General features: G+C 57.6%; 42 protein-coding genes and 2 tRNA genes (1 of these 44 running past the window's edge). 18 read left to right on the forward strand and 26 right to left on the reverse strand.

Going from position 1 to position 57,671, the window contains the following annotated elements; translation table 11 throughout:
• Nucleotides 1-82: 82 nt before the first annotated feature.
• Genes NHH03_RS03650 through NHH03_RS03660 form a run of 3 tightly spaced genes read right to left on the reverse strand, consistent with a single transcriptional unit; the run spans nucleotide 83 to nucleotide 3,005 of the window.
• Nucleotides 83-1,156, reverse strand: coding sequence for a FliG C-terminal domain-containing protein (locus NHH03_RS03650; protein WP_253154387.1), 1,074 nt, complete (start codon nucleotides 1,154-1,156; stop codon nucleotides 83-85).
• A 14-nt stretch (nucleotides 1,157-1,170) separates the two neighbouring features.
• Nucleotides 1,171-2,577, reverse strand: a complete 1,407-nt coding sequence (locus NHH03_RS03655; protein ID WP_253154388.1) for a hypothetical protein — start codon at nucleotides 2,575-2,577, stop codon at nucleotides 1,171-1,173.
• 47 nt (nucleotides 2,578-2,624) lie between these two features.
• Nucleotides 2,625-3,005 carry an ATPase gene (locus NHH03_RS03660; protein WP_253154389.1) on the reverse strand — a complete coding sequence of 127 codons (381 nt, stop codon included), beginning with the start codon at nucleotides 3,003-3,005 and terminating at the stop codon, nucleotides 2,625-2,627.
• A gap of 272 nt (nucleotides 3,006-3,277) precedes the next feature.
• Here NHH03_RS03660 and NHH03_RS03665 point away from each other — a divergent pair, with 272 nt between their 5' ends.
• Nucleotides 3,278-4,723, forward strand: coding sequence for a PDZ domain-containing protein (locus tag NHH03_RS03665; protein ID WP_253154390.1), 1,446 nt, complete (start codon nucleotides 3,278-3,280; stop codon nucleotides 4,721-4,723).
• A 57-nt stretch (nucleotides 4,724-4,780) separates the two neighbouring features.
• Here NHH03_RS03665 and NHH03_RS03670 read toward each other — a convergent pair whose 3' ends face one another.
• Nucleotides 4,781-5,056: a hypothetical protein gene (locus tag NHH03_RS03670; protein ID WP_253154391.1), complete on the reverse strand. Its 276-nt coding sequence runs from the start codon at nucleotides 5,054-5,056 to the stop codon at nucleotides 4,781-4,783.
• Between the two features lie 329 nt (nucleotides 5,057-5,385).
• Between NHH03_RS03670 and NHH03_RS03675 the strand changes: the two genes are divergently transcribed.
• Complete coding sequence (locus NHH03_RS03675) at nucleotides 5,386-5,769, forward strand: carbon storage regulator (protein WP_253154392.1); 384 nt, start codon at nucleotides 5,386-5,388, stop codon at nucleotides 5,767-5,769.
• Between the two features lie 79 nt (nucleotides 5,770-5,848).
• On the opposite strand, the gene NHH03_RS03680 is transcribed toward NHH03_RS03675, so the two are convergent.
• Complete coding sequence (locus NHH03_RS03680; protein ID WP_253154393.1) at nucleotides 5,849-7,927, reverse strand: alpha/beta fold hydrolase; 2,079 nt, start codon at nucleotides 7,925-7,927, stop codon at nucleotides 5,849-5,851.
• A gap of 279 nt (nucleotides 7,928-8,206) precedes the next feature.
• On the opposite strand from NHH03_RS03680, the gene NHH03_RS03685 reads away from it, so the two are divergent.
• From NHH03_RS03685 to NHH03_RS03705, 5 genes are all read left to right on the forward strand, one after another.
• Nucleotides 8,207-8,291, forward strand: a tRNA-Leu gene (locus NHH03_RS03685).
• Between the two features lie 155 nt (nucleotides 8,292-8,446).
• Nucleotides 8,447-9,889, forward strand: a complete 1,443-nt coding sequence (locus NHH03_RS03690) for an SGNH/GDSL hydrolase family protein (RefSeq protein WP_253154394.1) — start codon at nucleotides 8,447-8,449, stop codon at nucleotides 9,887-9,889.
• 217 nt (nucleotides 9,890-10,106) lie between these two features.
• Complete coding sequence (locus tag NHH03_RS03695) at nucleotides 10,107-11,633, forward strand: Do family serine endopeptidase (RefSeq protein WP_253154395.1); 1,527 nt, start codon at nucleotides 10,107-10,109, stop codon at nucleotides 11,631-11,633.
• Between the two features lie 109 nt (nucleotides 11,634-11,742).
• A complete protein-coding gene (locus NHH03_RS03700; protein ID WP_253154396.1) occupies nucleotides 11,743-13,128 on the forward strand; it encodes a sensor histidine kinase in 1,386 nt (461 codons plus the stop codon).
• A complete protein-coding gene (locus NHH03_RS03705) occupies nucleotides 13,125-14,492 on the forward strand; it encodes a sigma-54-dependent transcriptional regulator (RefSeq protein ID WP_253154397.1) in 1,368 nt (455 codons plus the stop codon). Before NHH03_RS03700 ends, NHH03_RS03705 begins: the two co-directional genes overlap by 4 nt.
• A 76-nt stretch (nucleotides 14,493-14,568) precedes the next feature.
• Here NHH03_RS03705 and NHH03_RS03710 read toward each other — a convergent pair whose 3' ends face one another.
• The 6 genes from NHH03_RS03710 to NHH03_RS03735 form a co-directional block, all read right to left on the reverse strand.
• Nucleotides 14,569-15,156, reverse strand: coding sequence for a hypothetical protein (locus tag NHH03_RS03710; protein ID WP_253154398.1), 588 nt, complete (start codon nucleotides 15,154-15,156; stop codon nucleotides 14,569-14,571).
• A gap of 244 nt (nucleotides 15,157-15,400) precedes the next feature.
• Nucleotides 15,401-15,949, reverse strand: coding sequence for a hypothetical protein (locus tag NHH03_RS03715; protein ID WP_253154399.1), 549 nt, complete (start codon nucleotides 15,947-15,949; stop codon nucleotides 15,401-15,403).
• A gap of 114 nt (nucleotides 15,950-16,063) precedes the next feature.
• Nucleotides 16,064-16,136: transfer RNA gene (locus NHH03_RS03720), tRNA-Glu, on the reverse strand.
• Nucleotides 16,137-16,382: 246 nt separating this feature from the next.
• On the reverse strand, nucleotides 16,383-16,577 hold the full coding sequence (gene csrA, locus NHH03_RS03725; RefSeq protein ID WP_253154400.1) for a carbon storage regulator CsrA: 195 nt from the start codon (nucleotides 16,575-16,577) through the stop codon (nucleotides 16,383-16,385).
• A 360-nt stretch (nucleotides 16,578-16,937) separates the two neighbouring features.
• Complete coding sequence (locus tag NHH03_RS03730) at nucleotides 16,938-20,309, reverse strand: type II secretion system protein GspD (protein ID WP_253154401.1); 3,372 nt, start codon at nucleotides 20,307-20,309, stop codon at nucleotides 16,938-16,940.
• A gap of 578 nt (nucleotides 20,310-20,887) precedes the next feature.
• The gene (locus NHH03_RS03735; protein ID WP_253154470.1) at nucleotides 20,888-22,822 is read right to left on the reverse strand and encodes a preprotein translocase subunit SecA; all 1,935 of its coding nucleotides are present in this window, start codon (nucleotides 22,820-22,822) and stop codon (nucleotides 20,888-20,890) included.
• A 464-nt stretch (nucleotides 22,823-23,286) separates the two neighbouring features.
• On the opposite strand from NHH03_RS03735, the gene NHH03_RS03740 reads away from it, so the two are divergent.
• Both NHH03_RS03740 and NHH03_RS03745 read left to right on the forward strand, forming a co-directional pair.
• Complete coding sequence (locus tag NHH03_RS03740) at nucleotides 23,287-24,705, forward strand: BBP7 family outer membrane beta-barrel protein (RefSeq protein WP_253154402.1); 1,419 nt, start codon at nucleotides 23,287-23,289, stop codon at nucleotides 24,703-24,705.
• A gap of 176 nt (nucleotides 24,706-24,881) precedes the next feature.
• Nucleotides 24,882-25,790 carry an aldo/keto reductase gene (locus tag NHH03_RS03745; RefSeq protein WP_253154403.1) on the forward strand — a complete coding sequence of 303 codons (909 nt, stop codon included), beginning with the start codon at nucleotides 24,882-24,884 and terminating at the stop codon, nucleotides 25,788-25,790.
• Between the two features lie 87 nt (nucleotides 25,791-25,877).
• Here the strand turns inward: NHH03_RS03745 and NHH03_RS03750 are convergent, their stop codons facing one another.
• The 4 genes from NHH03_RS03750 to NHH03_RS03765 form a co-directional block, all read right to left on the reverse strand.
• Nucleotides 25,878-26,117, reverse strand: coding sequence for a hypothetical protein (locus tag NHH03_RS03750; protein ID WP_253154404.1), 240 nt, complete (start codon nucleotides 26,115-26,117; stop codon nucleotides 25,878-25,880).
• Nucleotides 26,118-26,217: 100 nt separating this feature from the next.
• On the reverse strand, nucleotides 26,218-27,804 hold the full coding sequence (locus NHH03_RS03755) for a protein kinase domain-containing protein (RefSeq protein WP_253154405.1): 1,587 nt from the start codon (nucleotides 27,802-27,804) through the stop codon (nucleotides 26,218-26,220).
• Nucleotides 27,801-28,838, reverse strand: a complete 1,038-nt coding sequence (gene larE, locus NHH03_RS03760) for an ATP-dependent sacrificial sulfur transferase LarE (protein ID WP_253154406.1) — start codon at nucleotides 28,836-28,838, stop codon at nucleotides 27,801-27,803. Before larE ends, NHH03_RS03755 begins: the two co-directional genes overlap by 4 nt.
• The gene (locus tag NHH03_RS03765) at nucleotides 28,838-29,713 is read right to left on the reverse strand and encodes a class I SAM-dependent methyltransferase (RefSeq protein WP_253154407.1); all 876 of its coding nucleotides are present in this window, start codon (nucleotides 29,711-29,713) and stop codon (nucleotides 28,838-28,840) included. Before NHH03_RS03765 ends, larE begins: the two co-directional genes overlap by 1 nt.
• A gap of 157 nt (nucleotides 29,714-29,870) precedes the next feature.
• Between NHH03_RS03765 and NHH03_RS03770 the strand changes: the two genes are divergently transcribed.
• Nucleotides 29,871-30,797 (forward strand): ThuA domain-containing protein, encoded by a 927-nt coding sequence (locus NHH03_RS03770; protein WP_253154408.1) that lies wholly within the window; start codon nucleotides 29,871-29,873, stop codon nucleotides 30,795-30,797.
• Nucleotides 30,798-30,868: 71 nt separating this feature from the next.
• Here NHH03_RS03770 and NHH03_RS03775 read toward each other — a convergent pair whose 3' ends face one another.
• From NHH03_RS03775 to NHH03_RS03785, 3 genes are all read right to left on the reverse strand, one after another.
• On the reverse strand, nucleotides 30,869-32,020 hold the full coding sequence (locus NHH03_RS03775) for an HTTM domain-containing protein (protein ID WP_253154409.1): 1,152 nt from the start codon (nucleotides 32,018-32,020) through the stop codon (nucleotides 30,869-30,871).
• 149 nt (nucleotides 32,021-32,169) lie between these two features.
• Complete coding sequence (locus NHH03_RS03780; protein ID WP_253154410.1) at nucleotides 32,170-33,015, reverse strand: hypothetical protein; 846 nt, start codon at nucleotides 33,013-33,015, stop codon at nucleotides 32,170-32,172.
• Nucleotides 33,016-33,209: 194 nt separating this feature from the next.
• Nucleotides 33,210-34,478, reverse strand: coding sequence for a TIGR03000 domain-containing protein (locus tag NHH03_RS03785; RefSeq protein ID WP_253154411.1), 1,269 nt, complete (start codon nucleotides 34,476-34,478; stop codon nucleotides 33,210-33,212).
• A gap of 219 nt (nucleotides 34,479-34,697) precedes the next feature.
• On the opposite strand from NHH03_RS03785, the gene trpS reads away from it, so the two are divergent.
• From trpS to NHH03_RS03805, 4 genes are all read left to right on the forward strand, one after another.
• The gene (gene trpS, locus NHH03_RS03790; protein ID WP_253154412.1) at nucleotides 34,698-35,681 is read left to right on the forward strand and encodes a tryptophan--tRNA ligase; all 984 of its coding nucleotides are present in this window, start codon (nucleotides 34,698-34,700) and stop codon (nucleotides 35,679-35,681) included.
• A 64-nt stretch (nucleotides 35,682-35,745) separates the two neighbouring features.
• A complete protein-coding gene (acpS, locus tag NHH03_RS03795) occupies nucleotides 35,746-36,123 on the forward strand; it encodes a holo-ACP synthase (protein ID WP_253154413.1) in 378 nt (125 codons plus the stop codon).
• Nucleotides 36,124-36,194: 71 nt separating this feature from the next.
• A complete protein-coding gene (locus NHH03_RS03800; RefSeq protein WP_253154414.1) occupies nucleotides 36,195-36,827 on the forward strand; it encodes a sigma-70 family RNA polymerase sigma factor in 633 nt (210 codons plus the stop codon).
• Nucleotides 36,824-38,542 carry a FecR domain-containing protein gene (locus NHH03_RS03805; protein ID WP_253154415.1) on the forward strand — a complete coding sequence of 573 codons (1,719 nt, stop codon included), beginning with the start codon at nucleotides 36,824-36,826 and terminating at the stop codon, nucleotides 38,540-38,542. The genes NHH03_RS03800 and NHH03_RS03805 overlap by 4 nt, the downstream gene beginning before the upstream one ends.
• Before the next feature lie 73 nt (nucleotides 38,543-38,615).
• Here the strand turns inward: NHH03_RS03805 and NHH03_RS03810 are convergent, their stop codons facing one another.
• Together NHH03_RS03810 and NHH03_RS03815 are read right to left on the reverse strand one after the other, a co-directional pair.
• Nucleotides 38,616-40,199 (reverse strand): aldehyde dehydrogenase (NADP(+)), encoded by a 1,584-nt coding sequence (locus tag NHH03_RS03810; protein ID WP_253154416.1) that lies wholly within the window; start codon nucleotides 40,197-40,199, stop codon nucleotides 38,616-38,618.
• Between the two features lie 8 nt (nucleotides 40,200-40,207).
• Nucleotides 40,208-41,092, reverse strand: a complete 885-nt coding sequence (locus NHH03_RS03815) for a fumarylacetoacetate hydrolase family protein (protein WP_253154417.1) — start codon at nucleotides 41,090-41,092, stop codon at nucleotides 40,208-40,210.
• A 186-nt stretch (nucleotides 41,093-41,278) separates the two neighbouring features.
• Between NHH03_RS03815 and NHH03_RS28100 the strand changes: the two genes are divergently transcribed.
• Both NHH03_RS28100 and NHH03_RS03825 read left to right on the forward strand, forming a co-directional pair.
• Nucleotides 41,279-45,088: a CRTAC1 family protein gene (locus tag NHH03_RS28100; protein ID WP_253154418.1), complete on the forward strand. Its 3,810-nt coding sequence runs from the start codon at nucleotides 41,279-41,281 to the stop codon at nucleotides 45,086-45,088.
• Entirely contained in the window at nucleotides 45,088-45,315 is a 228-nt protein-coding gene (locus tag NHH03_RS03825) for a hypothetical protein (protein WP_253154419.1), read from the forward strand. The genes NHH03_RS28100 and NHH03_RS03825 overlap by 1 nt, the downstream gene beginning before the upstream one ends.
• Nucleotides 45,316-45,340: 25 nt before the next feature.
• Here the strand turns inward: NHH03_RS03825 and NHH03_RS03830 are convergent, their stop codons facing one another.
• The gene (locus NHH03_RS03830) at nucleotides 45,341-46,762 is read right to left on the reverse strand and encodes an undecaprenyl-phosphate glucose phosphotransferase (protein WP_253154420.1); all 1,422 of its coding nucleotides are present in this window, start codon (nucleotides 46,760-46,762) and stop codon (nucleotides 45,341-45,343) included.
• Between the two features lie 51 nt (nucleotides 46,763-46,813).
• A complete protein-coding gene (nadC, locus tag NHH03_RS03835; protein ID WP_253154421.1) occupies nucleotides 46,814-47,743 on the reverse strand; it encodes a carboxylating nicotinate-nucleotide diphosphorylase in 930 nt (309 codons plus the stop codon).
• Between the two features lie 353 nt (nucleotides 47,744-48,096).
• Here nadC and NHH03_RS03840 point away from each other — a divergent pair, with 353 nt between their 5' ends.
• Nucleotides 48,097-48,459, forward strand: coding sequence for a ComEA family DNA-binding protein (locus NHH03_RS03840; protein WP_253154422.1), 363 nt, complete (start codon nucleotides 48,097-48,099; stop codon nucleotides 48,457-48,459).
• Between the two features lie 78 nt (nucleotides 48,460-48,537).
• Here the strand turns inward: NHH03_RS03840 and glmM are convergent, their stop codons facing one another.
• On the reverse strand, nucleotides 48,538-49,890 hold the full coding sequence (glmM, locus tag NHH03_RS03845; protein ID WP_253154423.1) for a phosphoglucosamine mutase: 1,353 nt from the start codon (nucleotides 49,888-49,890) through the stop codon (nucleotides 48,538-48,540).
• Nucleotides 49,891-50,075: 185 nt separating this feature from the next.
• On the opposite strand from glmM, the gene NHH03_RS03850 reads away from it, so the two are divergent.
• Nucleotides 50,076-51,890 (forward strand): phospho-sugar mutase, encoded by a 1,815-nt coding sequence (locus NHH03_RS03850; protein WP_253154424.1) that lies wholly within the window; start codon nucleotides 50,076-50,078, stop codon nucleotides 51,888-51,890.
• Between the two features lie 286 nt (nucleotides 51,891-52,176).
• Here the strand turns inward: NHH03_RS03850 and NHH03_RS03855 are convergent, their stop codons facing one another.
• From NHH03_RS03855 to NHH03_RS03865, 3 genes are all read right to left on the reverse strand, one after another.
• Complete coding sequence (locus tag NHH03_RS03855; RefSeq protein WP_253154425.1) at nucleotides 52,177-54,546, reverse strand: peroxiredoxin family protein; 2,370 nt, start codon at nucleotides 54,544-54,546, stop codon at nucleotides 52,177-52,179.
• Between the two features lie 236 nt (nucleotides 54,547-54,782).
• Nucleotides 54,783-56,492 carry a hypothetical protein gene (locus tag NHH03_RS03860; protein ID WP_253154426.1) on the reverse strand — a complete coding sequence of 570 codons (1,710 nt, stop codon included), beginning with the start codon at nucleotides 56,490-56,492 and terminating at the stop codon, nucleotides 54,783-54,785.
• Between the two features lie 50 nt (nucleotides 56,493-56,542).
• A protein-coding gene (locus NHH03_RS03865) for a serine/threonine-protein kinase (RefSeq protein WP_253154427.1) crosses the window boundary here: on the reverse strand, nucleotides 56,543-57,671 show its 3' portion. The gene runs 488 nt beyond the window's last position; only the last 1,129 of its 1,617 coding nucleotides appear in the window; the start codon falls outside the window, past its right edge; its stop codon occupies nucleotides 56,543-56,545.

The following is a 57,671-nucleotide window of genomic DNA, read 5'->3' on the forward strand; positions in this document are numbered from 1 at the left end:
CCCGGGGTCACTGTCGAACCTGCCTCCAGCAGTTCGGCAGGAACCCCGGGTGAACATGCAACCGTTTTCCCCGGCGAATCAACTAGGCGGCGAAGGAAACGGGGCGTGTGGTCAATCGGATCGCGACTTCGGAAACCACTTGTTTCGCCGCATCGATGTCGGACAGTTGTAATTGTCCCATCCGCCGCATGTCGCTGCGCACCTTCCTCGCTTTGCGACGGGGTAGCATTTCGAGCACCAGTTCGGCGGTCTCGTTGGGGAGTCCGCACAGGACCAAGAAGGCCTGCTTGGTCGTCACCATTCCCAAGGCCTGACAAAGATCGGCCGTCGGCAGCGACATCAGAAATTGGTCGACGCGGCGGGCCAGTTGAGCCGCTTGGGCTTCCGCCGCTGCTCTGTCCCCGTCGCCGCCGGCTCTGTCCCCGTCACCGGTGGCGGGGTACACGCGCGGAAAGCTGTTGGCGTGACGGACGGTTGCATCGTGACCGGCGACCGGCGGTGATGCCAACCATGCGGCGTTGGGCGAGTCAATCTGCGGGGCCGTGGTCTGTGCGGATGCCGCGGCATTGCCTGCTGCCGGTGGCCAAGTTTCACCGCGTGCCGCGGCCGGCAAGACACCGGCCGCCTGTGTTTGGTGGAACTGAGTGAACATGATCTGCAGCATTTCGGGCGTCATCGGGCTACTGCTCGCGCCGCCGCTGGGATCCAGCTGGCGGCCAGCATCGACCGTGGCCGAACCGGCAATGGAGGAAACCGATTCGCTTGCGGGCGAACTCACAATCGGACCCGACGTCACCGATGGGTTGGGTTGGGCATCGTCGCGGGTGCGATAGCCCGAACCGGAGCGTTTTTTCGAAACCCTGGCGCGGCCGATCATGATTTCGTCTTGGATCTCCGATTCGACCGACTCCACGGTTCGCGTTTCTGCGTGCAGATGATCGCGCATCGATTTCAGGACGCGATACTGCTCCATCGCATCGACTTCACCAAGCGCCAACAATTCGTCGGCGATGCGTTGTTTTTCGTCCTGGTCCAATTGTCCCAGCAAGACTCGGTGTGTGCGTTCTGGCAGCGTGTGCAACAGGATGGCAATCTGGCGCAGCGACGATGTCGGCTGGTCGCTGAATTCGGTGGCGGGTCGTTCCGTTTGCATCATCGTTGTGGTTCTCTTCACGCCGCGTCGGCGATCCAGCTGTGGACGATTTGTGCAGCCAGTTCGGGATTGGATTCGACCAGATCCGCCAAATCATCCCGCAGGGTGGTTTCCTCGGCGCTGGAAACCGCCGGCATCGCCGCACCAGGCCGATCTGACGGGGATGCTGCTGCCTGGCGGTGACTTGCATCCTCGCCGGCGCGGCTGTTGATCGCGGTACTACGCATCCGCATCCGCATCGCCGCCAACCCGATCCCCAGTCCGACCAATAGCAAACAGCCGACCGACAGTGCGACGGCCGCATGCGATCGTGCGATCTGCACTAACTCACGTACGCTTTGCGGCCAGGGCGCGGCGGTGGCGTAAAGTGGGGTGTTGGGCAAATCGGGATAACTCCAAATCTTGATGACTTGCTGATCGTCCATCGAGGTGGCTTGGACAAGCGGGCCGATCGCGTCACGGATGTTTCCGATCACACTGCGGCGAACTTCGGCTAACTGTTGCGGCGTTGGCCTGGCGGGCACCGTTTGTTCGGGGTAACGCGTTTTGAAATCGCTGATCCATTGCGCATGAAATTGGCTTTCGGGGACACCGACACTGACCCATTTTTTGCTGGCGTCACGGTGGTTGGGTGCCGAACCCTGGGGCCGGGAATCGTCGGGCTGCGAGGGATCATCGGGCCCAGATGGGGCGGTGCTGGTCACTGCAATTCGCAGTCCCGTGTATCCGCTTAGCAACTGCGTCAGCCGCTGTTCGAGTTCGTATTCGGACTGGCGTTGCTGGCGGACCTTGGGGTCTTCGCTGCCGTTGTAGGTTTTTTGAGCACAGGTGTCGGTCACCGTGACCTGGTCGATCTGCATGCCTGCGTAGGCGCCGCAGATCAGGTCTTGAATCATGCTGATTCGACTGGGCAGCAGCGGTTTGTTGTCTTTGGGGATCAACAACACACTAGCCGACTGGATGACTTGCGGATCGAATCCGCCACTGATTTGTTCGTCGTAGGTGACACTGGCCCACGCGATGTCGCTAAAGGTGGCAATCTTGTATCCCAGGTCTTGCGACTTGGCATGATGATGACGCCTGCGGCGAGCGGATTCGGATTCCAAAAAGTTGCCGCCGGAAAAGGCCGCATCGACGTTGCTTTTGAGCGCGTAGGGCAATGCCGACGACTGTTCCAAGACAGCCAAATATTTGTGTCGCGTTTGACGGGGAATCAACATCTGGCCGTCGTCGCGGCGCCAGTCGGTCAACCCGGCGGCACTGAATGCGATCGAGACTTGGTCCAGTTCGACATCGCGCAGCGTGCGCCCGGCGAACAATGGCTCCATCGCCGGCGACGCGGTTGCGCCGTACAGGTAGGCCAGCCCGCCGATGATCAGCACGCATGAGATCACCCAGACCACACCGCGCGGTAAAGCCGGCACGGAGTCCAGGTGCGATTTGAATTGTTCGGTCCGCTGACGCAACACGCTTACGCTGCCAGTCGACTGCTAGATGATTGTGCGGGAAATAAAATCGTGACGGCGACGCCACCTTGTGGGCAATTTTGCCATTGCAGTTCGGCGTTCACCGCGGCTGCAGCAATTGGCAGGTGCCGTTCGCGAGTCTGCACGTCGCTGCCACTGTCGGCGATCTCCAGTTCGATCCCGTGTTCGGTCTGGCAAGCCATGATCGAAAGGTCGCCGCCGTCGGGCATCGCATCGAGCGCTTGACGACTAAGCGCCATGATCAAATCCGCGGCGCGGCGGCTGTCACAGGGGATCGGCAAATGGGCATCAATGTCCATTTCCAGACACACCGGCGACGGATGCTGAATGAGCAAGGGCGCTGTGACTGATTCAACCAAAACCATCAGATTTCGGCAGTCGTTGGGTTCCATCCATCCACTGGCCATCCTGGCCTCCGCTGATTTTCAAAGGTTCGATTGATTTCGCCAATCTGTGAAAAAACACTCAAGTTCGCTCACAGATGTACTCGGCATAGCTGGCCACAGCACTCGATGGCAAGAGGAATCGGGCACGAAGCTGGTGAACGAGCGAATTTCGCACCTCGATTTTTGCCGACACAGCCGTATCATGAATACCTGCTGTCTCTTGTTTCGTTTTCTCAGAAAAAAACAGATCGATGCCCCTACGTCGCCTTTTTGGTGTTCTGCTGATCACCTTCACGCCCACGTTAGTGTTTGCCCAGCAAGCCGACGCGCAGGGATTGTTGCGACGGTTGCGAAACCGAATCGCCGACCAGATCGCGGCCCCAGCTCCCACCAACAATCCATCGGATCGTTTGCCGGCTCGGCCCCTGGAGCCGGTCGGCCGCAGCGGGGATCCCACACCTGCGGCTCGGTATCGCGCCGGTAGCAATACGCCCACTCCGGCAGGCGACGGTTCGGCGGTCAAGCAGGCCGGGGCGACCGACGAAAGCCCTCTCGATCGCCAACCGACCGATTCAGATCCCGGTGGATCGTTCGGCCGTTCGATCTTGGCCCCCTTGGGATTTGACCAAGAATCTGATTCGCCAGATCCACGGGCCGAGCCTGCAAAGACCTCACTCGGCATCAAAGCCGTGCAAGTCAATCCGGGTCACCCGGCCGTGCAAGTCACCGCGATTCTGCCGCACTCGGTTGCCGACGAAGCCGGGCTGCGTGTTGGCGACTACATCTTTGCGATCGATGAAGTGCCCACAGAAACCGTCCGCAAATTGGCGGATGAAGTGGCATTGGGCCGCCCCGGTCAAGTGGTGCGACTGCGAGTCGGTCGTGGGGGACGTGTCAGCGATCTACCGGTGCAACTGGTAGCCAGGCCGACCACAGGCTCCTCCGCTGCGGCGAAGTCGCTGACCGAGCAAACGAGCCCGGTGCCCAACCCCGCTCGAGTGCCCGAACCACAGCCGCGAATCAACGAAACCGGTGCCACCACGCCAACAGACATGCCCAGCCCCTCGCTAGGAGCCCAGCTGCGTGACGTAACGGGACGCCGTGGGGTAGAAGTCGTCGCGGTGGAGCCCTCCTCGCCAGCCAGTGCCGCCGGGTTGCAGCCCAACGATCGCATCATTTCAGTCAAAGGCCAGATGGTCGCCGATTCTCAATCGTTGGCGCGATTGGTAGCCCGTTTGCCGAAAGATTCCAGCACCCCGCTGGGCGTGATCCGTGACCAACAATTGGTCAACGCAACGCTGCGTCTGGGCGCTGACCTGGCGTTGGCCCCATCCAACTCCGCAGCCTCATCAACCGCTGGCACTTCGGCTGATCCAACTGCGGCACCCGCCGGCGGTTCGTTGATCGGTGGCTTGGGGGCCGCGTTCGGCGGCCTATTTGGCAGCGGCTCCGATCCGTCAGCGGCCAAAGCCCCCCAGAGCGATCGCTCGGCTTCATTGCCTGCACCAGCCGCCGCAGCCAGCGACAGCCTGCCCCAGCCCGCCAGTGAATCCGATCCATTGGCGCTTGATCCGCTGCCGCTGGAACCATCCCCTGAATCAGCGCCACCGGCAACAGAGGTTCAAAAGGACACCGAAGCCTTGCAAGCCGAGATCGAACGGTTGCAACAGAAGCTGAAATCGCTCAAGAAGCCCTAACCCGGATGATTGATCAGCCGGGCAGCGATAGCCCATTCAACCCATTGAAGAAGTGGCTTAACCAGCCATCGCGGTGCGGAAGCTAAGGATTTCTTGCGGCGATTCGTTGTGCGTCTCGTCTTTGACCAGATTGCTGGTCAGCGTCATCTTCAATGCCGCAACTTGATTCGGTTCAATCACAATCCGGCTCTGCACGAACCAGCCGACGTGGGGCGATTGACTCTCCTGACGCAGCACCAGTTGGCTGACGCCCGCCTCAGCCGTCTCGCGGACAAGGACTAAGCGGTCGGTGCCGGATTCGCTCGGAAAGACATTCAGAATCGTCGACGTCATATTGGCTCTCGAATCACAGGACGCGGGGGCGGCCGAAATCATCAGTGCGTTTTGCAACTGATTCTCATTAAGCCCAAGTCTATCCGTTCTGCAATCCACGTCAATTCTGCAAATGAATGTAAAGTCTTCCCTTTTTTGCCGGGTCGTGAACTCAGCGGGACCCATCCAAATGAACGCAAGTCACTTCAAAAGAACGACTTACGTCATTTCCAAGAAAATCACAGAGGATTGGCACGCTGGCTGCATAACACTGCAAACCATAGCAAGGACGCCACTGTCCCTGCCAAACTGAGTCCACTTTGACGCCGCAATCGGCAAAGGAATCTGCCATGTTAGTACTAAACCGCAAAGCTGACCAAGAAATCATGATTGGCGATGACATCACCGTGACGGTGGTTCGCATCGAAGGCAATCGCGTTCGAATCGGCATCAGTGCCCCTCGCGACGTTCGCATTCTGAGAGGCGAACTGGCTGCCGAGGAAGCCGCTGAACAGACGGAGGAATTCGAACTTTCCGAGCGCGAGCTTCCGTTCGCCCACGACCCGGCGACCGAGCAAGCCGCCGAAGCAGGAAAAAATCGTCTGCTCGGTCGCAGCAATCCACGGGTCTTTTCCGGATCGGTTTCCGCGACAGGCGATTTGGTCAACCTGAGCGCAGCCACGGATCCCAGCCGCCCGGCGGCTCCCCTCGCCGGATTCGTCTCGGCATCGTGAGACCCGTCGCGGAAATCGGCAAACCATAGGAAGGGGAGAAAAAACAGTTGGATGCCGCGAATGGAATCGCGGATCGGGGCTATTGATTCGGTTGTTGATAGAGCACGGGGCTGACCGCTTGGGGCATCTGTGGGGCCGGCGGGCTGACAGTGACTGCAACACGATCGTTCAGATCAACGGAATTCAAATGCTCCAGCAAGATTCGCCGGACTTCAAAAATCGCTTGCCCGGTCATGTGAATCTTGGTGTGTTCGGAGTCGACAATCAATTCACTTTCGGTATCGTCCATTGAGGCGCTTTCGTAGGCGACAATGCCATCGCCGCGACCGATTTTCTTTTGCAGGAAGGTTGGGTTTTTCAGAACGCCCACGATGTTGTGGTATTTGACACCGGGCGCGTATTTGGCGCGATGCATGACAGGAAAAATGGGCGATTCGGGTGCCAGTGAATCAATCGCATTGGCCATCGTCAATAACTCGGTGTCGCGGAAGAACCCTGGATTGCTTTGCACCAGATTCTCACCGGTCAACACGGTCATCGACGGCAATTTGATCATCTTGCGCGCCATCCAACGCGTCAGATCGTTGGCGAACTCGCTGCCGCGATAGGGAGTTCCGATGGTGATCACGCGGCTGATCGATTGATTTGGTTTAAAGAACAATGTGCTGACCAGCTTGTGCCGCAGTTCCGGTTTCCCACGCAATTTCTCGGTGGGTTGATCCGTCACAATGTTCCAAAAATCATCACCGCTATCGATGGTTTGCATGCGGCTGATCAGTCCGCCCATGCTGTGGCCGACCAACACCATTTGATCCAGAGGTGCATGTTGGTGCGCCGGGTCAAAGGTCTGGCGGAGATCCTTCAGGTCCTCGCGCATTTTTGCCGCGCTCAACCAAAACGGTTGCCCAGACGGATACAGATAGAACCAAAATTGATAGCGTTCCCGAATTTCGGGGAAACTACGCAGATCGTTGAACATATCCATCCAGGTGCGTGGGCTGGACCACAGCCCGTGAACCATTAGCACCGGGATTCGATTGGGGTCATAGGGCTCCAGCATGTACAGCCCGCGGTATTTGGCCGCGTCGGCCGGATTGAGCAAGCCGGCTGTTTCTTGATTGCGTTCACGAAAGCGTGGCGTGTCCAAGAAAAACGCGAGTGGCGTCGTCAGATCCGTTTCCAACGGCACCCAGTGGTTAGCCAGTTGGACTTGGTTTGCTTTCAGCGGATCAAAGAATTCCAGTACGCAAACGTTGCTATCACGGTATTCGCCGTTGGCCGGTTTGGCACAGCGCATCATCGCCGTGACGGCATAGCTCAAGCCGTCGGCATAGTAATTTTCGCGCGGATTGTCGCTGTCTTTGGTACGCCGCACCGCGATCAGTGGTACACCCAATCCGAATGTCGTGTGTTTGCTGCGCAGCGTTTCAATCTCGTAGTCACTGACAAATTCGTAGTGATCAAATTCATCGGGTTTCCAATCACCGCGAAGCTGCGTTTGGATGACAAACTCTCGCTCTTCCGTTTTGATGCGATAGGTTTGTCCGGGCTTGATCTTGTGCTCGCTACACAGCAGCCGCAGCGTGTCCTCCAGCGATTCGTTGTATAAATCGCAGGTCGCTCGAAAGAGTGGGTCGTATTGATTTCTCGTTTCCGCGAATTCTTCGGAGAACAGGTAGTCGTAGCTGTTCGTCAGGGCGGTGCCAAAATGGCCCAGCGCGGCGCTGTCGTGCCCGGCGGACTCCGCCTTTTTGCCTTCGACATAAGACAATTCGGCCAGCGCATGGATCAATTCGGGATCGCGATTTTCGCGAATCGTGCTGTGGATCGTGTCCAGACAGTAGGTGACGTTTTCGTCGTAGTTTTCCTGTAGCCCGTAACGTCGTAGCGTGGCCCCAGTCCGCTCGCTGAACTGCGGCCCTTTCCGGGTGAGCAACCGCAATTGCGATGTCAGCGGGTTTTCCCGCACCGAGCGTGGTGACAGGTAGCGGACCGACGTGCAGCCGCTGTTGGCAGTGACCAGCAACAACAGCGCCGCGGTGATCCACAGTGTTAATCTTCGACAGGTTTCTGCCGGCGCAGCTGTCACCGCGTCGCGGGTGGTCGGGCGACGTGTTCGCATCCTGCGAAACAGAATCAGAGCGAGTTCGATCAACATCCTGTCAGTCGAATTAAAGCCGTTTTAGGCGCCACACAGAAGGCACATCGGCTGCGACCATAGAAAACCGCGGCCTGGCGTGTCAACGTAGACCTGACGGCACTCCCAAAGGGGGTGGGGTGTCGCGGTTTGCCATCACCCCACACCGGGTGAATCGCAAGCTGGAAGCTTACGCCACGAATCGTCCACCGCAGCCTAGATTTCAATCCACGACACGCACTCCCCAGGGGAGCTTGACGCGCACTGGTGATTCTCGGAAACTGCGGCCCCAGATCAGTCGCGGCCGTGGCGGAACTGGCAGACGCGCAACGTTGAGGTCGTTGTGGGATTATATCCCGTGGAGGTTCGAGTCCTCTCGGCCGCACTTGAGAATGCTACTGCATCTCTTTCTGCTGCAATTCATCAGGCAGTTTTCGAGCCCTGATTTCTATCGCAGCCGCCAAGGCCAATGGGCCAGTCCGTGGTGGGTTAAGCTGTCGGTTTCACAGCCGCTTCCCCCGCTAGCAACCGAGCCACGTCGTGTCCATTTCAGTGATTTTTAGGTTCATTGTCCTGATCGTGCTGTGGTTGCCGATCGCCCATGGCCAATCCCCCTCAGTCGATTATCCGGCGGCGACCAATCTGGGCGACCCTGCGCAACTCGGGCGTGGGATTCAGCGGACCATGACTTTGTTGCAGTCCAGCAACGCGGAGCATCGCAACACCGTTCGAATCCTGCTGTATGGGCAATCGATCACAGCGGGAAAGTGGGGTGGAAAACTGGGCGACTTTCTGAGCGAAACATACCCGCATGCCAATCTGGAATTCCATCGCCGCCCGCTGTCGGGGTTCTCGACGGAGCGTCTGGTCAAAACGTCCACAGCCGACCTGTACCCATTTTACGCCGATCTGGTGGTCTTTCACGATTATGGGAACAACGAAGACTACGAGACGATGATTCGTCAGTTGCGAGAGCAAACGACGGCGGAGGTCATCCTGCAGGCCGATCATTTTCGGCGCTCGGAACAGTTGATCGACGAATCAGATCCCTCAACCATCGATGATCAGCGTCAACGCTGGGCCGCCCAGCGAAATCAACAGTTCCTGCCAGGTCTGGCCCAAAAATACGGGTGCGGGTTCGACGACCGCCGCCGGCTGTGGCAAGCCTACCTGCAACAGCACCAGCTCTCGCCCGGTGATTTAGTCAACGATGACGTGCATCCCAATGAGCACGGCACCGCATTGATGACGGAACTGATCAAGGCTTACTTCGTCGCCCGCCCAGACAGCCAGATCGACCCGATGAATTGTGGCTATGTCACGACGCACCCGGTGACGGATGCCATGCGCTCGGCGGATGGCAAATTGGTGTTTCCCTTCGATGGCAACCGAATCGATTTGGTGCTCCACGACCAGGCGAGCGGAACCTGCCAGCTGATGATCGACGGCAAGCCACCGCTGGACGACCCGACGATGTTTTATCACCAACGCAACCGTGTCAAATGGCGTGACACGCCGATTCCACCTGGCCCCTGGCCGGCCGTGTTGAAAATGGGATTTGAAAAACCGCTGGTCGAAGAAACTTGGACGCTCAATGCGACACAGGATCCCGATCATCCATCAGTCTACTCGTTTCGTGTTCAGGGCTCGGTCACCGGGCCAGACGGGAGTGGCCGATCCGATGAACCGTTTGTGTCTGATTCGGGTCGCGTGGTGATCGCAGCGGAAGATTGGGATGTCGCGTTTTCAATCGTCGCGCTGCGCCGCTTGGATGCGTTGCCGCAGAGTTTCCAAATCGATTGGGACGCTGTCGCTCAAGCTGCCAACCAAGCTTCGCCCCCCGACGTTCCGGCCGGTGTGGAGCGTGTGGTGACGGTGGCGCAGCGAATTGCGGATCAGCCGCACACCTTGCAGATCAGCGGCGAGATCGATGGCATCCAAGCGCTGCGTGTGTATTCGCCACGCAAGTTCCCACGGCCTTAGCAATCCGTGCAGATCGGAATCGATCGGAATCGATCGGCGGCTTTCAATTGGGGCATTCTGCCCCAGCGCGTCATCTTGTCTCGCTGATTGCAACTCGTGATCAGTGCGAACCGCATGATTGCGTGCTGAAAGGGTGTTTCACCGAAGTGGCACGGGGCGTGCTTAGTAGAACCCGCAACGCATCGTCCTCCAAACTTCCCTCCAGGAACACATTGATATGAAAGCGTCTCGATCCAAATTGATGGCCGCCGTTTTGGCGACTCCCCTGACCTTCGCCGGCCTCGGGCTGATGGTCGGTGCGGCTCCCGTCACTCCAGCGACTCGGTCCACGGCGGACACCGCTGGTGTCTTGGCACCAGAAACCGAGCGTGTCGCCAACGCGCTGTCCGGCGCCTTTCGCAAAGTCGCGACACACGTCTTGCCATCGGTCGTGGCCATCGAAAACCGCCCCGACACCAGTTGGCAAACGGCCGGTCGCCAGGCTCCCACCCCGGGCAGCAACCAAGCCAACCCGTTCAAGGGAACTCCGTTTGAAGACATGTTCCGTGGCCAGATTCCGGGCGGTTCGCCGCATCAGTCGCCTCCCTCACAAGGCGGCATCGGATCGGGTGTGATCATCGACTCGGCCGGGATCGTGTTGACCAATAACCACGTCGTCGCCGGCGGCGGGAAGGTGATCATCAAAACACACGACGGCCGCGAGTTCGAAGCGACTGAGGTTCTGACCGATCCACAAACCGATATCGCTGTCGTCAAATTCCAGGGAGACTCGGATTTGGTGGCCGCCAAAGTCGGCAACAGTGATTTGATGGAAGTCGGTGACTGGGTGGTCGCACTGGGCCAACCCTTTGGACTGGAAGGCACCGTGACGACAGGCATCGTCAGCGCCAAAAATCGTGGCATCGGAATCACCGATCGCGAAAACTTCATCCAAACCGATGCTGCGATCAACCCGGGCAACAGTGGTGGCCCGCTGGTGAATTTGCGAGGTGAAGTGATCGGGATCAATACCGCGATCTCCTCACGCGGCGGTGGCAACAATGGTGTCGGCTTTGCCGTGCCGTCGAATCTGGCACACTGGGTGAGCGATCAACTGGTTGATGGTGGACGTGTCAATCGATCGTACTTGGGCGTCAGTATCCAACCGGTCAACTACGAACTCAGTCGCCAATTGGGCATCGCTCCCAAAAGTGGTGTGGCGATCAACGAAGTGTTCCCGGATACGCCGGCGGCAAAAGCAGGTTTGAAAACCGGTGACGTGATCGTCAAATTTGGCGGCATCGCTGTGACCACTCCACAACAATTGCAATTGGCTGTCGAACGCTCGCCGGCTGGCGAATCGTTGCCGGTCGATGTGGTCCGCGACGGCAAAACCATGCAGCTGACCTACACCGGTGAAGCCAACCCCAAATCGTTTGGTCGCAACAACAAGTCGGCTTCGCCGTTGAACGACGAAGGGGTGAAATTGCAATCGCTGGGATTGGAGATCAGTGGTTTGACCGAAGACGTTGCCAAGCAATTGGGGATCGACGACACGACCGGCGTGGTGATCACGCGGGTGCAAGTCGATAGCCCCGCGGCACGAGCCGGATTGGAGCCCGGCATGGTGATCTCACAAGTGAACCGTCATGACGTGACCAGTGCCGATGATTTTCGCGATCAAATCGATGCCGATAGCGACGGTTCGGTGCTGTTGCTGGTCCGCACCGAACAAGGATCACGGTTTGTCGTGGTGAAACAGTGATTTGATTGACGATCGATCCCGATCACATCTGTTCGGACTGACGACGGCCAACGTCCACTTTACAATGGGTGTTGGCCGTTCTTTTTTCTTTTCAATCAAGATCTGACCGATGAAACTTGCCGCCAAACTGATTTTGATTTTCCTAGCCGGTGTCTTTGGCATCGTGATGCTGTTCACTTGGCAAACCGTGCGACGACAACACGCCTGGGAACAACAGCGCCGCCAGGCCCACGCGGCAGACTTGGCCGAGACACTCGCACCGGCGATTCAAAGAGCCTATGAGCAAGGCGGCACGGTGACAGTGCACCGGGCCATCGAAGTTTCCACACGGCGGTTGAGTGGGCCGCAGGTCCGATGGATTGACGGTGCAGACACCGCCTCGAGCGCACCGGCGGATCAATTGCAAACCACCTCGCGTCAACTGTCCAGTGTTTCGATCACCGACCGCGACGGCGACCGCAAAGCATTTTCCTACGTCCCCATGACCCTCGACAATGACGCCGTGGGAACCGTCGAAGTCGCCGAGCCGTTGGCCGGACAGGACGCGTTTGTTCGCGAATCGGTGATGACGTCTCTGTGGTCCCTGTTGGGCGTCGCCGTGCTGTCGGCCGTGGTGATCTACTGCGGCGGCGTACAATTGGTTGGCAAACCGCTTAACAAATTGATCACCCAGGTCAACCAAATCGGTGACGGACAACTGGATCAACCCCCGGTTCTCAGCAGCAACGATGAACTCGGCCGCTTGGCCGGTGCGGTCAGCCAAATGAGTTACCGGATCAGCCAGCAGCGTGATACGATTCGTCACGCCGATCGGTTGGGGACCATCGGCACGCTTGCCGCCGGAATGGCACACGAATTGGGCACGCCCCTGAACGTGGTTTCCGGGCGCGCCGGCCTGATCGCCAGCGGAAAACTTTCCGCAGCCGAAATTCAATCCAGTGCGCAAACGATCCGATCGGAAGCCGAGCGGATGACAACGATCATTCGACAGCTGCTGGATTTTGCCCGCCAAACCCCCGCGCCACACGAATCGATCTCGTTGGACCAAGTCGTCCAGCGAACCTGTGATTTGATTCGGCCGATCGCTGGCAAATCCGGTGTCGACCTACAGCTTCAGCTTCCCGACCAAGTGGTGCAGATCGACGGCGACGCCGCGCAGATTCAGCAGGTGGTGACGAATTTGATGAACAATGCGATCGCGGCAATGCCCGACGGTGGCACCCTGACCGTGCAGCTTGATCGACACGATGACCAAGACCAGATCATGCTGCGGGTTTCGGACACCGGTCAAGGAATCCCGGCCGAGCATTTGGATCAGGTTTTCGAACCTTTCTTTACGACCAAAGATGTCGGTCAAGGAACCGGGCTGGGTTTGTCGATCGCCTATGGTATCGTCCGCGATCACGGCGGCCAGATCCGCGTTCAAAGTCAGCCGGAACAGGGCCAGCCAGAACAGGGCACAACGTTTGAAGTGACGTTTCCGATTCCCAAATGAACAGCACGAAATCTAACGCCAACGTTTTGATTGTCGACGACGAACGCAATATGTGCGAGTTGATCGAAACGGATTTGCGGCTGCGCGGTATCGCCAGTCAATGGTTTACCTCAGCCGACCAGGCGCTCGCTGCGATCCACCAGCATGATTTTGACGTCATCTTGACCGACGTGCGGATGCCGGGCACCACCGGTTTGCAACTGTGTCAACAGCTCTCGCAGTCGCGGCCGGACATCCCGGTGATCGTGATGACGGCGTTTGGCACATTGGAAACGGCGATCGCGGCGATGCGTTCGGGCGCTTACGACTTCATCACCAAACCGATCGAAATGGATTTGCTTTCGATCACACTCGGGCGCGCGATCGAGCATCGGCGACTGACGCAACAAGTTCGCCTACTGGAATCGTCCCAAGATGCCGCAACCTCATTTGGCGATCTGCTGGGACAAAGCCCCGCGATGCGAAAACTGTATGACCAATTGGGCCAGATTGCTGCTGCCGATGCCGCGGTGTTGATCACCGGCGAAAGCGGAACGGGTAAGGAGTTGGTGGCGCGGTCGATTCATGCCGGCAGCCGCCGATCCGATCAACCCTTTGTCGCCGTCAACTGTGCCGCGCTGACCGAAACCTTGTTGGAAAGTGAATTGTTTGGCCACGTCAAAGGGGCGTTTACCGATGCCCGTGGCGGACGACGCGGCTTGTTCTTGGAGGCCGATTCGGGAACGTTGTTTCTGGATGAAATGGGCGAGATGCCGGTGTCCTTGCAGGTCAAACTGTTAAGGGCATTGGAGGAGCGGACGGTCCGCGCGGTGGGCAGTGACAAAGAAACGCCGTTCGATGTGCGCGTGCTGGCCGCCACCAATCGCGATCTGGAAACGGCCGTTGCCGAAGGCCGATTCCGCGAAGACCTGTACTATCGGATCAATGTGATCGGCATCGAATTGCCGCCGCTGCGATCACGTGGGGCCGATATCCTGCGGTTGGCCGAGCATTTTCAAAAGCAGTTTTCCCAGCGGGAAGACAAACCGATCACAGGTTTGGCCGATGGTGTCGCCGAAAAATTGCTCAGTTATTCTTGGCCCGGCAACGTCCGTGAATTGCGGAATGTGATGGAGCGCGCCGTCGCCCTGACCCGGTATGACAAGATCACCATCGAAGACCTGCCCGACAAGATCCGCGATTTCCGCAGCGGGACCGTCTACATCGGTGGCCTGGATCCCGACGAACTGGTTTCGATGGAAGAGATCGAGCGGCGCTACATCACCCACGTTCTCGATGCCACCGGCGGCAATCAGACCCAGGCGGCACGGATCCTGGGACTGGATCGCAAAACCATCTATCGCAAACTCAAAAGCGATCTGTAGCGGGTTGGACCGCATTCACTCTCCCGTGGGCGGGCGAGTGAATCGCAACAGCACAATGCAAAAACTCATGTGCCAGCTAGGGATTGGCAATTCGCGGTATCTCGAAAGGCTTACCTGAATGTCCAATGCCTGAAATTAAGTTGCCACTTTCTTGCAATTTCAATTCATAAGCAAATCCCCGCGGAAAAGAGTTTACATACGCAATCACAAATGTTCCGTTGGCAAGCGGGCGCCATATGGCGACTGTTCTTCCTCGCAATGTTGCGCGTCCGTCTTCTAACATTTCCAGAATATTTCCGTCCGGAAACTTCCACGTTCCAAGGATTGACGGTTGAACAACGCTATCCGGTTTCTTGAAACTTTGCTTTTCGTCTTTTTGATTTGTGTCGAGAGTTTGAAGGAACTTCGATAGTCGCTCAACCTCTGGAAAATCGTTCAACTGTACCGCCTCTTTCAATGCAAGACGGAAATCAGCACGCAATTCGGTATCCGCCAATCGAACCTGCTCGGCCAGTTTTTCATCTAAGAAAGCCAGCTTTTCACTGTATTTCTTAATCGCGTTTTTCGCTGCAAGCGACTTAAATTCTGAAAACGGATTCGGTTCGTCTGCTATCAACGGAAGCGACATGAGTAGCTGGGCCGCGGCTAGAAAAATGAATCTCATTTCGGCTATTGATTTGGAGGGTGAGTGATTTTCGTGAGCAATGAGGTAGGAGTTATGCTGAGATAGCTACTCTATTCGTAGTGGCAGGGCATCACGCTAATGCAAATTTGGGAACGCTGCCATCTGCTCAAAGCATCAAGCGAGAACTTTTAGCGGTTCAAAGCCGATTTGGTTCGCACAGCGAAAGTTGCTCAATTCTCTGAGGCTATCGCGTTGCTGGAAACTGAGTCAATCATCTAACTGGTCATGCCGCAAACAATGTACGCCATCCCCAGTGGGGACAGAGCCCCGACGATCTTTTGAGGTCTGTCCCCGGTGAATTCGCAACCATCTTTCTGCCCCCTATTTTTCTGTCATTGATCCCCGCCAAGTCCAGCGTCACACCCCACGCGCCTGAGGTCTGTCCCCGGTCGTTCTTTGAGGGGAGGGTTTTCTGCGAAGAATGAAGCCGGTCGGATAAATCCTCCACGCCAGCTTGCGACTGGATAGCCAAAATCAAAAACCTGTCACGCATCGGTGATCCCCAGTGGGGACAGAGCCCCGACGATCCTTTGAGGTCTGTCCCCGGTGAATTCGCAACCATCTTTCTGCCCCCTATTTTTCTGTCATTGATCCCCGCCAAGTCCAGCGTCACACCCCACGCGTCTGAGGTCTGTCCCCGGTCGTTCTTTGAGGGGAGGGTTTTCTGCGAAGAATGAAGCCGGTCGGATAAATCCTCCACACCAGCTTGCGACTGGATAGCCAAAATCAAAAACCTGTCACGCATCGGGTTGCGATTAAGGAGCCACTGCAATTCATCTGATCCCTAGTTTTCTGCCCGTCCCTTAGCTCAGATGACTTTTGCGCAGCGCATAAAAAAAGCCTGCCGGTCTGAAATTCAGACCGGCAGGCTGGTTTGTCACCTGAGTGACCCCTACGGGACTCGAACCCGTGTTGCCGCCGTGAAAGGGCAGTGTCCTAGACCGCTAGACGAAGGGGCCGTGTGTTGATCAGCCTTGGCTGTTCATCACTGAGCAAAGTTGTAACGAAGACTCTCACAAACCGTCAAGGGTTCGTTGCGAGCCGTCACAAAATCGACAAACATTTTCGCGAGTAGAGTGAAAAACCGGCACTTGGCGAACGAAGATGCCCCTGTAAAGGCGTTCATTCACACATTCAGGTGCGAGGGCATTCTCACGCGTCGTTCAAAAAATGAACTTCCACGAAAAGTGATCCGCTACCGCCCCTTAGGCATCGACCGCTGTGTCGCCCGACTCCAGACTTTTCTGGATCGCTTCATAGACTTCGCGACGATGCACCGGCACTTCGCGCGGAGCTTCCACGCCTAACCGGACTTTGTCGCCACGAATTTCAACCACGACAATCTTGATGTCGTTGTTGATGACAATACTCTCGTTCTTCTTTCTTGATAAAACCAACATAGTTCAGTCCTTTCGTTAACCGGCCTGATTTCACGGATTGGATGCCTACGGGGCGAACCAGCGTCCGACGGGAGGTCATTCGGCAAGATCGCTGTAGGCCGGTTCAATGTGGTGTCTCTATTGGGAGGTAGAGACGCCCACTCCTAATAACCAACTCTAGAACAAAATAAGCTCCGGTCAAGGAATTCTGGCTTGACAAACTGTGAATTCCAACCTTTCAAACCGCAGACAGAGGCGCACGACCGCCAAGAATAGTCATTTCGGGTGGTTTACTGTAGATGTCAGGCAATAAAAAAACGCGGCGCGGCCTGGTGGGGCCGCGCCGCGTCGATGCGTTGACTTTCCGATGGATCGCCGCGTTTAGCGATCCGCTTGGAAGCCGGTTTGAGCAAATTCCTCTTCTTCCTGGATGATGATCCGAGGGGTCACCATCAACATCAGGCTTGATGCATCGCGACCGATGGCCACGTTGCGGAACAGACGACTGACGTAAGGGATCTTGCTGAGCATGGGGACGCCGCGTTCGGCGCGACTTTCGCTCAGACGTTTAATCCCACCTAGCAGAATCGTACCACCGTCGGGAACGCTGACCGTGGTGCTGACCTGCGTGAACGCAAAGGTCGGCAACTGGACGGTCGAACCCGAGATGATCTCCTCTTCTTCGTCGGTGTCCACGGCGTCGTCGTCGTTGACCACACCGTCGCCATTGGTGTCTTCCTGGTTTTCGCTTCTCTTGCGAGACGTTCGCGAGCCTTCGAAGGTGAACGTGTCCACGTCTCCGATTTGGCTAAAGAACGGAACCAGCGTCAGGCGGACGAATCGTTTGTCATTGCTGACGATGCCTTGCACGTTCAACTGTGTGCCTTCGTTCAAGACCACGATGACCGGTTGTTGGGCGACGGCAAAGTCACCGACAACCGGGGTGATACTGGTCACGAAGGGCCGTTGACTTTGATCGGAAATCGTTGCAATTTGACCGTCAAACAAGGTCACCTTAGGTGCCTGCATGACGTTCGTCCGGTCGTCACCTTGGGCGGCTTGCAAGAAGAAGAACGCCTCGATGTCGCTAAGGATTGCGAAACCAAGCGAAGCTCCTGTGCCAGCCGCAGCACCACCGAAGGCCGGTGTGACCGTGTTGACGTTGCCAAGCTGGATGTCCAAGTCGGCGGTGGGAGCGGACCCGTTCCAACCGATTGACACGCTCGGCCCGCTATCGTCGTCCGGCAGTGTTGTCACGTTGTCATCAAACTGGGCGCTGAAGTCGACGCCGATTTGTTCGAAGAACGAATCTGACAAGGTAATGAACCGCACTTCGATCGTGATCTGCAGGTTCTGCAGCGAACGCAAGGATTCGATCAAGTCGACGATCTGGTCATGCACATCACTGGTCGTGCTGATGATCAAACTGAGGTTCTGTGGATAGGGAGCCATGGTGCTGTTACCACCCAGGGCTTCCCACGTATCCGGAACGACGGTGGTTTCGATCAAGTTCATCAGCGAATCGAAATCCGCAAAGGAACTACCGCCACCGCCCATTCCACCGGCTTGACCCTGTGGGCCGAATCCGCCTTGTCCGCCCATCGGGGCGTATTGGCCCAGCATGTTCGAAGACATTTTGCTGGGCTGCAACGCGTTGGCTTGACGGGTGGCGATGTCGGTCATCGAGACCGGCATCATCTGCACGTCCATCCGCGGGTTGGTCATTTGGTAGGCATTCCGCAGCGCACCGGCCAGACCATCGTCGTAGCTGGATGTGAAGTTTGGAATCGGCGTGACCAGGTCAGCCACCTTGTAGACTCGCGTGACCACGTTGGCCCGCTTGGCTTCGGCACTGGTGATCTGCAGCACTTCGTTCTTGATTTCGTAGCTCAAATCGAGCGGCTCGAGGATCAAGTTCAACGCACTGCGAAGTTCGATTTCCGTTTGCAGATCGAGCGTCACTGGCGTATCAGGAAGCACGCGAACGGCTTCCATCGCTCGCTGGTTCATCACGATCGGCAACCCCGTGACTTTGGCCAAATCAGCGATGACTTCGCCGAGTGGGCGATTCTTGTACTGAACGTTGACCGGAGTCGACAGTTGGTGTTTCAGCTTTTGCTCTTGCACGCTGCCGAACAACGACGCGGTGTCTTGCGACCGCCGCAGCGTCAGTTCGTGCCACGACTGGGGGTCGTGTCCGAAGGCCATCGGCTGGTTCATGTCCATTCCGGCGGTGCTGGATGCCGATGCTTCGACATCCATCAAGCCTTCTGCGAACACTTCCTCTTTGCCGGCTTGGATGTCACGCAACATTTGATCACGCGTGCCGAAGCGGCTTTTGTGAAACATGTTGGTGGCGATCGTCGAACCGGGTTTCAGTTCCATCACCTGTTTGGCCACGACTTCCGCTTCGGCGAAACGGCGTTCGAGGATCAAATCGTTGAAGGTATCAACGAGTGACGAAATCTCTTGATCGATTCGAGCTTCACGAGCGGCGTCGGTCGCCAGATCCGTGCGAACGGCATCGTTTTGCAGTTCCAGTTCGATCTCGGCCCGGTTGGCTTCGACGTACTGTTTCTGTTTTTCCAATTCTTTGTCGACCATTCGAGCCAGCGTGCGTTTGCTGGTTTCGTCGACCGTTGATCCGTCGACTCGGCGACGCAAGCGGTTGAGCGAATCGAGCGAATCGAGCGGCTTGGCCTCCTTCATCTCGGCGGCTTTGGCCAGTTCCGTCGTGATCTCGCGATACAAGCGACGGGTTTTCTCTTTGGTTTCGGCGTCGACTTGGTCGATCGCATTCATTTCGCCCGCATCCGATGGACTGGGCAGACGTCGTGCTGGTTGCATCAATGTCAACTTGTCTTTCAGCTGACGACGGGTCGCCAGATCAAGTTGCGATTCATACTTCCAGGCTTCAACAAAACGTTCACGAGCCAATTCGTTGTCACCGGCTTGCAACGCCTTCAGACCGGATTGGTACAGTTGGTTCGGATCGGCATCGCTGGAAACCGGAGCACCAAGCGCTTGGACTTGTTGCACCGCACCTGCATTGCCGGGCGCAGAATCCGCATCAGCATCGAACAACATTTGTTTAATGAAGCCGGCTTCATCGCCACCGATTTCCTGTTGTCCACCCGCCAAAGCGATCTGTGAATCCATCGTACCGGCGCGTTTGGCGGCCGATTCGACGTCCAGTACAAAGTTCCAGACGCGTGGTTCACCCGGGGCGAACGCGGATTCCGGAACGCCCAAGGCTTGGGCCTGGCGAGCGATTTGCAGGGCACCGGCCGTGTCACCACGGTCGAGTGTTGCGCGACCGATCGCCAACAACCGCAAGGCTTCGCGTTTCAGCGTTTGTGGGTCTTGCGAGTCGGCGACATCGAGCATCCCCGCCAGCGGACTGGCATTGATGCCATCTGCCAGGGGCCGCGGAGCGGTCACCGGACTGTTGAGTAATTCGGCATCGATCCCGGCAACCTGCAGGTCCACCCGCAGCTTGGCTACGTCGGCGGCCAGGTTGGGATCGGTGTGGGCAACCGTCTTGGCAGCGCGAAAGTGTTGTACCGCTGCTTCGAACTGGCGAGCATTGATTGCGGTCCGCGCTTGTTGGACGAGAAGTTTCCCGTCGGCAGGTTTCACGCTGGACGCAGGCGAGGGCACCGAGTGGCTGGCCGGTAAGGCCGGAACACCCCGTGCGTATGCAGGAGCAGCAGCAGATGCCGCGCCTGATTTGTCGTTTGATGGCAGGGACATCCCTGGCATCGAAAGCTGGGCAGAGACGTTCGACGCCCCTACGAGCCACGCCATTGCGGCGACGCCCCATCGATTGAGGCCGAAAGGTTTTTCGTGGCGTTTCAACGCGACACTCCTTCTTCGCGGTGAGACTTCGTTCGGAACACTCAAAGTTTTCGCCTACGTTCACGAAAACCGATCCGTCGGTTTAGCCCCACGGCACGTCTGTCCAATCACTTAGAACTGACCTGGCGCGAGCCCCGCACAACAACGGACCGCGCTGGCCGTCATTCGTCCGGGCCCCGACGACGACCAGCCCAATTTGGGCGGACGTGCCGGGAGCTAATAGACACTGAGCCGGGGATACGAGGTTTTCGAGCTGGCTGTCAAGCTCGGCCGAGCAGGGTTTTCTGCTTTTTTTCCAAATGCAGCCGCTGTCGGCACAAGACTTGAACGACTTGAGCCAAAGTGAGACAAAATAAAGGTGAATCCGCGCGTTCGATCCCCTCGCTAGGCATTGGTGTTGACACCCATGCACGCAAGGCCAGTCCCCATGTCTCTGCCCAATCCCGGTTGATCGCCCGCAGCGATCCATGCTGTCAGTCAGGGGTGTCCAGATACGGGTCTTGCCCGATTTCACGCTGCATTTTCTTCCGCTCTTTTTCATGGTGCAACAGCACCATTCGATCGCGAAAATGCTTCTTTTCGACCTTCCGCTGCGCCCGCCCGAACAGTTTGGCGTAGGAGTCGACCGAGTCAGTCAGGTGCTCGCCGCGGTTCTTCAACTTGTCGGCTTTGTCAGGCCCTAAACCGCCACGCAGGATGTCATCGTCCAGCGACAGGTACTGGCGATACGATCCGGGATCCCCTTGGCGACCGCAGCGACCGATCAATTGCCGATCGATCCGCGCCGCGTCGTGCAACTCGGTACATATCACGTGCATCCCGCCCAAAGCGACGATTTCGTCATCCAGTTTGATGTCGGTTCCACGACCGGCCATGTTGGTCGCTACCGTGACGCGATCCTGTTGCCCGGCATCGGCGACGATTTCCGCTTCCTGTTCGACGTTGTTGGCGTTCAGGACTTGGTGGGTGATCCCCAATTCGGTCAACATCCGCGACAGGATTTCACTTTTATCAATCGATCGTGTGCCGATCAGAATCGGTCGACCGGACGCGTGAATCTGTTTGACCTCTTCGACAATGGCTTTGAATTTCGCGTCCATCGAACCAAACACGCGATCGGGAAGTCGTTTCCGCTGTGGCGGCCGGTTGGTGGGGACCCGCAACACCGGCGTGCGATAGATCCGCCGCAATTCCCCAGCACTGGTCGCTGCGGTACCGGTCATTCCCGCCAAGTGGTTGTAACGCAGAAACAGGTCTTGGACGGTGATCCGCGCGGCTTGGCCGGTGGGGACGCTGATTTCCAGGCCCTCTTTCGCCTCGATCGACTGGTGAATCCCGTCACGCCATTTTCGGCCTTCGGCCAATCGACCGGTGAATTCGTCAACGATCACGATCTCGTCTTTACCTTGGTCGCCGGGCCGAACGACGTATTGGCGATCAAGCAAGAATTCGCGAAAGGTTTTGATCGCGCGTTCGGTGTATTCGTACAAATCGACCAAGCCCATCGTGCGGACCAAGTCGCTTTTTGGTAGCGCCCGGACCTTTTGACGACCTCGAGCGGTCAATTCGTATTGCTTGGTTTCCGGGTCAATCGTGAAATGTTCGTCCAACTCGTACTCGGGGCCATGCTCGGATGCCCAGCGATAGGTTTCCACGATCTGATCACGCACGGTGTCTTCGATGCTGCCGATAATCAACGGTGTACGGGCTTCATCGATCAAAATACTGTCGGCTTCGTCGACCAAACAGAAATGCATGCCACGCATCACGGGTTTGTCGCCGGAATCAGAGAACCCGCCGCCGCCATCACCTAACATTTCCGTCTGAATCCGGTTTTGGGCACGCAGCAGCAGACGATCGCGTAGAAAATCAAAGCCGAATTCTTTGGCCGTGCCATAGGTCACCGCAGACCCATAAGCGACGCGCCGCGAACCCTGGTCGTCGGGGGTCTGAATGATCCCCACGCTGACCCCCAACAGTCCATAAACCGGTGTCATCCATTCCGCATCCCGTTTGGCCAAGTAGTCATTGACGGTTGCCAGGTGGGCTCCTTTGCCAACCAGCGAGTGCAAGTACAGCGGCAAGGTGGCGGTCAACGTCTTGCCTTCACCGGTCTGCATCTCGGCGATGTGGCTTTCGAACAACGAAATGCCGCCGATCATTTGCACGTCGTAGTGACGCATTCCCAACGCCCGGCGGCCGGCTTCGCGGACCAGCGCGTAAGCTTCGGGCAATAGCTTGGCCAACTTTTCACCAGCCATCGCGCGATAGCGGAGTGCCAGCGAACGTTTTCGCAGCACGTCGTCGGTTTCTGGCAAGAGCGTGCTTTCAAACGCATTGATCTCCCCCAGCATTCGTTTCCATTTCACCATTTTGGGATGGAAACCACCCCCGGAGAAAACGGACATCGATTTGGTGCCGATCGTCTGGAACCGCTCGGGCGCGATCACCGGTTTTTGCGCGCTGGCGTTTTGCGGCGCCGTGTTGGCCGGAATCATTTGCTGGGGCGATGCCGCAGACGTGTTTTCATCGTCTCCATCCGCTGGCCCCACTGGCGAACCGGCTTGGGGGGGATTGGACGGTTCGGAATCGTTTTGGCCGGGGTCTCGGACACTCATCAAGCTGCTTTGGGGACAAATTAGCGAAAAATTTTAGCTGCAAACCGCGTCGTCAGCCACGAACCGACCGCCAATCTACCGCTGGAAAAGCCATTTTCAGGACAACTTGGAAAGACCAGGCAGTTTGAGTGTTGAGGATAGGCGGGTTACGCCGACTTTACGTCTCATGAGGGACGTGCTCGATATTACGGTCGTCTGAGTCGATCGACTTATACCAGTCATTCCAGTATTCCCGGACTGCGCGAGACTACAAGATGAAGAAAAATTTCCGAGGCATGACCCTGGCAGCGCTGTTGCTGTCCGCCTCAACGTCGGCCCAAGCTGACAACAATGAGTATGTACATGGTAACGCTACCTCACAAGCATTTGTTGGTGACATCGTCACCAACGTGCCAACCGACAGGAGATCCTCCTATGTCGGTACGGTTGCGCCAACCAACGACTATGCACCTGTGACGATCGGTGATCTGCAACCGACCGGCTATTATGACGGTGGCTATTCCGAACCGATCAGCTACGGCAGCGGATGTGCCAGCGGCATGTGTGACACCGTCGGCTGTGACGGAGGTTGCGATTCCGGCTGCGGATCCAAACACGGCCAACTCGGCCGCCGTTTGGCTGACGCGTTCAACATGTGTAATAGCGACGGTTGGATTCGCGCCGAAGCGTTGATCATGTTCATGCAGAACCGCCAATCACCCGCGCTGGTGAGCTCGGCCGATCCCGGACTGTTCCCGGTTCTACCGGACGGTGTGGTCGAATTTGGTGAGGAACTTGATGGCGGCGTTTCGGGCGGATTCCGCGCCGACGTCGGACGCTATCTGACGGATCGTATTGGAGTGGGTGGTCGATTCACCTGGATTGGTGAAAACGGCGACGACTTCTCGATGACCGGCAGTGGGCTAGACGCCAACGGACGATCGATTGGTCGCCCCTACTACTTCACACCGACCGTCAATCCCGGAATTGCCGGTGAAGACTCGCTGATCGTCAGCCAGTTGAACCTGTTCTCGGGCAGCGTCGACGCGAGTTTCTCGACCGAATTGGTCGGTGCAGAAGCTTACGGTCGCCTGCTGTTCTGCAAGAACAAAGCATCACGTCTGGAAATGATCGGTGGTTACAGCCACTGGTCGCTCGACGATGAACTGGGGATCCGTAGCACGACCACGGATCTTCAAACCGCGACGTCCAATACGTTCGCCAGCCGATTCGATGCTGAAAACCGCTTCAACGGTGGACAGGTCGGATTCGAGTCGGTCATCACACGTGGCAAGTGGACCGCACGCACGCTGTCCAAGATTCACTTGGGTAACATGGAACGTACGGTCAACATCAGTGGCTACAGTGATGAAAGTACCGCCGGTGCCGCACCGCAACCGCGCACCAACAGCAGCCTGCTGGTGGGTGCACAACAGGGTGAAGAATCGGACGACGAGTTCACCTTCATCCCCGAACTGAACTTCACCCTTGGTTACCGCTTCCGCGAGCATGTCTCGTTCACCGTCGGGTACAACTTCATGTACTTCGATTCGGTGGCCTTGGCCGGTCAGCAGATCAACCGCAACATCGACACAACGAATTTGGGTGCCCAAGTGGTGCCAACCGGATTCGACATTGTGGATGGCAGCTTGTGGGTTCAAGGAATTAGCCTGGGAGCTTCGGTGGATTATTAATCCGCGAAGATCACTCCCGAGGCAGCGATTTCGGCCGGTCCGAAGCACTTCGCATCATCCGGGAATAGAATCTTCGCCGCCGAACCGAAACGACGTTAAGCTCAATAACGCGTGGTCCTAGTGACCACGCGTTTTTTTTATTTCCACACCGAACGCGAGGTGAGCGAAACGCTGCGATGACGACATCAAAATTTGTTTTGGGTTTGTGGCCGATCGCCGGAGTCACCACGCTGGGCGTCACACCGGACGACGCGCGGTCCACCATGGCCGCCGCGATCGAATCCGGCGTGACCCAATTTGATACCGCATTCAGCTATGGCTATGACGGCGAAAGCGACCGTTTGCTCGGTCAATTCGTTGGCAATGACCGCGATCGTTTTACGGTGATGGGCAAGGTCGGACAGCGCTGGGATGAACAACGCCGGCGAATCGTCGATGGCTCGCCCGAACAATTGACCCAAGACGCCGAGGAATCCTTGCGGCGGATGAAATTGGAACGTTTTGATCTGCTGTATCTGCACTCGCCGGACCCCAACGTTCCCCTGTCCGAATCCGCCGCTGCCATGCAGCGTTTGCAGCAGCGTGGACTGTGCGACAAGATCGGGTTTTGCAATATGAACGTTCAGCAGCTAGCCGAATTTTCCGCTTCGGTTCCCCTCGACGCGATTCAGTGCCCGCTGAATTTACTGCAACGTGACAATCAATCCCGTCTGATTGATCCCTGCCGACAAGCCGGCCGCGCGGTGTACGTTTTTTGGACACTGATGAAGGGTCTGCTGGCCGGCAAGATCACTCGCGATCACGTCTTCGCCGACGGTGATAGTCGTCCCGGGTACGAGATCTTTCAAGGACAATCGCGGCAACGGGCACATGACGTGATCGATGACCTGGTGTTGCTGGGAAACGAAATCGACCAGACCGTGGCGCAGCTTGCGGTCGGTTGGGCGATCTCACAACCCGGTGTCAGTGGCGCGCTGGTCGGTGCCAGGCGTCCCGATCAGATCCGCGAAACGGTCGCGTCACGGCCACTCTCGGCAGCAACGCTGCAGCGGGTGGAGACCATCCTGCAGACGCATCGTAGCTGATCCCGCCAGGGGGCATCGTAGCTGATCCCGCCAGGGTTCAGACGGATTCTGAACCGTGGCCGGTCCAGCTACGGCCGTGGGGGCGAATCAGTTGAATTCGGCGAAGGCGTCGTCACCGAGTGGTTCGCCGCCGAATTCGTTCGGACCAGTCCCAAAGTCGTCACCGGCCATCGGCTGCGCCTCCAGATCACCATCGAGCGGTTGTTCGGCGTCGTCCAGCACCGATTCCTCGCTGCGTTGACGTGGCGAAGGCGACATTTTTGCAGCCACGGGGATAGCGATCATGACCGCTAACATCAGGACGACCCAAGGGATAAAAAACAGCATGACAAAGATGACTTTTGCAACGAGTAGGTCGACGGGAGCAATTTCAGAGTAAAACGTGGACCTACCAGTTTAGCTTGTGATTGCCGGCCCGCGAATCATTTTATTTTTCTTCAGCGCCCGGTTTTAGACCCAACGAAACCTGTTCGGTGCCAGGCATCACGCGGTCGAACCAGGCGATCGCATCTGGATTGTTTGATTCTAGATCGGCATACAAGACAGACAATTTTCGTTTTGCCTCGGCGGCTTTCTCGGGATCCTCCATCGCCTGGGCAACGGAGACCTGCAATGCCCAAGCGACCAGGCGATACTTGCGATCGACGGCCGCATCATCGATCAGTTCATTCAATGTGGCTTCGGCATCGGCCGGTCGATTCTGTTTCAAATACAGTCGCGCCAATTGCAGGCCGGCTTTGGAGGCATAGGATTGGTTGACCGCGCTGCCATCGGTCGGTGGAAAATACAGCGAGACGGCTTTCCAGCCGGCCGGATCGTTGCGCACGATCGCTTCCCAGAACTGTTCTTCCGCGGTCTCCTGTTGCGGGACCACGTCGGGCCGCAACATTTTGGCAACCGTGGGTTGCCGGATGCCTGACGCTGCGGCGATGCCAAGACCGACACAGGCCAACGGCAGCAGGGTCAGCATGAGCGCACGAAGTTGGCGTTTGGTCTTGAGTCGTTGTTGTTCGTCGGCGACACGCTGCAGCCGCGCCGTCGCCGATGCCGCACCGGCCAAACGCCGCGTCTTGCTGCGCTGGTCCGCGTCATCACCGGTCAAGGCATCGAGCAATTCTCCAGCCGACTGAAATCGTTCGGCGGGATCCTTGCGAAGCAATTTGGCGATGATTGCGATCAACCATTCGGGAACGTCTTTGTCCCCGCGGACGCGGTCCAGTGGTTGCGGGGTTTCGTTGACATGAGCAAAGGCCAGTGCCAACGGATCCTCGGCTTCGAATGGCGGCCGACCGGTCAACAGGTGGTACATCATCACGCCCAGCGAATACAAATCGCTGCGCGGATCAACCGAGCGTCCTTGGACTTGTTCCGGGCTCATGTAGCGCGGCGTGCCGAGCGTCAGACCGGCCTGAGTCAAATCGGCTCGACTGCCGTCGTTGTCGCTTTGCACCCGAGCCAGCCCAAAGTCGGCGACTTTAATCGCCCCGCTTTTGGACCACATCACGTTTTCAGGTTTGATGTCACGGTGCGTGATGCCTTCGGATGCCGCCGCGTCCAAGGCCGATGCGACACCGTACAGCACTTCGACCGCTTGTTCGGGATCCAGCGGACCGTTTCGTTCCAGCCATTGCCGCAGATTCTGGCCCGAGATCAATTCTTGGGCGATGTAATAGCGCGCCGAATCTTCGCCGACTTCGTAGATTTGAACAATGTTGGGATGGTTCAACTTGGCCGCCGCTTTGGCCTCGCGACGAAAGCGTGTGATGTAGTCACGATCACGCGACAATTCCGGCCGCAAGACTTTGATCGCGACATCGCGATCGAGTTGCATGTCACGGGCGGCATAGACGTCGGCCATCCCACCGCGACCAAGCCGGCTGAGGATCAGATATCCGGCCAACCGCGACCCGACCAGACTGGCGGTCGACAGGGATGAAGTGGGGGTCTGGTCAGCGGTGCCCGCTGCGGTGTCAGCTAATTCCGGGGCCTGATCGTTCTGATCCGCTTCACTCATGTCGCTTTCCCTGGTTTGGTCGAATCATGTTGCGGCGGATTGGCGGTTATTGGATCAGGGAGTTGCAGGGAAACCAACGGCCGATTCATGCTGCCGCTCGAAAGCCCCTGTAGGTCCAGTGTCACGTACTGAAACCCAAGCTGGATCAGTCTACCGGACAGCTGTTTGCGAGTCTGGTCGCACAGCAGACGATCGATCTGGTCCAGGGGAATTTCGATCCTGGCCAATTCACCTGGATGCAATCGAACCCGCAATTCGCTCAGCCCCAAGCTACGCAAGTAGTCTTCGGCCTGTTCGATTCGCGTCAAACGCTCGGGTGTGACCTGGACCCCATAGGCGATTCGACTGGCCAGGCAGGGGGCGGCTGGCAGTTCGGCATTGGACAATCCGAATTGTCGAGCGATGTCACGCACGGCGGCTTTGCCGATTCCCAAATCAGCCAGCGGCGTTTGCACACCAGCTTCGTCGCCGGCGGCAATCCCGGGGCGATAGTCTCCCAGGTCGTCGGCGTTGGTGCCAGAAACGATCGTGATCGCATCAGTCTGCGGCTCCGCCGTCTGCCGCGTTTGGGCGGTGACGGCATCAACCAGCTGGTGCAGCGATCGGTACAGCGTGGTTTTGCAGTGAAAACAACGTCGTGAATCGTTGGCGGCGTAGGCGGGCAACGCCAGTTCGTCGGTGTCGATCACCTGCTGTGTGGCGCCCAATTCCTGGGCCACTGTCGCAGCCGTTTGCAATTGCCACTGGGCGACACTGGGTGAGCGAGCCGTGACCGCAGTGACCGAGATCGAGTTGCCGGGCGCTGTCGTGGTTGCGGCTTTGCAACGTTGTGCGCTACTTCGCAGCGCTGCGGCCAGCACAACCGAGCTGTCCACGCCACCGGAAAAAGCCACGAAAACGGTGCGGTGTTGGTCAAACCATCGCACCAACGCTTCGGCCGCTGGCGACAATGTTTGGGTCGCGGCGGTGGCTGCGGAGTCGCTGTCGCATGTCTCAGGCGGGGTACCGGCAGCGGTCGAGGAATCGAGAGTCATCAGCGAGAGAGTTGGCGAGTGCACTGGACAAAGAAACCGGCGTCCAGTTTTCGGTTTTGGGCATCACGCAATGAGAGCCGCCCGGATCGCAGCCCGCCCATGAACTGTGATTGCGACAGGTCAAACCGCGGTGGGATCTGGGACTGCAGATAGTCTACCACGTCCATGGTTCTGACCTGAGGGGAGTGGCCGGTGATCAGAAAGCGAAAATTTTCTGGCGTCAGCAATGACAGACAACTGTCGATCAATGGCCACAGATCACGTTCCAGACGCCAGGCTTTGCCCGATGGCCCGTGTCCGTATGCCGGTGGGTCCATCACAATGGTCTGGTAACGATTGCCACGTCGCAGTTCACGGGCGGTGAATTTGACGGCGTCGTCCACCAAGTAACGGATCGGATGATCGGTCAATCCGTTACATCCCGCCGCCAAACGCGCTGTGGCAACATTCGGTTTTGCCGCATCGACATGTGCCACCTTCATCCCGCCGATCGCCATCGCAATGCTGCTGGCGCCGGTGTAACCAAATAGATTCAAACCACTCGCCGGCGGGGCGACGGCAACCGGCGCCGTGTCCATCAACCACCGCCAATTCAGCGCTTGTTCGGGAAACAAACCGACATGGCCAAAGGGTGTCGGCGAGATCGGCATGCAGAAACCGTCCAGTTCAACGGTCATCGCATCCGGAACAGCCGTGCGGTGTTGCCACCGCCGCGAAGTCTCTTGAAAGACCGAATCCGCCGACTTCCAACGGGACGGGCTGTGCTTTTGCACCCCCTCGGCAGCCGGCGAGGGGCGATCGAACACTCGTCCGGCAAACGACTCCAGCTTGCGGCCGTCGCCAAAGTCGATCAACCGGTATCCCGTTTCGCTCATCCCCTGGTTCTCCAATCTTGCTGTGCAACCTGTTTGTCTCGCTACCCATCTGCGGCGGTCACTAGCTAGAATGACCTGTCTCGCCGTTCATTCCTACCCACTTGCCCTCCCCCCAGGCCCCGCGATGTTCGTTTCACTGCGCCGACGTTCCGTTTTCGTGCTTTTGGCTCTCACCACGCTGACGCTGCTGGGCAGTGCCTGGTCCACCGCAGAAGAAACTTGGGAGCAGAAAAAGGCCAGTCGCTTTAAACCGCTCAACGATCACCAGAAGCAAAGTATCGCGGCCGCCATTCCTGACAAACTGGCCGCCCAGCCAGCCAGCCAGCGGCGGATTCTGGCGTTTTACCGCTGTGAAGGTTTCATCCACACCTCGATTCCACATGCCAACGAGTCGGTCCGCGCGATGGCGGAAAAGACCAAAGCGTTTGCGGTCGATTTCGCGGACACCTACGACGTGTTCACGCCTGAGAATCTGGAGCAATACGATGCGATTCTGTTGAACAACACCACCCACATGCGATTTGATCAACCGGAACAGCAAGCCGCATTCATGGACTTTGTTGCCGGTGGGAAAGGCTTGATCGGATTTCACGCCGCCAGTGACAACTTCAATCGCTATCCCGATTCGCTGGCAATGATCGGCGGGACTTTTTCCGGCCACCCCTGGGGCGCCGGCGGGAAATGGGCATTCAAATTGGATGATCCCCAGCACGTCTTAAACAACGCCTTCGGCGGAAATGGGTTTTGGCACAGTGACGAAATCTACCAATACAAACCCGATTCCTACGTCGGCACCGGCGTGCTCCGCATCCTGGTCAGCCTGGACATGTCCAAAGAAGCCGTGTCGAGCCGAATTGATGATGGACCGCGCGAAGTCCCGGTGTCGTGGGTTCGCACCGCCGGTGACGGTCGCGTGTTCTACACCAACCTGGGGCACCGCGAAGACACCTTTGCCAACCCGATGATCGTCAAACACATGCTCGATGGCATTCAATATGCCTTGGGTGACCTGGACGCTGACGCCACACCGACCGACCAAGCCGGTGCTCTGACACCCGCACTAGCCCCCGCAGAGAAGTCATAGCGCTGATGCACACGTTTCGAAGTTGCGTTCTCTCTAAAGCCCAGCGGGCGACAAAATGACTGCCGGCGGCGTCAGTCGCCGTCACGCTCTCCGGAACCATTCCTTTCCCGGCGTTTGCGTACGATCCGCTTGATCTTGTCTTCCTGTTCGCGCAACTGCGCAACCCGCTGTTCGTACTTTTCCTCGCGTTTTTTCAGCGCGCGATAACGGCGTTTGACGCGTGATGCCGCCTGCCCCACCTTGTCGCGTCGATCACGCAGTTTTTGATGATCCAGAGCATCCTGATCCGCTTCAGGATCGGGATCGGAAAGTGTTGGTTCGGTTTGGTCGAGCAAGCGTTGCTGCCGGGATTGAAACCAGGCCGGCGCCAGAAAAATTCCGTTGGCAAAGATCATCATCAATCCGAACGTTGCCATGCCTAGAAACAACGCGATCGATGCATGCACGCCGACGGCGACCGCCAACACGAACGGCCGCGTGATCCGCGGCCAGACAAGTGCACAGTAGAAAACCTCCCAGAACAACGTGGCATTGGATAGTGCCGAAATGATGGCGGGGTAGCGAGCCATCCAGGTCATGTCTAGCGATTGGTATTCATAGTTGGCAACGGCGTACCAGACCGCGGTTCCATCCCACCAGGTCACGCCACGTGATTTTGCTAATCCGCCAAACAGGTAGATCACACACAGGTGCAACTGCAGCAGTCGGGTGCCAATCGTGGCCGCCACGCTGGGAGAATCGTCCGGCAACATGAACCGCCAAAACGCGGACGCTTTGCGTTTATCCGCCCAGCGCCGCGCCAGTTTTGCGTCCACCGAAAAACAACTGCCGCAGGGTGTCAGTGCCAGATACATCGTGGCGTAAGTCACGATCTGATCCAGACCAAACAGCGCCCCGGTCAACCGATGCAAATACATCAGTTGCAGCAACAACGCCAAGGGGGCGGTGATCCGAGTGGCATAACCGATCATGAACATCGCCGTGACGGCCAGCGTGAACCCGTGATGGATCACCACCGATGTGGGATGATTGAAATACCACAGGTAACTGCGGGCCCAATCGCTCACGCCAAACGCACCATCGTGTAACTGACGCGCCATGTCGTTGTTGATCCAAGCGTCGGCGCCGACGAATGCCGATAGATCGGTGGCCAACACCAAATGGCAATACAACAGCATCGCACCGGCCAAAATCCGCAGCACGCACAGAGTATGCGGTCGCATCGGAGTGAACCAAAATCGGTCCCAATACCCGACCAATCGAAGCACAGAATCAAGATAAGAATCAGTAGCCCGATCCGACACCGTCAGCCCCTGCGTGCTACCCGTACTCGTACTCATACTCTCGGAACCAGTGATTGCAGATCGAGTCATCAGTTCGACTCCCCATCATCGCCAACACCCGCGCCATCGCTGACGTTGCCATCGCCAGCTTTGCCATCGCCAGCAGCATCGTCGCCAGCAGCAGCGGCGTTGTTTTGCACGCCCGGCGAGGGAATGATTTCGGTGTCCTCCGCGGGTGCGATCGCGTCGGAGAACAATGGTTGGTCGACCAACACGTTGTAAAGCCGAGGATCGTCCAGTGGAATCGGTTCGGCCAAGAAGTCTTCGCGGGTCATCAGCACATGTTCCAGACGGCGAATTGCGACTTCGCGCCCTTCATTTTCAGTCTTCAAATGGTCGATCATCGACTGCCGGACATATTCGTACAGCCCGCGGCCTTGCTGCCAGCGCTGTGCTTCGACCGGATCAATCTCGAACAGATCCACCGGCGGCCCGGGCGGCCAATAAATCTGGCTCAGGTATTCACTCAGCATAAAATGGCGGTGATACAGCAATCGCGGCCATTGATCGTCACGGTCCGGATACATCTGCTCGGTCACACTGCCGTCGGCGGCGGTCCGCGCGGCTTGGATCAAGCGACTCGGGCCGGGGTCCGGTGCAAAAAACGCGTAGCCTCGATCCATGTGCATGAACTGCGCATAGCCTTCGAAAGGTCGCAGCAGGTTGCCGACCAGTGGTGATCGGCCACTGGCATTGGTCGTTTGAAAGGCCAACGGTGGCAAGACCACGGCGAACAAATGAAACAGAATCAGCCCACTGATGATCCATTTGAGTCGCGAATTTTGAAATCCGAGGGCATCGATGCCTGATTCGACCGCGGGATTGTCAGAGTCGTTTTTGCGATCGCGGGCAGAGCCGCTGTGTCGTTTCGACATCGAACAAATACAGAACTTAGGTAACGAATCAGGTAGCCAAACGGTCGGTCAATCCTCCGCATCACACAGATTAACTTCGGCGTATCGAATGTGTAGGGAGCGGGCGGAAATCACTTGCTGAATCTGCAATAAAAAAACCGCCTGCCGGAAAGCTCCGAACAAGCGGTTGGATAGGATCTGCTGAGTGCCGAAAACTAACGTTTGGCAACAGCTGATGGATCGAAATCAAACGTCAGCTCGTTAAAGCTGCCGGCTTCGACATTGATCACACGTTCGCGGCTGATCTTTTGGCCATTGATTTCGGCGGTCACACGCACGGTGTAGTCGCTCCAATGGTCGCCGGACTTCAGCTGAGTCGTACGGAACGTACGCAGGGTTCCGCTGCCGCTGGTTTCGTTGCCAGCCAGGCTGACCACGGCATCGGCGGGCACGTGGATTTTGACCACGGTCACCGGAGCTTGGTCGGCTTCGGCGTTGACCGACGACAGTTCAGATGCGGCCGGTTGGTCACTGGCGGGCGATTCAAACACCACACGCTCGTTGTCACCGGGACGCAATTTCACTTCGCGGCTTTCCGATTTCTGTTGTCCGTCGTAATCGTAGGTGACCTTGACCACATAGGTGTAAAGGTAGCCTGACTTCAAACCACGGGACATGAATTGACGGACCGCACCTTCGCTGGTCGTTTCGTGACCGTTGACGGTGACTGTCGCATCGTCGCTGGGAACGGCAACGGTCAACAAGGCCGCGTCATCATCGATGGCCGGTTTCGCCGACTCGTAGCGAGCCGTCGAATCAGCTTCTTTCAGCGGTGTGTACTGACGGTACGACGACTGAATTTTGGATGATTCGTAACCGACGATCGAAATCGAATTCGAACGTTCCTTGCTGGCGGCCACCGAACTCGCGGTGCTGCCGGCCGAGCGATAGCGGGACAAGGGAACCGAGTAGTTCGACATCGACGCGGAATAGCTGCCGCCGCTGCTGCCACCACTGCTGCCACCGGATGATCCGCCGCTACTGCCGCCACTGCTGGGCGAATAATACGACGTCATTTGCCCACCGCTGCTGCCACCGGACGAGCCGCCACTGCTGCCGTAGGATCCGCCGCTACTGGCATAACGGGCGGCGTAACGGGCTGCATGGCGAGCTTGGCGAGCGTCGCGACGAGCCTCGTGATGGGCGTGAATTTTGGCAGCCAGATGTCGCAGTGGGCCGACGCGGTCTCCCGTCGATCCGCCGCTGCTGGCATAACCGCCGCTGCTACCGTAGCCGCCAGATGAACCGTAGCTGCCCCCCGAGGAAGCCGAATAGTAGAGTGCGGCCGCACCTCCACTACTACCGCCTGAACTGGCATAGCCACCCGATGATCCGCCGGACGAACCGCCCGCGGTCACAGGATTGGAAAAGCCGCCTGCGGCTAAAAGTGCTGTCAAACAGACCGAAAATCGAATACGCGTCATGGTTGTGAAATCCCTCCGATCTCGCTTAATGAGGATGCCGGACTCCCCGGCTCTATTGGGCTAGGATAGCGGTCAGGATGGGACGATCAAGCAGTTAAGGTAAAATTTGAGGACTAGGGCATTTTGGTAGGCACTCTTCAAAGAAGTTAGCCGATCGAACACAATCCAGCCGCCGATCGGCTTTTTGTTCTCTTTGCCCCCTATGACGGACCCCCCGCGATGGCTGATGCCGCTAAACCGAAACGAGTTCTTTCGGGGATTCAACCCACCGGCCGCCCCCACTGGGGCAACTACTTTGGCGCGATCCGTCAGTACATTGACCTGCAAGAACAGAACGACGGGTTCTACTTCATTGCAAATTTGCATGCCCTAACGACGATCCGCGACGCCGACCAACTGCGTCAAAATGTACTGGACATTGCCCTGGACCTGCTCGCACTGGGTTTGGATCCGGACAAAGCGACGCTGTTCGTGCAATCTGATGTGCCCGAAGTCAGCGAATTGTGCTGGGTCCTGCTGAGCGGCACACCGATGGGGCTGTTGCAGCGCTGTGTGGCGTACAAAGAAAAAGTCGACAAAGGCATCCCTGCCGATGCCGGGTTGTTCACCTATCCCGTCCTGCAAGCGGCCGACATCTTGGCCTATGACAGCGAATTAGTGCCTGTCGGTGCCGATCAGGTCCAGCACATCGAGGTCTGTCGCGATGTTGCCGGCCGGTTCAATCATCAATTTGGTGACACCTTTGTGATGCCAAAAGCCAACGTGTTGGACGATAGCGCCAAAGTCCCCGGTACCGACGGCGAAAAAATGAGCAAGAGCTACGACAACGTGCTGCCGTTGTTTGGCGAGGTCAAAAAAATTCGCAAGCAAATCATGCGGATCACAACCGACAGCCGGCCCATGGAGGACCCCAAGCAGCCGCAGGGGGATCATTTGTACGATTTGTACTCGCTGTTCGCCGATGCCGGCAAACGCGAGGAAATGGCGGCGATGTATCTTCGCGGCGGATTCGGCTATGGCGAAGTCAAAAAAGCCATTGCCGAAGAGAGCGAGGCGTACTTTGCCGATGCGCGTGCCCGACGGGTGGACCTGGAGCAAAATTTGGACCATGTCCACGCTGTTTTACAGGCCGGCGCCGAACGCGCCCGGAATGTCGCCGCCGGCGTCTTGCTGCGCGCCCAACAGGCCTGCGGACTGAAGTAAGATACAGGGTTCATCGACGGCTGCACGTTGCGGCCGTCGCTTGTCGCCGGGAAACCCAACCACCATGTCGATCGTCGCAACGGGCACCGAAATCGTTGAAACGGTTCGCATTGCCAAAATGATTGAAACGCACGGGGAACAATTCCTCGAACGCGTCTACACAGCCGACGAAATCGATTACTGCGTCCAGACCGCCGACGCACCGGGCCACTTTGCCACCCGCTGGGCTGCAAAGGAAGCGGTGATGAAAGCGCTGCACTGTCGCAAACGCGGCGTCCGCTGGAACGAAATCGAAGTCATCGTGCGGCCCGGATCCGGGCATGAGATCCTGTTGTCCGGGAACGCATTGCAGTGCGCGACCGAAAACGAAATCGAACAGCTGCACCTCAGTCTGTCGGCATGCCGTACACACGCGGTCGCCTATGTAATCGCGGAATCGTAGACGCCTGGGTGGTGCATCAAATCGGTCTCTTTTTTTCGGTAGGTTTGTCGCGCCCGCCGACGATCTAGTGAATGCATCGACACACTTCCGCTGCGTCCCCATTCGCCCGCCTCGCCACCCGTCTGTCCCCTGCGAGAATCGTGGATCCGTCACACGAACACTATGCCGAATTTTTGACGTTGTTCCTGGCCGATCGGGATCGACTGTTCGGCTACATTCGCGCGATGCTGCCGAATCATTGTGACGCCGAAGACGTCTTCCAACGCTGCAGTTTGTTGGCTTGGGACAAATTTGATCAGTACGATCGCGAGCGTCCCTTTTTCCCCTGGGCCAGCGGCATTGCCTATTACGAAGTTCGTAATTTCGTGCGTCTCGCCGCTCGGGATCGACTGCAGTTTGACGCCGACCTGATTGAAACAATCGCAACCGCTCGATCACAGCAATTGCAACGAGAAACCGGCCGCGACGAAGCCTTGCAGGCTTGCTTGTTGGGACTGCGTGCCAAAGACCGCGAGCTGATCGACGCGTTTTACCAACAAGGTTACGCCTGTGACGAAATCGCCAAGTCAATTGGTCGATCCATTCAAACGATTTTCAACCGTCTAAGTCTGTTGCGACGCCGATTGGCCGAATGTGTCGATCGACGACTGGCGGATGCCACTACGCTGGCTGATAACAATACACAGTGGGGAGACACCCAATGAGCAACCATCCGATCAACGACGGAGAACTTTCGAAACAGCAACGGGACGAACTGCACCAGTTGATCGATCGTCTGGAACAAGAAACCATCAGTGATGCAGAACATCGCCAGCTGCAAGATTGGTTGCGTCAATCATCGACCGCGATGCATTTGTATTTCCGCCGACTGGATGTGGATGGCGGGCTGCGGGCGTTATCGGGGCAACCTGATGTCAACCTGCCCAGCCTGGACCGGCCGACCGTCGATCGGGTCACTGCGTCCGATGACCGGCCCAGCGATCAGCGATTTCGAAGTTGGATGCTGATCGCACTGTCCTGTGCCGCGTCGCTGTTTTTTGCGCTCTGGATCAGCGAGCGCGGACGCAACGATTCGATCCAGCGTCAACAGTCTGCCACGGCATCGGTCCAGCCATCGGCGACGCAACCGTTGTCCAGTGCGCGGCTGCGAAGCGCGTCCGAAGCTGTCTTTTTTGGCCAATTGACTCCGCCGATCGATTCGCTGCTGCAACTCGAAACGGACTATGCCCTAAACGCCGGCATCGTCGAGATCGGGTTTGAATCCGGCGCATCGACCGTGATTGAATCGCCGGCCTTGTTCCGGATCGTTTCCGATGACGCCATTGCGATTGATATCGGCCGTTGTTCGGTACACGCTCCCGACGGTGCCGAAGGATTCCGAGTGGAGACACCGACCAGTCGCATCGTTGATTTGGGCACACGGTTTGTCGTCGACGTCGACGAGTCGTCGGATTCTCAAGTGACAGTGGTCGAAGGCGCAGCCGAGGTGTTTGGCAAGCGTCTCTCCGCGGGCTCGAAAGTCGAATTTGCTGCCGGCGTGCGGTTGACCGGCGAACAAAGCCAACGCTTTAGTTTTCAAGACGTTCTGGCACCGGGTGCTGTCCTGGATCAGAATCAAATTTATCGCGGCGGGCTGCCCGATCGAATCGTTCGCTACAGCGCACTCAATGGCGACAATGGTCGCGCGCGGCAGTTGACCGACGTATCGGTCCAGCGGGGCGGACGCTTATTCACCTACAACACCTCCGAATTGATCGGATCCCGGGTGAGATCGTTTCGCACCAGCGATTTGGAAGACCACATTTCCAATCAGAATCTGTTGATCGACGGCACCTACACCGATCAATCCGCGGTGCACTATGTCGACGGCTTGGCCGATTGGTTATTGACCACCGGAGTGATCAACCCCGGCGGATCATCGGAACCGCTTCAGCAGCAACCACAGATCGGCCCACAATCGTCGACTATCACACCCGGACTGGCAATCGAGTTCGATCGACCGGTGATCAATGGCGACGGCCCGGACGTGCTGTTGATGGAGATTCAAATGAAAACCAATCCTGCCGGTGGCGACGCCTTTCACGTTTTGCCGCTGCCAAGCTCGGCCGCTACCCGCACGCAAACGATCCGTCGCTTTGATTTGGATTTGACGTCGTCTGAATCGTTGCTCGTCGATTCGATTTCGTTGGGCGGATTGCAGTTACCGCCGCGCTCCTACGACCAATTGACTCACTTGCCGATCGAGTCGGTACGTCCACTTCCCAGCCAATTCCATGCACTGGCTGTCGGCATTGATTTATCACAACTGGGTGTTGCCGTGGGTGATTCAGTGACCGGATTGTTCATCCAAGACGCTCAAGACGACCGCCATCTGATCGACCCCGTGGTCGTGGCCGGATTCCCTGAACTCGGTCGCTAACGTTGCGATCAAACCGAGGCGAAACCCACAATCCTTTTCAACAGCCCTGTCAGCGAGGGAATAGGACCGGAACTTAGCTGGCCGGGACGTCGTCGGTGGTCCAGACACCATCGATGCGACGCGGTGTTTGGCCGGTCAGATTTTTATCGGTCAACAGCGCCGGCAATCGACTCGGGCGAACGTTGTCATAGCTGGTCAGTTTGGCAAATCGGATCAGCGATGCGGGGACGCCGACGGCGGTGAAACCGGGGTGCCCGGTGGCCGGATAGGGACCGCCGTGGTTCATTGCCGCCGAGACGGCCACACCGGTCGGCATCTTATCGTTCAACACCCGTCCCACCTTGGGCGTCAATTCGAACGCGACACGGTCATAGTCCGCATCGTCACCGCCCGCGGGATCGCTGTAGATACATCCGGTCAGATTGCCTTCGAGGCTGGCGATGACTTGGCAAACTTGGTCGACGTCGTCGGCGACGATGATCAATGACGCATTGCCGAACGCTTCGGTTTGAAATCCTTCCGGATCCGATAAGAACTGATTCCCGGTGGCTTTCAATAACGTATTGGCCATCGCACAGCGATCGGATTCCAGTTCACCGCCGCCGGTCAGCAGTTCAGCGCCAAAATCGCAGAGCGTGCTGACGCTCGATTTCAAGCTGCCCGCCACTGCAGGCGACAATAGCGTTCCCGCCGGCGAGGTTGCGAAGCGATCTTTGACCGATTCGATAAACGTGTCCGCAGCTTTCCCTTTGACCAACACGACCACACCGGGGTTGGTGCAAAACTGGCCTGTGCCCATCAGCGCACTGCCGGCAAACTCGTCGACAATTTCGGCACCGCGAGATTCCAAGGCTTGGGGCAGAACAACGACCGGATTGACACTGGACAATTCCAAATAGATCGGTTTGCCCGCAGCATCCGCGGCGGATTTTAGTTTCAGTCCGGCGGAGCGGCTGCCGGTGTACCCGGTCGCGCCGACGCGTGGATCAGCGACCAAGCGTTCGCCGTCGGCGTGCCCGGTGCGATAGATCAATTGCACGATCGATGTCGGCATCCCAGTTTGTTCCGCAGCGGCGAGCGCCAGTTCGGCAAACAATCGTGTGGTTTCCGGATGTGAGCTGTTGGCTTTGCCGATCACGGGGTTACCGGCGGCAATCGCAGCAGCGAAATCGCCTCCGGAAACTGAACCAAACGCAAACGGGAAATTGTTGGGGCCAAACACGCACACCGGGCCCAATGATTCGTAGCACGATCGAATGCCCGAGGCGGTGTCGATGGTGGCCAGTGCCCAATCACCGCTGCGACAGGCCGCGGCGGCCGATCGCAATTGGCCGCTGGTGCGAGGCAATTCGCCGTCAGCTAGGCGAGGTGATTTTGCCAGCCCGGTTTCAGCGTGCGCCGATTCCACGAGCGATTCTTTGGCGGCATCAATTTTATCGGCATAGACGTCCAGAAACTCAGCGATCTTGGCCGCTGGCAACGTCCGCATCTCACGTGCTGCTGCGGCGGCGGCGTCCAACGCGGCGTCGCAATCGGCCCACGAGCTGATCGGGAATTCGGCGGGCAGTTTTTGGTTGGTGTTCGGGTTGGTGGCTTGAAAGCTGCCGACCGAATCGGCGTCGCGCCATGAACCAGCGATGAGAACTTTTGCAGTCATGTCTAAGATTAAATTTCGAGTGGTGTAGATGGGTGTGTGGGGCCTTGGACGATCGGATTGCTGAGTGTGCCGACGCCATCAATGGTGATCTGGACGATGTCACCGGGGTGAAGGGTGAAGTCACTGGTGGGAACAATTCCGGTGCCGGTCATCAAAAACGCGCCATTGGGAAACGAATTGTCTTTGGCCAGCCAGCTGACCAAGTCGTCAAAGCTGCGAGCCATCTGATCGCCGGATGTTTGCTGGTCGAACACGACTTGACCGTCACGTTGGATCTTCAAATCGACACCCAACGACTGGGGCGAAGGCAATGAATCGAAAAACGCCACCCACGGGCCTAAACCGGCACATTGGTCGTAACACTTGGCCTGAGGCAGATACAGCGGGTTTTCACCTTCGATGTCGCGCGAGCTCATGTCGTTGCCGACCGTCAGCCCGACGATCTTCATGGTAGGGCTCAAGACAAGTGTGATTTCCGGCTCGGGCACGTTCCATGTGGCATCGCTACGGATCCGCAGCGGTTGGCCGTGGCCGGACACGCGATGGGGAGTGGCTTTGAAGAACAACTCTGGACGATCGGCGTTGTAAACTCGGTCATAGCAGGACGCGGCGGCTTCCGATTCTTCCATCCGCGCCGTTTGGCTGCGTTTATAGGTGACTCCGGCGGCCCAGATTTCTTGGTGGTCGATCGGCGGCAACCAACGAATCGTCGAATCGATCGCAATCGGCGATTCTCGCTGTAAACTCTCCAGCGCGGCTACTGGATTTTCGGCAGCGATCAAATCAGCCAAACTACTGTGGCCGGCCGTCATCGTCAGTGGAATTAATTGGTCTTGTTCGACCAGTCCGACGCGTACGGAGTCGGAACGGTCTAAAAATTTTGCTACTTTCATAGATTCAATCCGTCTAAAAACGATCTCACACCGATGGTGTCCCAGGTGAATGCGTTTGAACCGAGTTCGCTGACCAGCGACCGCGATCACGAAATGCCGTGCTGCCGAAAATCTGGAAAATCAACGCGTCATCATGCGGCACCTGCCCGACTCCAGTCGCCAACGTGGCGACGTACCAGGCGGCCGGTGACCGGGATCTCGGCAATCCGGTACGGCATGCTGGCACTCTCGGTCATCCTGCTGACCGGCTGCGGCAGCAAAAAAAAGCCACCGAGTGATGCAGCGAGCAACGGAAACGGTACCACGCAAACGTCCGGCGGTGAATCCGAGGCCCAGCTGTTGAAAATCAAGTCGGCTTTGGCGGCAACCGAGAATCTGGAACCACAGCAGGCCGCAGCATTGTGGAGCGATCTGGCCAAAACGTTTCCCAAAGACCCCTCGGTAGCACTCAACCAGGCTCTCAATGCCGTGCTGCGTGTCGATCAGTTGACCGCGACGGCGACTGATGCGGTGAAAACCGCAGACGAAAAAAAAGCCGCCAGACGATTGCTGGCCGACGCCATCGAAGCGGCCCGCACAAGCGTGAAAAACTATCAATCACTGTCCGGTGATGAAGTGACCGGGCAATGGTTGGAAAGCCGCGTCGACGCACATGAAGCCACGTTGTTGGGGACCACGATCAGCAAATCGCTACGACGCGATTTGTTCGCCCGTTTGACCACGGCGATCCAAGGCCCACTGGGGGAAAACCCCGCTGCCATCGTCTTGGGTGGACCGTTGGTGGACCTCTTGGAAAAAATGTCTGATCCGATCGATGGTTTGCCGGCAAATGTGCAGACGCCCGCGGCCGCAGCACTGCGCCGCCTGTCCGATCAGAATCCGGACAACCTGTTTTTGGCACTACGAGCGCTGCGATTGGCGATCGACGAACAAGATGCCTCGGCAACGCAGTTGGTCCAACGCAGTTGGAATTTGGCGCAAGCGGTCGAGCCGACGTTGGCGGCCTACACCAAACCGATCGGTCTGACACCCCAGCAACTGAGCGATCAAATCAGCCAAGCGATTGAGTCCGCCGATTGGGCAAAAGCCGAACAGTCGTTTGTGCTGTGGTCCAACGTTTTGGGCCCGTTGGAAATTTTGCGCACCGATCGCAGGCGGACTTCACCACACCCATTGGACCGGTTGAATTTTGACACGGTCCGCCGCTTGAGTGCACAGATTGCGAAACAGAATCCTGTTCCACAGAACACTCAAAGTCTAACGTTTGATCGCCAGGAAATTGGCAGCAACATCCGTCACGTGCTCGCCATCGATAGCGACCTGGATTTGGACGCTGACTTGATCAGTGTGACAACCGACAACCAACTGCAACTTTGGACTCGGCAAGACGACAGCTGGAAACAGCAGGCCAGTCTCGCCATGCAGATCGCGCCGGCCGGGATGATTGCTGCCGATCTGTTCATGGTTGATAGCAGTGATTCAGGACGGCTGCGCAAGAGCGGCGAATCCGACGGCGACACCGACGGCGACACCGACGGCGATCGCAGTGAGTATTCGATGAAGGTGCGACACAACACGTTGCCCGGATTGGTGCTGTACGGAGAATTTGGAATTCAGTTGGCGCAGATCGACACGCGTGCGGAAACCGCCGAAGATCAACGTCTCACTCTGTTGTCGGACAAGACCGGATTGGAAGATTTGCCGGCGGTCGCAGCGGTCATTGCGGGTGACCTGGAAGGCGACGGCGATTTGGATTTGGTCGCCGCGCCGAAAACGGGGCCACTGCGAACGTTCATCAACCGCGGCAATCGGACCTTTTTCGAAGCCGTTGTCGCCACCAGCACCGTCGCCCCAGACGACGCCGTGGTGCAGATGGCGATCGCCGATTTGGACCGTGATTTGGATCTGGACATTCTGACGATCCACGCCTCTTCGGGCCGTGTCGGAATCTTGGAAAACTTGCTGCACCTACAGTTTCGATTTCGCTATCTGGACGCCGTGCCGGCGCTGCCGATCGGAGCGGCGCCCGAGCAACTGTTTTTGGCCGTGGAGGATGTTGATGGCAACGTCGGCTGGGACGTGATCGCGGCGTCTGACGAGCAAACGTTGATCGCGTTTGGCAATTCGGCCGACATCGGTGTTTGGACGGTGGACCACGTCGACACGGCCGATGGTTTTGCCACCCGGCCCGTCCTGGCGGATTTTGACAACGATTCGTATTTCGAATTGGTCGCTGCCGATGCGGCCGTTCGGTTAGGACCAGCAGGCATCCAACCGCTGCAGGACCAGCCCACGTTGCCGCTTTCGCAAGACGCCGCAGCAGTGGACTTTGATGCCGATGGAAAGATGGACTTGGTTTCTGTCGCTGAGCAACACATTGCTGTTGGGATCAATTCGATCGACGACAAACTCCATCAGGTTTCCGTCCGTTTCAAAGGGATTGCTGACAATGCCGCGGCCAGCGGACGAGTCAACCACTATGCCATCGGTTCGGTGTTGGAATTGCGATTCGGACCACACTATCGCAGTCGCATTGTGACCAGTCCCCAAACCCATTTTGGCATGGATGGTTTCGACGTCGCCGATAGCATTCGCGTGATCATGCCCAACGGTTTGACACAAACCATTCGACATCCCGAAATCGACTCGGTGGTCGAAGAGGAACAGACACTCAAAGGGTCCTGCCCGTATCTGTACAGTTGGGATGGCGAGAAGTTCGCGTTCGTCACCGATTGTTTGTGGGCCGCGCCGCTGGGACTGCAGGTCGCCGCGGGCGTGGTACAGAAAGATCGGCCCTGGGAATATCTAAAAATTGACGGTGATCTGGTTCGCCCACGGCCCGACGGTAGCTATGAACTCCGGATGACCGAAGAGCTTTGGGAAGTGGCCTATGTCGACAAGATCGAGCTGATGGCAGTGGATCACCCCGCGGATGTACAAGTCTTTTCCAATGAAAAAGTGGGGCCACCGAACCTGGCCACGCCGACGATCTTCTCGTTTGCCCCCGACGATCTGTATGCCGTTGAAACGGCCAATGACACTGTGGGTGATGATGTCACCGAGCGGTTGTCGCATTCAGACGAACAATACGTTCAGGGATTCGACCGGCGAATCCGCCAGGGACTCTGTCCACCGCACTGGATCGATATGGACTTTGGTGACGCGGTGCGAGATCAACTTGCAACCACCAAAAACGCATCCGTCTACCTTGTGCTTCGCGGTTGGATCTTGCCGACCGATACATCGCTGAATATCCAGATTGACCAGAATCCCGAATTGCCGGCGATTGAATTTCCGTCGGTTTGGGTTCCCGATGCCAACAGCGATTCGGGCTGGCGGAACGCGATTCCCTTCATGGGATTTCCGGGCGGGAAAACCAAAACCATCGTGGTGGATGTCAGCGACCAGATCGATGCCGCCGATCCTCGTCTGCGGGTCCGCACCAGCGCACAGATTTACTGGGATTCGGCATCACTGGCGATCCAGGATCAACCGTCCCCGGTCATGACACAGAACGTGCCGCTGCGAGAAGCCGAAGTCGCTTTTCACGGTTATTCCAAACGCAGCAAACCGCACCCCAGTGCGCCGGAAACCTATGACTATCAGCAATCCGAACTGTCACCCAAATGGCCGCCGCTGCGAGGGCTGATGACTCAGTTTGGCCCCTGCACCGATGCGTTGAAATCTTGGGATGATTCGATGGTGGTGATCAGTGGCGGCGACGAAATTCGAATGCGTTTTGATGCTCCAGAAAAAGCCCCACCGGCGGGTTGGAAACGCGACTTCATCCTACACTGTGTGGGCTGGGACAAAGACGCTGATTTGAACACGTTGACCGGTCAATCCATCGGTCCGCTTCCGATCCGCGACATGAGCTCGTATCCTCCGACAGCCGAATCGGCCGAGCGATTTGAATCCGTCCGTCGACTCAATGAAAAATCGCTGCAACGCCGCCAATCGTTCCGTGCATTCTGGCACCCCGGTGAACTTAACTGATGACTGATTCCGAACCCAATCCGAACGACGATGCACCGCGCCGTCACCCCACGTCAAACTCTCCATCGCTGTTGAACGCCACCCTGTTGGTGTTCGTTTTTGCGATGTTGCCGGTGATCGGATTTCTGGCGTATTTGAACTTGAACAAGGGCAGCGAAGCCCCCACCGAAATCATCGCCGATGGCGTCGTGGAACCAGAGGAAGAGAATGCCGCCGAGTCGCCCTGATCATCTGTGATCCACGGAAAGGGGCTCAATACGCGGTGTCTTGTTTCCAAACCACGAGCAAGGTTTTCACCAAAATTTTCAGGTCCAGCCACAGTGACCAGCGGCGGATGTATTGGTGGTCCCACTGGACTCGCTTTTCCATCTTGTCGATCGTCTCGGTCTCGCCGCGGCAACCGTTGACCTGGGCCAATCCGGTGATCCCCGGTTTGACTTTGTGTCGCAGCATGTAGCCGTGAATCAGTCCACGGTACTGCTCGTTGTGCGCGGTGGCGTGCGGGCGCGGTCCGACCAATGACATCGTGCCTTCGATGACGTTAAACAGTTGTGGCAATTCGTCCAAACTAGTCTTTCGCAATAGACCGCCCAGCGGTGTGATCCGGGGATCACCCTTGGTTGCCTGCTTGACCGTTGCGCCGTTGTCGCAGGTTCGCATCGAGCGAAATTTCCACACCAAGATCTCTTTGCCATCCAGGCCGTAGCGTCGCTGGCGAAAGAACACCGGGCCTTTGCTGGTCAGTTTGATTGCGATTGCGATCAACGTCATCGGTATCGCGATGACCACCAGTCCGGTAAACGCCAAGGCAAAATCGGTGGCTCGTTTGAACATTCCATCGACGCCAAACAGCGGGTTTTCGAACACGCTGACCGCTGGTAACCCACCGACGTTGGTCCAACGTGAATGCAGCAATTCGAAAACGAAAAAGTCCGGCACGATATAGACCGACACCGTCGTATCACTCAGTTGGTCAAACAGATAGCGAATCCGGTCTTCGGCGCGCATCGGCAACGTGACCATGACCGTGTCGATCTGGCCGTCGCGACAGCGCTGAACCAGATCTGCCAGGTTCCCCGCGAGTGTCTCTGTTTCATTGGACTCGGTTGTGGGACGATCTTCGACACGATCGTCAAAGTATCCGACACTGCGATAGCCAAGTGCCGGATCGCCTTCGATATTGGCCAGTGTCTGGCGGCCCAACGCGTTCATCCCGGCGATCGCAACACGCCGTGTTCCATAGCCACGGCGAATGGCAGATTGCTGAACGATTCGAATGTTCATTCGCGACAACGCCACGAACATCGGTGCCAGCACAATCCAGGCAAACATCACGCTGCGGGCAAACCCTCCTGCATAACGTGTGGCAAATCCGATCACCGCCAGCAACATCACGGTCATGCACCAGGTCAAGACGATCGCCACGATCTCATGATTGGCATTCCCACGATCACTGGTTTTTGCCAACCCCGTGATTTTCGACAGGATCAAAAAGATGATGGCCGCCAGCAGACCCAACACCAGGGCGGCATCGTCGATACCGCCGCGGGCAACAAATTTGACGATCGCTAATGAGCCCAAGATACCGGCTGCGTCCAGGGCTGGTTGCAACAGGTCCAATGCCCGGCGTTCCGCAGCGATGGCTGATCGCTTTTCAAAAGTGCGGTCTTGCATGGAACAAACAGGCGACAGCGGGTGAACGTACGTAGGGTGGTCACGTAAACCCTAGGTCGCTGCAGCGTCAAACCAATCGAGTCCCAGGTCCAACCAGGTGGCTTGGTGGGTCAAAGCCCCACTGCTGATTCGTTCAACGCCGGTTGCGGCGATCGCAGCAATTGTGTCGATCTTGACGTTTCCCGACACTTCCAGCTGCACCGCTGGGTTCAATTCGTCACGTAACTGCACCGCGTCGCGGATTTGATCGAGCGTGAAATTGTCGATCAAGATAATGTCAGGGCCGACGGGCAACACATCCCGCAATTGGTCCAGCGAGTCGACTTCGATTTCAACGATTGCCGGCGCCGTCATCCGTTCGACTTGGCCGCCCCGCCACTTCAATGCTTTTTCAGCCGCCACGCTCGGTGCCATCGCTTGTGCACCGATTCCGCCCAATTGCAAATGGTTGTCTTTGATCAGAAACCCGTCGTACAGTCCGCGGCGATGGTTCCGTCCGCCACCGCAGCTGACCGCGTATTTTTCCAGCAACCGCCAGCCCGGCGTGGTCTTGCGAGTGTCATAGACATGGGCCCCCGAACCGGCGATCGCATCGACGTAGGTCTTGACATCCGTCGCGATGCCACACAATCGACACAGCACGTTCAACACGATGCGTTCGCTGGTCAACAGATCTCGGGCGTTACCACGCAGCCGCGCGATCGGCTGACCGGGTACCAACGGTTGGCCGTCTTGGCACAGCCGTTCCAGTTCTAGGTCGGCGTCAAATTCGTCCACGATCCAGGGCAGCGTCGCCAACCCGGCACAGACCCCAGGTTGCCGCGGTGTGATTTGGCAGCCACCAACGCGGTCGTCATCAATCAAACAGACGCTGGTCCAATCGACCGCATCACTTAGGTCTTCGGCAATCGCCAACCGGATCAACAGGCGGACGTCATTTTCCAAAGCGGAATCAGCGGTGACGGTAACGTAGTCTTGCATGGCGTTGGCGGATCACGTGGGTCAATGAATGGGGGACGGCAAGGGCTTAGGCGAACAGGCCGACGCGGTTAGCAGATGCGATTTTGGGTGAGGCATTGTTTTATGGTAACCCGACGCGTCAGCGAGGGATCCTGTCCAACAAGCGAAATCCCTCGCTGACGCGTCGGGTTACCCTCAGAGTGCAACATCAACACTCCCGCGTCAGCTTCGGGTTACCATCAGTGCTTCTTCGACTCCACCGATGGTCGCAAACGATCGTGAATCCCGTACCATGAGCGTGCACTGACAAACTGTAACGCGATAGATTGGCGACGTCCAAGGCGGCGTGACCGATTGGGCGTCGAAAGTTCGAAATGAATTCACCGGAAAACGAACGGCTACCGGCGCTCCTCAACCCCCGCGTGCAACAGGCCACGCGCTGGGTTGCTACGTCTGCGATCGCGGCGCTTTGTCTTGCTGCCTGGTGGTCTGCTCGCGGTGACACTTCATCGCTTCAACAACATCCCGAGCGAGCGGAATTGCAACTCGATTTGAACCGGGCTGGCGAACGTGAACTGACGTTGATGCCCGGGATCGGTGCCAAGACCGCCGGGCAGATCATCGCCAATCGGCAACAGCACGGCGCATTCACTTCGCTGGAAGACTTGGCACGCGTTCCCGGCGTCGGCCCCAAAACCATCGAAGCACTCGCGCCCTACTGTTTTGTGGAACAGTGACTGACGGTGTTCGCCGTAGCGGATCCCGCCAATGTTCAAGCCCCGCTGATGGCAAGAGCCGCCGTGAACGCCGTACGGCTATTCGCTTGGAACAATCATGGCCTTGGCCGAGTCACACAGCCGTTGGGCTTCGCTTTCCGATTCCGCTTCGGCGATCATCCGCACGATCGGTTCGGTATTGCTGCCACGGACCAGCAACCAGCGATCGGGCCAGGCCAAACGCAGGCCATCACTTTGGTCAACCGTGGCATCCGGATAGGCCTGACAGAGCTTTGCGAACAGTTCCGGCAGCCCATCGGTCGACACCGCCGCTTTGTCTTTACGAATCGCCAACTTGGGCAACGCATCGGCGAGCTCGGCAAGTGATTTCCCGGTCTTGGTCATCAGATCCAGGACTTGAGCCATCCCGACGAAGCTATCGCGAACGTAGCCGACGCGCGGGTCGATGGGCCCGCCGTTGCCTTCGCCACCATAGGTTGCTTCTTCAGCGATCATCTTATCCGCCACATTGGCTTCCCCCACCGCGCTGCGATAGGCCGTCACGCCGGCCTGCTTGGCAAGTCGCTCGCTCATGCCGCTGGTCGCTCCGTTAATCACAATCGGGCCGCGGGTGGTACCACAGGACAGCGCATGTTGGACGCACAGTGCCAGCGTGTACTCTTCGCCGATGTAGCGTCCGTCGGCGTCGATCAGTGCCAATCGGTCGGCATCGGGGTCCTGGCAAAAACCGACACCACAATTCATCTGACGGACTTTTTCGGCCACCCCCGTCAGATTCTCCGCGGTCGGTTCGGGGACGTGGGAAAATTGGCCATCCGGGGTTTCGCCCAGTGACGTGATTTCACAACCGAGTTCCAGCAACAAGCGAATGCCCAAGATCGATCCGGCGCCATGATTGCTATCGATCAGGACTTTGTGTTTCGCCTTGCGAATCGCATCGACATCGACCGTTTTCAGGACGGCTTGCAGGTGCGGTGCATGCGGGTCTTCATATTCCAGCGCGGTGCCGATTTGATCAAACGAGCACCAGGCCGCAACCGACCCCAGATAGGCGTCGCGGATTTTGGCCCCCGTGATCGCATCGAGCACACGCCCGTCGCCGCCGAACAATTTGATACCGTTGTAGGGCGGCGGATTGTGGCTGGCGGATATCTGCACGGCTCCGGCCGCTCCCAGGTGTTTGACCAGCACACCGATGGTCGGCGTGGCGGCGACATCGACATCAACGACTTCACGGCCACACGCCCGCAACGTAGCCACAATCGCATCCCTCAGCATCGGTCCGCTACTGCGTCCGTCACGGCCGACGATGATTTTCCCGGCGGGCAATTGGGATGCAAACGCAGCGACAAAACTGCTGGCGACGACCGGGGTCAGTGTTTCGCCGACAATCCCGCGCAGACCACTGACGCTGATAATCAGTTTGCTCATCCGATCGATTTCCTAGACTGGAACGAAAAAGTGTGCGTGAAGTAAAGATTGAACATCGCCCTGCAATCGATAGAAATCAACCGGTCGTTGCAGAGTTTGCTGTCGAGCAAATAGAATCACTTGCTCCGAGTTCGACAACACGACCTCTTTCGCCAACTCCCTTCTTCTCAACAGGCAAATCCTTGATGAACGCCACCGATGCACTCGCCGCTGCCAAGCAGGCCGCAACCGATGGAAAACTAAGCGAAACGGCCGTCGAGAACATTGAACGCTGGTTGACCGAACCACGCTATGCCGAATACCGCGATCAAGTCGCCGACCAGATCGCCGATCAAAAGTGGCAGCCGCTTGACGACGCGTTTTGGACCATCATTCCGTTCGGCACCGGCGGGCGGCGGGGGCGGATGTACCCGATCGGATCCAACGCGATCAATGATCGCACCATCGGCGAAAGCGCTCAAGGTCTGGCGGATTATGTGGTCGATTACCACAAAGGCCAAAAACAGTTGTCCTGTGCGATTGCCTATGACACACGTCACAAATCACGCCATTTTGCCGAACTGTGCGCGGGGATCATGGTCGCAGCGGGGTTCAAAGTTTATTTCCTGGATGACTACCGCGCCACACCACAATTGTCCTACGCGGTGCGTTACAAGAACTGTGACTGTGGGATCATGGTCACGGCCAGCCACAATCCGCCCAGCGACAACGCCGTCAAAGTCTATTGGTCCAGCGGTGCACAGGTCTTGCCGCCGCACGACAAAGCCATCATCGACCGAGTGATGAGCTGCCAGGAAATTCGCTGCGTCCCGTTCGACCAGGCACTTGCCGATGGCAAGGTCGAAATAGTCACCGAAGAAATCGACCAAGCGTTTTTGGAGGTCACCAGCGCCCAGGCGTTTTCCGGGCCACGTGACGTCAAGATTTTGTATTCTCCCCTGCACGGCGTGGGCGCCGCCGCGGTCATGCCGCTGCTGGCCAAAGACGGTTTCAACGACGTCGAAGTCTACGGACCGCACGAAGAACGCAGCGGGGATTTCCCCAACGTTCCCGGTCACGTTTCCAATCCGGAAAATAAACAGGTCTTTGACGCACCGATCGAATACGCCAAAGCCAATGGATTCGATCTGATCATGGCAACGGACCCAGATTGCGATCGCCTGGGTGTCGCCGCGCCCCTGACCACCGACTCGGCTGGCCAATGGGGCACGTTCTCCGGAAACCAAATTGGTGCCTTGTTGGCCGATTTCATCCTCAGCAAGCGAGCCGCTGCGGGAACATTGTCCAGCGACCACTACGTCGTCAAAACACTGGTCACGACCGAACTGATTCGCCGCATCGCGACCGCGTACGACGTCAAATGCATCGGTGATTTGCTGGTCGGGTTTAAATTCATCGCCGCCACGATGGATGAAAATGGACCGGAGAAATTTGTCTTCGGAACCGAGGAGTCGCATGGCTATTTGGTCGGCCAATACTGCCGTGACAAAGACGGCGCGGTCGCCTGCATGTTGATGAGCGAATTGGCGGCGGATTTGAAACAGCGTGGCATCTCCATGCACGACCACTTGGCCGATCTGTATCGCCAGCACGGTTTCCACCAGGAATACATGATCAGTCTGGTGATGGAAGGCAGCGAGGGGATGGCGGCAATGCAACGGCTGATGAAAGCGTTTCGCGAAACCCCGCCGGCCTCCGTCGCCGGCATCGCAGTGACGCAAATTCGCGATTACCTCAACAGCACCCTGACCGACACCGCCAGCGGACGGCAATCACCGCTGGGTGACCCGGTCGGCAATCTGATCATCTTGGATTTGGATGAAGAAGGAAACTATGTCGCGGTTCGACCGAGTGGAACGGAGCCCAAGATCAAACTGTACGTGTTCACGAAACTGTCGACGGACCAGTCACAGGACTTGGATGCCGCCAAGGCAAAATTGAACGCGCGGCTTGAATCACTCGAAGCCGACATGCGAGCCTTTGCCAAAGACCATAGCTAAACCGAATCACGCAGTTTTGAAGTTGCGCTTTCACGGTAACCCGATGCGTGAGTTTTGAAGTTGCGCTTTTATGGTAACCCGACCGGGCTGTTGATTTAATTAGCCGGTCGCTAGTTGATGTGGAGGATTTATCCGACCGGCCTGATTCTTCGTCGAAAACCCTCACTCGAGTCGGATGAATCCTCCACACCAGCGCCGTTGAAGTGACGCGTCGGGTTACCAAAAAACAATGACTCAGGCGAAAGCGATGGCTTCAAAACTGACGCGTCGGGTTGCGATCAAAACGTCACTTCTGTTGCAGCAAGCGTTTCGATTCTTTCAACAAGAACTGGACGTCCTTGAATGGTTCATAGCTGATGTCTTGCCAGCGCACGCGGCCTTGACCGTCGACCAGAAAGGTGCCGTGGAGTGGTTGCGATTCAAAGTCGTCCCAACAGCGATAGGACTTGAAAACCTGCTGATCACCGTCACTGTACAACGGGATATTCAGTTTCTTTTCAAAGTCCTCCAACCCGGTGGCAAGTTCGTCGGCTGATTCACTACTGATGGCGACGATATCGATCCCGGCGTCGCGAAACGCTTCGAAGTGGGGGTCGAATTCATGCAACTGCTCGATACAGTGCAGGCAACCGAATCCCAGATAGAAAATCATCAGCTTGGGACGCGACGTCAGCTCGCTGCTTTGGACCAATTGGCCGTCCGCCGTTCGGGCTTGCCAGGAATCTGCTTGATACGGTTGCCAGCGAAACGGGCCCAGTTGATCCAGCGGCGGCCGTGCCCCTAAATCGTCTGCCGCCGGTGGCACAATCCGCCAGTCTTCATCGGCGTCAACCGACTTGGCGACCTCGGACAGTTTCGCCAGCAACGGTGTGTCGAGATCCGCCTGTGATGCCAGCTTGCGGAGTTCGGAAAAACGCTTTTGGGCGGTTTCGGTTTGTTTGTCACGCCACAACAGGTCCACCAACACCGCCAACGGTTGAACTTGATCGGGGCCGTCTTTGACGCCGCGCTCAGCGGATTTGATGGCGGCATCCAAATCGCCGGCCTCGGCCAACCAGATCGCCTCCATGCTCGCGTCCAATTTGGCGTCCTTCAACCGTGACTTTAGTGCGGCGGTGTCCTTGCGTGCTGTCGCAGCCGACGCGGCCACCCGCGCGATGATCCCACGCAGTGACTCGATGTCCTTCTGGATGGCTTTGCGATCCACTCGTTTGACCGGATCTGTCTCGTCGTCCGTTTGATCCTGGTCTACGTCGGACGCATCGGCGACGCGTTCGGCATCGTCCAACAATTGGGTCTGCATCTCAATCCGCTGACGTTGCAATTGACGCAGCGTTTTTGCACCCGCGTGTTTGTCGCCGGTCAGAAACTGGGCCACCCCCAGCCATCCCAGTTCATCGCGCTGCGTCGCCTTGTGATCGGTGGGCGGTAAATCACCACCATTGATCTCGTCGATCACCTGTTGCCAGAGAGCGTAGCGTGTCAATGTTTGCAGCAGCCGTTGGCGACCAAACTTGTGGCTGCCTCGTTTTTCTATCGAGTTGTAGCGCGGATGCTGTGGCAGCGAGACCAGGTTTTTTGCCAGGTCGATCGCATCGGAGACCCGACCGATGTGATTTAAATTCCGCACCAACCATTCATTGTTGTGGGCAAAGTTATGGATCTGATCGGGCATCAACCGAGTCTCGATCATGTGCGAGTGATCCACGCGCGCCGAGGCTTCCTGTTGCCACGCCGCGTCGCCGTAACGTTTCAGTTTCGAATAGATGTGGCCGGGCATGTGCCACATGTGAGCGATACCGGGACTGGAGGGCCCCGATTTTGCGGCCGACTCGAGCGCGTTTTCCGGACGAGCGGAATCCCACAAGTGGATTCGATAGTGGTGCGCGGGGTGATCCGGATTGACGGCAAAGATTTCTTTTAACAGCGCTTCGACGGCATACCGGCTGGTCAGTTTGACTCCCTCTCGATCGCCCATCCAGATCTGGACAACCAGGAACGCTTTGGCTTCCAGGTCGTCGGGGTGTTCGTACAGGATTTTCTCCAAGTCGGCGATGTACCGCTCGCCGCGTTTGGTCTTTTGTTCCCGCTCCGCTTCCTTCTGTTTGTCCGCCTCTTTTTCGTCAGCCTTGTCGGATGACTCGTCATCATCCTTGGCCTTCGGCAGGTAGCGTTCCAGCGCGTCGATGTATAGCTTTTCGCGCTTCGAAGTGTTCGACTTGGATTTTTCTTTGGCTTGATCAATGAACCCGCGGGCACGCTCGGAATTATTGACGTTTGCCATCGCCATTCCCCAGTACGCGATCGCCAGCTCCGGATCTTCGTTGGCGGCTTGGCGGAACGAGCGTTCGGCTTCCAGGTACCAAAATCCGTGCAGCTGCGCGATGCCCTGTTCGATGAACAGTTGGGCGAGCTCGGATTTAGTCGACGTGGGGAATTCAATCGCAGCCATCCCCGGCATCAGCACCGCAGCTTGGCGCGGTCCCTCGTTGAAGGCTTCGCCGTGATAGCTGTGCCCCGCGTCGACCGCATCGGCAGATTCCTGGCTGGGATCGCCGGACGAATTTTCGGGCGAATTTCCGGGGGAAGCGGCAACCAATGCGGTCACCGGGCAGAGTGCCAGGACGACGCCGAGCAGAGTGCGAATCGCGGGCATGAATCGATTTTTTAGGCGGGGACGGAACAGGCGGGAGGATGCAGAAGTCAGGCATTGTAGTCCATTCTCTGCAAACCGACGCGTCACCTATTTTCGAGATCGTTAGCCGGCCGCACGTTGGTGTGGAGGATTTATCCGACCGGCTTTATTGTTCGCAGCAACCCCGTACCCGAGTCGGATAAATCCTCCACACCAGCGCCGCTGAAGCAACAACCCAGCCACGTCGTGATGGACCGCTAGGGGCCAAATGGATCGGATTCAGAGTTTTGGTCGCCGAATGGATTGGGGGCAAACGGGTCGGGGCCGAACGGGTCTGTCGATCCGCCGAAAGGATCCGCCGCTGGACGGTTGGGCTGTAACGCTTGCTCGATTCGCAACAGTCGTAGCCGATGCTCGGTCAAACGTTTGATGGTTGTTTCCACGTCCAGTCGTAACTTGCGGACGACATCGACTTGTTGATCGACAGCGGGGGCGGCGGCAGGAACAGTGGCAGGAGTGGCGAAGGGATCGTTCAAATTTGTGTTTTCGGCCACCGATGGAAACAGTGATTGAAACGTTGTGATTTGCCCCTGCTGGTTCAAACTGAGTTTCATGACCGCCGGATTGAGTTGCGAGGAGCCTTCGCCAAGTACACAGACCGTACCGCCTTTCATTTGCTGCCAGTTGATGATCGGCATCCAGACCGCATCGTCCGTCGTGGCAGTGAATTTTTTGACCGCGTAGTTGCCTGGAGCAATTAATTCAAAATGCAGGCTTGCGTCTGAGGATTTCGAAGGCATCCGGGCGGGTTGGAAGGATGACCGCATCGCTCGCTGGTTATTCAGGTAGCGTGAAAACGTTGCCGTGGATTTCAGGTCCGACAGCGGCGGCGTCGGCAGCTCCTCGGCCTGCAAAGCACCAATGCCTTGTTGGCTGAGAGGCTGCAGTCGATAGCTGGCCTCGGGCTGGTCGCCCCACTGCGGCAAATGATCTGTTTGGTCATCGGACAGCTTGCAGGAAAGTGATCGTAGCGGTGCAAACGGAACCCGGGTCAGTCCGCTGGAACCACCGACCACGACAATCTGACTGGGACCGCCTGCAATCAACTTTTCGAACAAGGCTTCCGCTGGCGTTGTGGTCGCGCTCTCTTGGATCGCTTTTTCAATACTGCCACGCGGCAAGATCGTAACCCGCACTTCACCCGGTGGCACATTGACGACGTCCCCAATCAAAGACTTTTGAAACCAACGAAACCGTGCTTTGAATCGCCAGTCAAATTCATCCACTCGGACTTGGCCCTTCGGATTTTCGTAGGAAAATTGTTCCAGACTGGGCCAAGCGAATCCGTTTTGCCAACAGGTCAACACTTCGAAGCGCTCGGCTTGCACCTCAGGCTGCGGTTCGACCAACAGTTTCCCCATGCTGCGCAATTCGATTTCAGGCTTCAGCGTGGTTCCGGCGGGAAGAAAGCTGATCGCCGAGTCGCTGACGACCAGCATGGATGCCTGGGTGCGCGTGCTGGGACGCCGCTGCTGTCGCTGCGTATCTGGAGGCAAGTCCAGCTTTCCCGCGTCGTCACAGTCGTAGTGCGAGTAAAACTGGCCGTCCGGTTTTACAAGCGGCTTTCCATCCAGAAATGCGATCTCCGTCGGTCGTGGTGTAGGCTGCGAGCTCATTCCCCCATCCATGCCCATCTCCATCCCCATTCCCATGTCATCCATCCCACCCATCGAATCCATCATGCCGTAGCTTCCCATCATCATCATGTCTCCGTACTCGCCGCCGCCGTACATGTCACCTTGCGAGACGGGTTCGACGAACGTCTGGTAAACCTTGGCGCCTGCCGCGGGTGCACCGTCAGGCGTTCGAATGGTGACTTCGGTGGCCTGCAGTGTGTGCGGCAACACCGCAACAGCCAGCAATGTGCTCAGCGCGAGCGACAGAATGGTTTTCGAATGCGATTTCATGGCGAGGGTTCTCGTCGGATGGCTGGTTGGTTCCAGCGGGGTGCCGCCGGTCATTGACCGGTGGGCGGAAGAGGAGAAGAGGTCGGTGGGGGCAACGCGTTTTGTTCCAGATCGCCGATCGTGTTTTCCCAGCGTGGCAGCGTGACCTGTTGGATCGTTTCCAATTCCGTTCGAACCTGGTCCAGAAAGGGCTCAAAGGTGACGGTCGGCGAAGTGCTGATAGCCGGATCACGAGTCTCTATCGAGTCTGATTCACTGGTCGCCGGATCCGCAGTGGCCGAAACCTTTTCAGCAGTGGCTGACGGCGCAACCAGCGCGGGCTCGGCTGACGGTTGCTGCGTGATTTGAGTTGGATCCGTAGTCTGGCTGTGACGGAGCGCCATGGCCGAAATCAACATCAGGATCACGGCGCCGACCGGCAGCGCCCAGCCCAGCCATGTCGGTCGCTGTTTGACGTTGGTCATCAGTTCCGCCGGCAACGGGGATCGCTTGTCGTTTTGGTGCCGCTGACAAGCCGCGATCCAGTCGACGAGTTGTTCGGCGCTCGGTCGATTTACAGGCTCGTTGGCGTGCATCCGTGCCAGCATTCGATTGAGCCATTCGGGCAGGCCGGGACAATTTTCCGAAAGTGAGGGTAGTTTTGAATCAGCGATCTGGCGGACGATCGCGTGCGTGTGCATTCCGGCCATTGGCGGCGTGCCACAGAGCATCGTCCAGAACACGGTCCCCAAGGAATAAATGTCACCGGCCGGCCCGGCCCCATGGCCCAACGCCTGTTCGGGCGACAGATAAATCGGCGTCCCGGCAAAGGTTCCCGTTGCCGTGCAGGTGGCGTCGGTCTGGACTTTGGCCAACCCGAAATCAGACAGCACCACACGTTCGGTTCCCGCACCGAGCAGAATGTTGGCGGGTTTCACGTCACGGTGGACCACGCCGCAGGCATGTGCGGCCGCCAGCGCCGAAGCGACTTGGCGACCGATCCGCAATGTTTCGTCAATCGACAGCGCGCCGGCATCGCGAATCCGTTGCTGCAACGACTGACCAGGCAAATAGGGCATGACCAAGTAGGGCACATCGCGATAGCGGTCGACGTGATAGATCGAAATCACGTTCGGATGCACCACCGCAGCGGCCGAGCGGGCTTCGCGTTCCAACGTCAGCAGTGTGTCGGGCGATTGC

It is taken from the genome of Stieleria tagensis, from assembly GCF_024129865.1.
Classification (GTDB): domain Bacteria; phylum Planctomycetota; class Planctomycetia; order Pirellulales; family Pirellulaceae; genus Stieleria; species Stieleria tagensis.

Coding starts and splice junctions, on each gene's coding strand:
- NHH03_RS03650 (WP_253154387.1), bottom strand. CDS start 1,156: ATGATGCAAACGGAACGACCCGCCACCGAATTCAGCGACCAGCCGACA.
- NHH03_RS03660 (WP_253154389.1), bottom strand. CDS start 3,005: ATGGTTTTGGTTGAATCAGTCACAGCGCCCTTGCTCATTCAGCATCCG.
- NHH03_RS03665 (WP_253154390.1), top strand. CDS start 3,278: ATGCCCCTACGTCGCCTTTTTGGTGTTCTGCTGATCACCTTCACGCCC.
- NHH03_RS03670 (WP_253154391.1), bottom strand. CDS start 5,056: ATGACGTCGACGATTCTGAATGTCTTTCCGAGCGAATCCGGCACCGAC.
- NHH03_RS03675 (WP_253154392.1), top strand. CDS start 5,386: ATGTTAGTACTAAACCGCAAAGCTGACCAAGAAATCATGATTGGCGAT.
- NHH03_RS03680 (WP_253154393.1), bottom strand. CDS start 7,927: ATGTTGATCGAACTCGCTCTGATTCTGTTTCGCAGGATGCGAACACGT.
- NHH03_RS03695 (WP_253154395.1), top strand. CDS start 10,107: ATGAAAGCGTCTCGATCCAAATTGATGGCCGCCGTTTTGGCGACTCCC.
- NHH03_RS03700 (WP_253154396.1), top strand. CDS start 11,743: ATGAAACTTGCCGCCAAACTGATTTTGATTTTCCTAGCCGGTGTCTTT.
- NHH03_RS03705 (WP_253154397.1), top strand. CDS start 13,125: ATGAACAGCACGAAATCTAACGCCAACGTTTTGATTGTCGACGACGAA.
- NHH03_RS03710 (WP_253154398.1), bottom strand. CDS start 15,156: ATGAGATTCATTTTTCTAGCCGCGGCCCAGCTACTCATGTCGCTTCCG.
- csrA (WP_253154400.1), bottom strand. CDS start 16,577: ATGTTGGTTTTATCAAGAAAGAAGAACGAGAGTATTGTCATCAACAAC.
- NHH03_RS03730 (WP_253154401.1), bottom strand. CDS start 20,309: ATGTCCCTGCCATCAAACGACAAATCAGGCGCGGCATCTGCTGCTGCT.
- NHH03_RS03735 (WP_253154470.1), bottom strand. CDS start 22,822: ATGTCCGTTTTCTCCGGGGGTGGTTTCCATCCCAAAATGGTGAAATGG.
- NHH03_RS03740 (WP_253154402.1), top strand. CDS start 23,287: ATGAAGAAAAATTTCCGAGGCATGACCCTGGCAGCGCTGTTGCTGTCC.
- NHH03_RS03745 (WP_253154403.1), top strand. CDS start 24,882: ATGACGACATCAAAATTTGTTTTGGGTTTGTGGCCGATCGCCGGAGTC.
- NHH03_RS03750 (WP_253154404.1), bottom strand. CDS start 26,117: ATGCTGTTTTTTATCCCTTGGGTCGTCCTGATGTTAGCGGTCATGATC.
- NHH03_RS03755 (WP_253154405.1), bottom strand. CDS start 27,804: ATGAGTGAAGCGGATCAGAACGATCAGGCCCCGGAATTAGCTGACACC.
- larE (WP_253154406.1), bottom strand. CDS start 28,838: ATGACTCTCGATTCCTCGACCGCTGCCGGTACCCCGCCTGAGACATGC.
- NHH03_RS03765 (WP_253154407.1), bottom strand. CDS start 29,713: ATGAGCGAAACGGGATACCGGTTGATCGACTTTGGCGACGGCCGCAAG.
- NHH03_RS03775 (WP_253154409.1), bottom strand. CDS start 32,020: ATGCGACCGCATACTCTGTGCGTGCTGCGGATTTTGGCCGGTGCGATG.
- NHH03_RS03780 (WP_253154410.1), bottom strand. CDS start 33,015: ATGTCGAAACGACACAGCGGCTCTGCCCGCGATCGCAAAAACGACTCT.
- NHH03_RS03785 (WP_253154411.1), bottom strand. CDS start 34,478: ATGACGCGTATTCGATTTTCGGTCTGTTTGACAGCACTTTTAGCCGCA.
- trpS (WP_253154412.1), top strand. CDS start 34,698: ATGGCTGATGCCGCTAAACCGAAACGAGTTCTTTCGGGGATTCAACCC.
- acpS (WP_253154413.1), top strand. CDS start 35,746: ATGTCGATCGTCGCAACGGGCACCGAAATCGTTGAAACGGTTCGCATT.
- NHH03_RS03800 (WP_253154414.1), top strand. CDS start 36,195: ATGCATCGACACACTTCCGCTGCGTCCCCATTCGCCCGCCTCGCCACC.
- NHH03_RS03805 (WP_253154415.1), top strand. CDS start 36,824: ATGAGCAACCATCCGATCAACGACGGAGAACTTTCGAAACAGCAACGG.
- NHH03_RS03810 (WP_253154416.1), bottom strand. CDS start 40,199: ATGACTGCAAAAGTTCTCATCGCTGGTTCATGGCGCGACGCCGATTCG.
- NHH03_RS03815 (WP_253154417.1), bottom strand. CDS start 41,092: ATGAAAGTAGCAAAATTTTTAGACCGTTCCGACTCCGTACGCGTCGGA.
- NHH03_RS03825 (WP_253154419.1), top strand. CDS start 45,088: ATGACTGATTCCGAACCCAATCCGAACGACGATGCACCGCGCCGTCAC.
- NHH03_RS03830 (WP_253154420.1), bottom strand. CDS start 46,762: ATGCAAGACCGCACTTTTGAAAAGCGATCAGCCATCGCTGCGGAACGC.
- nadC (WP_253154421.1), bottom strand. CDS start 47,743: ATGCAAGACTACGTTACCGTCACCGCTGATTCCGCTTTGGAAAATGAC.
- NHH03_RS03840 (WP_253154422.1), top strand. CDS start 48,097: ATGAATTCACCGGAAAACGAACGGCTACCGGCGCTCCTCAACCCCCGC.
- glmM (WP_253154423.1), bottom strand. CDS start 49,890: ATGAGCAAACTGATTATCAGCGTCAGTGGTCTGCGCGGGATTGTCGGC.
- NHH03_RS03850 (WP_253154424.1), top strand. CDS start 50,076: ATGAACGCCACCGATGCACTCGCCGCTGCCAAGCAGGCCGCAACCGAT.
- NHH03_RS03855 (WP_253154425.1), bottom strand. CDS start 54,546: ATGCCCGCGATTCGCACTCTGCTCGGCGTCGTCCTGGCACTCTGCCCG.
- NHH03_RS03860 (WP_253154426.1), bottom strand. CDS start 56,492: ATGAAATCGCATTCGAAAACCATTCTGTCGCTCGCGCTGAGCACATTG.